This window comes from Actinomadura sp. 7K534, from assembly GCF_004348575.1.
In the GTDB taxonomy this organism is placed as follows: domain Bacteria; phylum Actinomycetota; class Actinomycetes; order Streptosporangiales; family Streptosporangiaceae; genus Spirillospora; species Spirillospora livida.
The window spans coordinates 1-57,105 of record NZ_SMKB01000015.1 but is presented as its reverse complement, the minus strand read 5'-3'; the positions used below and the strand labels follow the sequence as shown (position 1 = coordinate 57,105).

The 57,105-nt window shown below is 72.6% G+C and carries 52 protein-coding genes (1 of these 52 only partly in view); 32 read left to right on the top strand and 20 right to left on the bottom strand.

The genetic code is table 11. The annotated features are described in order from the left end of the window. Positions 1-1,822 carry part of the coding region annotated (locus E1266_RS05680) for a glycosyltransferase family 2 protein (protein WP_132044430.1) on the top strand (this coding region is incomplete at its 5' end). The annotated region extends 1,188 nt beyond the left edge of the window, so 1,822 of the 3,010 annotated nt are shown. Further along, entirely contained in the window at positions 1,819-3,372 is a 1,554-nt protein-coding gene (locus E1266_RS05675; protein WP_165965945.1) for a DUF5719 family protein, read from the top strand. The genes E1266_RS05680 and E1266_RS05675, both read left to right, overlap by 4 nt. Before the next feature lie 11 nt (positions 3,373-3,383). On the opposite strand, the gene E1266_RS05670 is transcribed toward E1266_RS05675, so the two are convergent. Beyond that, positions 3,384-3,824, bottom strand: a complete 441-nt coding sequence (locus tag E1266_RS05670; protein WP_132044450.1) for a metallopeptidase family protein — start codon at positions 3,822-3,824, stop codon at positions 3,384-3,386. A gap of 268 nt (positions 3,825-4,092) precedes the next feature. On the opposite strand from E1266_RS05670, the gene E1266_RS05665 reads away from it, so the two are divergent. From E1266_RS05665 to E1266_RS05635, 7 genes are all read left to right on the top strand, one after another. After that, positions 4,093-4,473 (top strand): DUF3499 domain-containing protein, encoded by a 381-nt coding sequence (locus E1266_RS05665; RefSeq protein WP_132044426.1) that lies wholly within the window; start codon positions 4,093-4,095, stop codon positions 4,471-4,473. Between the two features lie 207 nt (positions 4,474-4,680). After that, positions 4,681-6,036, top strand: coding sequence for a phosphomannomutase/phosphoglucomutase (locus tag E1266_RS05660; protein WP_132044424.1), 1,356 nt, complete (start codon positions 4,681-4,683; stop codon positions 6,034-6,036). 40 nt (positions 6,037-6,076) lie between these two features. Further along, entirely contained in the window at positions 6,077-6,259 is a 183-nt protein-coding gene (locus E1266_RS05655; protein ID WP_132044422.1) for a Trm112 family protein, read from the top strand. A gap of 31 nt (positions 6,260-6,290) precedes the next feature. Beyond that, complete coding sequence (locus tag E1266_RS05650; RefSeq protein ID WP_132044420.1) at positions 6,291-7,436, top strand: SIS domain-containing protein; 1,146 nt, start codon at positions 6,291-6,293, stop codon at positions 7,434-7,436. Continuing rightward, a complete protein-coding gene (locus E1266_RS05645; protein WP_132044418.1) occupies positions 7,433-8,413 on the top strand; it encodes a cation diffusion facilitator family transporter in 981 nt (326 codons plus the stop codon). Before E1266_RS05650 ends, E1266_RS05645 begins: the two co-directional genes overlap by 4 nt. A gap of 410 nt (positions 8,414-8,823) precedes the next feature. Then, entirely contained in the window at positions 8,824-10,455 is a 1,632-nt protein-coding gene (locus E1266_RS39245; RefSeq protein WP_132044416.1) for a histidine kinase, read from the top strand. Between the two features lie 27 nt (positions 10,456-10,482). Then, positions 10,483-11,154 carry a response regulator transcription factor gene (locus E1266_RS05635; RefSeq protein WP_132044414.1) on the top strand — a complete coding sequence of 224 codons (672 nt, stop codon included), beginning with the start codon at positions 10,483-10,485 and terminating at the stop codon, positions 11,152-11,154. 117 nt (positions 11,155-11,271) lie between these two features. On the opposite strand, the gene E1266_RS05630 is transcribed toward E1266_RS05635, so the two are convergent. After that, complete coding sequence (locus E1266_RS05630; RefSeq protein WP_132044412.1) at positions 11,272-11,691, bottom strand: MerR family DNA-binding transcriptional regulator; 420 nt, start codon at positions 11,689-11,691, stop codon at positions 11,272-11,274. Between the two features lie 134 nt (positions 11,692-11,825). Between E1266_RS05630 and ahcY (E1266_RS05625) the strand changes: the two genes are divergently transcribed. The 4 genes from ahcY (E1266_RS05625) to E1266_RS05610 all read left to right on the top strand — a co-directional run bounded on the left by ahcY (E1266_RS05625) (position 11,826) and on the right by E1266_RS05610 (position 16,419). After that, positions 11,826-13,256 carry an adenosylhomocysteinase gene (gene ahcY / locus E1266_RS05625; protein ID WP_132044410.1) on the top strand — a complete coding sequence of 477 codons (1,431 nt, stop codon included), beginning with the start codon at positions 11,826-11,828 and terminating at the stop codon, positions 13,254-13,256. A gap of 321 nt (positions 13,257-13,577) precedes the next feature. Next, complete coding sequence (ahcY, locus tag E1266_RS05620) at positions 13,578-14,834, top strand: adenosylhomocysteinase (RefSeq protein ID WP_132044408.1); 1,257 nt, start codon at positions 13,578-13,580, stop codon at positions 14,832-14,834. A 5-nt stretch (positions 14,835-14,839) separates the two neighbouring features. Then, the gene (locus E1266_RS05615) at positions 14,840-15,418 is read left to right on the top strand and encodes a hypothetical protein (protein WP_132044406.1); all 579 of its coding nucleotides are present in this window, start codon (positions 14,840-14,842) and stop codon (positions 15,416-15,418) included. Between the two features lie 113 nt (positions 15,419-15,531). Beyond that, positions 15,532-16,419: a hypothetical protein gene (locus E1266_RS05610; RefSeq protein WP_132044404.1), complete on the top strand. Its 888-nt coding sequence runs from the start codon at positions 15,532-15,534 to the stop codon at positions 16,417-16,419. Between the two features lie 26 nt (positions 16,420-16,445). On the opposite strand, the gene E1266_RS05605 is transcribed toward E1266_RS05610, so the two are convergent. Further along, positions 16,446-17,189: a class I SAM-dependent methyltransferase gene (locus tag E1266_RS05605; protein WP_132044402.1), complete on the bottom strand. Its 744-nt coding sequence runs from the start codon at positions 17,187-17,189 to the stop codon at positions 16,446-16,448. Positions 17,190-17,240: 51 nt separating this feature from the next. After that, entirely contained in the window at positions 17,241-17,696 is a 456-nt protein-coding gene (locus tag E1266_RS05600) for a GNAT family N-acetyltransferase (protein ID WP_132044400.1), read from the bottom strand. Between the two features lie 92 nt (positions 17,697-17,788). Between E1266_RS05600 and E1266_RS05595 the strand changes: the two genes are divergently transcribed. From E1266_RS05595 to E1266_RS05585, 3 genes are all read left to right on the top strand, one after another. After that, positions 17,789-18,400, top strand: coding sequence for a DUF1707 domain-containing protein (locus E1266_RS05595; RefSeq protein ID WP_132044398.1), 612 nt, complete (start codon positions 17,789-17,791; stop codon positions 18,398-18,400). Positions 18,401-18,592: 192 nt separating this feature from the next. Beyond that, positions 18,593-19,828 (top strand): epoxide hydrolase, encoded by a 1,236-nt coding sequence (locus E1266_RS05590; protein ID WP_132044396.1) that lies wholly within the window; start codon positions 18,593-18,595, stop codon positions 19,826-19,828. Between the two features lie 97 nt (positions 19,829-19,925). Beyond that, positions 19,926-20,663 carry a hypothetical protein gene (locus E1266_RS05585; RefSeq protein ID WP_132044394.1) on the top strand — a complete coding sequence of 246 codons (738 nt, stop codon included), beginning with the start codon at positions 19,926-19,928 and terminating at the stop codon, positions 20,661-20,663. Between the two features lie 251 nt (positions 20,664-20,914). Here the strand turns inward: E1266_RS05585 and E1266_RS05580 are convergent, their stop codons facing one another. Beyond that, complete coding sequence (locus E1266_RS05580) at positions 20,915-22,627, bottom strand: LLM class flavin-dependent oxidoreductase (RefSeq protein WP_132044392.1); 1,713 nt, start codon at positions 22,625-22,627, stop codon at positions 20,915-20,917. 159 nt (positions 22,628-22,786) lie between these two features. Between E1266_RS05580 and E1266_RS05575 the strand changes: the two genes are divergently transcribed. Further along, entirely contained in the window at positions 22,787-23,821 is a 1,035-nt protein-coding gene (locus E1266_RS05575) for a CoA transferase (protein ID WP_132044390.1), read from the top strand. A 42-nt stretch (positions 23,822-23,863) separates the two neighbouring features. Then, positions 23,864-26,782: a helix-turn-helix transcriptional regulator gene (locus E1266_RS39820; RefSeq protein ID WP_279436303.1), complete on the top strand. Its 2,919-nt coding sequence runs from the start codon at positions 23,864-23,866 to the stop codon at positions 26,780-26,782. A 298-nt stretch (positions 26,783-27,080) separates the two neighbouring features. Here the strand turns inward: E1266_RS39820 and E1266_RS05565 are convergent, their stop codons facing one another. After that, entirely contained in the window at positions 27,081-27,908 is an 828-nt protein-coding gene (locus tag E1266_RS05565) for a methyltransferase domain-containing protein (protein ID WP_132044388.1), read from the bottom strand. A 249-nt stretch (positions 27,909-28,157) separates the two neighbouring features. Beyond that, on the bottom strand, positions 28,158-30,137 hold the full coding sequence (locus E1266_RS05560) for an acyl-CoA dehydrogenase family protein (RefSeq protein ID WP_132044386.1): 1,980 nt from the start codon (positions 30,135-30,137) through the stop codon (positions 28,158-28,160). A gap of 209 nt (positions 30,138-30,346) precedes the next feature. Between E1266_RS05560 and E1266_RS05555 the strand changes: the two genes are divergently transcribed. Both E1266_RS05555 and E1266_RS05550 read left to right on the top strand, forming a co-directional pair. Continuing rightward, on the top strand, positions 30,347-31,105 hold the full coding sequence (locus tag E1266_RS05555) for an IclR family transcriptional regulator (protein WP_132044384.1): 759 nt from the start codon (positions 30,347-30,349) through the stop codon (positions 31,103-31,105). A 54-nt stretch (positions 31,106-31,159) separates the two neighbouring features. Beyond that, positions 31,160-32,230, top strand: a complete 1,071-nt coding sequence (locus tag E1266_RS05550; protein WP_132044382.1) for a hypothetical protein — start codon at positions 31,160-31,162, stop codon at positions 32,228-32,230. Here the strand turns inward: E1266_RS05550 and E1266_RS05545 are convergent. From E1266_RS05545 to E1266_RS05535, 3 genes are read right to left on the bottom strand one after another with little or no spacing between them, the layout of a single operon-like run. Then, complete coding sequence (locus E1266_RS05545; protein ID WP_132044380.1) at positions 32,227-33,261, bottom strand: ABC transporter permease subunit; 1,035 nt, start codon at positions 33,259-33,261, stop codon at positions 32,227-32,229. The two genes, E1266_RS05550 and E1266_RS05545, sit on opposite strands and share 4 nt — an antisense overlap. Beyond that, positions 33,258-34,136 carry an ABC transporter ATP-binding protein gene (locus E1266_RS05540; protein WP_132044378.1) on the bottom strand — a complete coding sequence of 293 codons (879 nt, stop codon included), beginning with the start codon at positions 34,134-34,136 and terminating at the stop codon, positions 33,258-33,260. Before E1266_RS05540 ends, E1266_RS05545 begins: the two co-directional genes overlap by 4 nt. Then, a complete protein-coding gene (locus E1266_RS05535; RefSeq protein ID WP_132044376.1) occupies positions 34,133-34,537 on the bottom strand; it encodes a GntR family transcriptional regulator in 405 nt (134 codons plus the stop codon). The genes E1266_RS05540 and E1266_RS05535 overlap by 4 nt, the downstream gene beginning before the upstream one ends. Before the next feature lie 107 nt (positions 34,538-34,644). Here E1266_RS05535 and deoC point away from each other — a divergent pair, with 107 nt between their 5' ends. The 6 genes from deoC (at position 34,645) to E1266_RS05505 (ending at position 40,007) form a co-directional block, all read left to right on the top strand. After that, complete coding sequence (gene deoC, locus E1266_RS05530; protein ID WP_132044374.1) at positions 34,645-35,574, top strand: deoxyribose-phosphate aldolase; 930 nt, start codon at positions 34,645-34,647, stop codon at positions 35,572-35,574. Between the two features lie 3 nt (positions 35,575-35,577). Continuing rightward, positions 35,578-37,020 (top strand): aldehyde dehydrogenase family protein, encoded by a 1,443-nt coding sequence (locus tag E1266_RS05525; protein WP_207945439.1) that lies wholly within the window; start codon positions 35,578-35,580, stop codon positions 37,018-37,020. Continuing rightward, on the top strand, positions 37,013-37,882 hold the full coding sequence (locus tag E1266_RS05520; RefSeq protein WP_132044372.1) for an aldehyde dehydrogenase family protein: 870 nt from the start codon (positions 37,013-37,015) through the stop codon (positions 37,880-37,882). The genes E1266_RS05525 and E1266_RS05520 overlap by 8 nt, the downstream gene beginning before the upstream one ends. 82 nt (positions 37,883-37,964) lie before the next feature. Continuing rightward, a complete protein-coding gene (locus tag E1266_RS37795) occupies positions 37,965-38,828 on the top strand; it encodes a hypothetical protein (protein WP_165965944.1) in 864 nt (287 codons plus the stop codon). Then, a complete protein-coding gene (locus tag E1266_RS05510) occupies positions 38,818-39,081 on the top strand; it encodes a DUF2630 family protein (RefSeq protein WP_132044370.1) in 264 nt (87 codons plus the stop codon). Before E1266_RS37795 ends, E1266_RS05510 begins: the two co-directional genes overlap by 11 nt. Then, positions 39,078-40,007 carry an LLM class flavin-dependent oxidoreductase gene (locus E1266_RS05505; protein ID WP_243718243.1) on the top strand — a complete coding sequence of 310 codons (930 nt, stop codon included), beginning with the start codon at positions 39,078-39,080 and terminating at the stop codon, positions 40,005-40,007. The genes E1266_RS05510 and E1266_RS05505 overlap by 4 nt, the downstream gene beginning before the upstream one ends. Positions 40,008-40,010: 3 nt before the next feature. On the opposite strand, the gene argS is transcribed toward E1266_RS05505, so the two are convergent. The 4 genes from argS to E1266_RS05485 all read right to left on the bottom strand — a co-directional run bounded on the left by argS (position 40,011) and on the right by E1266_RS05485 (position 44,529). Continuing rightward, positions 40,011-41,756: an arginine--tRNA ligase gene (gene argS / locus E1266_RS05500; protein ID WP_132044368.1), complete on the bottom strand. Its 1,746-nt coding sequence runs from the start codon at positions 41,754-41,756 to the stop codon at positions 40,011-40,013. 56 nt (positions 41,757-41,812) lie between these two features. Next, positions 41,813-43,015, bottom strand: a complete 1,203-nt coding sequence (gene plsX, locus E1266_RS05495; protein WP_132044366.1) for a phosphate acyltransferase PlsX — start codon at positions 43,013-43,015, stop codon at positions 41,813-41,815. A gap of 121 nt (positions 43,016-43,136) precedes the next feature. After that, positions 43,137-43,559: a hypothetical protein gene (locus E1266_RS05490; RefSeq protein WP_165965943.1), complete on the bottom strand. Its 423-nt coding sequence runs from the start codon at positions 43,557-43,559 to the stop codon at positions 43,137-43,139. A 94-nt stretch (positions 43,560-43,653) separates the two neighbouring features. Further along, positions 43,654-44,529, bottom strand: a complete 876-nt coding sequence (locus tag E1266_RS05485) for an alpha/beta fold hydrolase (protein ID WP_132044364.1) — start codon at positions 44,527-44,529, stop codon at positions 43,654-43,656. Positions 44,530-44,908: 379 nt separating this feature from the next. Here E1266_RS05485 and E1266_RS05480 point away from each other — a divergent pair, with 379 nt between their 5' ends. Beyond that, positions 44,909-46,225, top strand: a complete 1,317-nt coding sequence (locus E1266_RS05480) for a lysine 2,3-aminomutase (protein WP_207945438.1) — start codon at positions 44,909-44,911, stop codon at positions 46,223-46,225. Positions 46,226-46,340: 115 nt separating this feature from the next. On the opposite strand, the gene E1266_RS05475 is transcribed toward E1266_RS05480, so the two are convergent. Then, on the bottom strand, positions 46,341-47,195 hold the full coding sequence (locus tag E1266_RS05475) for an AraC family transcriptional regulator (RefSeq protein WP_207945437.1): 855 nt from the start codon (positions 47,193-47,195) through the stop codon (positions 46,341-46,343). Positions 47,196-47,316: 121 nt separating this feature from the next. Here E1266_RS05475 and E1266_RS05470 point away from each other — a divergent pair, with 121 nt between their 5' ends. From E1266_RS05470 to E1266_RS05450, 5 genes are read left to right on the top strand one after another with little or no spacing between them, the layout of a single operon-like run. After that, positions 47,317-48,312 (top strand): ABC transporter substrate-binding protein, encoded by a 996-nt coding sequence (locus tag E1266_RS05470; protein WP_132044362.1) that lies wholly within the window; start codon positions 47,317-47,319, stop codon positions 48,310-48,312. Positions 48,313-48,323: 11 nt separating this feature from the next. Further along, complete coding sequence (locus E1266_RS05465; RefSeq protein ID WP_132044360.1) at positions 48,324-49,157, top strand: siderophore-interacting protein; 834 nt, start codon at positions 48,324-48,326, stop codon at positions 49,155-49,157. Then, the gene (locus tag E1266_RS05460) at positions 49,144-50,208 is read left to right on the top strand and encodes an iron chelate uptake ABC transporter family permease subunit (RefSeq protein ID WP_243718242.1); all 1,065 of its coding nucleotides are present in this window, start codon (positions 49,144-49,146) and stop codon (positions 50,206-50,208) included. Before E1266_RS05465 ends, E1266_RS05460 begins: the two co-directional genes overlap by 14 nt. Beyond that, positions 50,205-51,224: an iron chelate uptake ABC transporter family permease subunit gene (locus E1266_RS05455; RefSeq protein ID WP_132044358.1), complete on the top strand. Its 1,020-nt coding sequence runs from the start codon at positions 50,205-50,207 to the stop codon at positions 51,222-51,224. The genes E1266_RS05460 and E1266_RS05455 overlap by 4 nt, the downstream gene beginning before the upstream one ends. After that, entirely contained in the window at positions 51,221-52,006 is a 786-nt protein-coding gene (locus E1266_RS05450; protein ID WP_132044356.1) for an ABC transporter ATP-binding protein, read from the top strand. The genes E1266_RS05455 and E1266_RS05450 overlap by 4 nt, the downstream gene beginning before the upstream one ends. A 101-nt stretch (positions 52,007-52,107) precedes the next feature. Here the strand turns inward: E1266_RS05450 and E1266_RS05445 are convergent, their stop codons facing one another. From E1266_RS05445 to E1266_RS05425, 5 genes are all read right to left on the bottom strand, one after another. Further along, positions 52,108-52,623: a YbhB/YbcL family Raf kinase inhibitor-like protein gene (locus E1266_RS05445; protein WP_132044354.1), complete on the bottom strand. Its 516-nt coding sequence runs from the start codon at positions 52,621-52,623 to the stop codon at positions 52,108-52,110. A 64-nt stretch (positions 52,624-52,687) separates the two neighbouring features. Further along, a complete protein-coding gene (locus E1266_RS05440; RefSeq protein ID WP_132044352.1) occupies positions 52,688-53,605 on the bottom strand; it encodes a carbohydrate ABC transporter permease in 918 nt (305 codons plus the stop codon). Continuing rightward, positions 53,602-54,546, bottom strand: a complete 945-nt coding sequence (locus tag E1266_RS05435; RefSeq protein WP_207945436.1) for a sugar ABC transporter permease — start codon at positions 54,544-54,546, stop codon at positions 53,602-53,604. The genes E1266_RS05440 and E1266_RS05435 overlap by 4 nt, the downstream gene beginning before the upstream one ends. Further along, positions 54,543-55,613, bottom strand: a complete 1,071-nt coding sequence (locus tag E1266_RS05430; protein ID WP_132044350.1) for an ABC transporter ATP-binding protein — start codon at positions 55,611-55,613, stop codon at positions 54,543-54,545. Before E1266_RS05430 ends, E1266_RS05435 begins: the two co-directional genes overlap by 4 nt. A 31-nt stretch (positions 55,614-55,644) precedes the next feature. Continuing rightward, positions 55,645-57,105 (bottom strand): extracellular solute-binding protein (locus E1266_RS05425; protein ID WP_207945435.1); only part of this gene is annotated, 1,461 nt, incomplete at its 5' end.

The following is a 57,105-nucleotide window of genomic DNA, read 5'->3' as shown; positions in this document are numbered from 1 at the left end:
GCTCGCGGGCCTCACCGCCTACTACGCGTCCCGGCTGCTGGTCGCGGCTCCGCTGCGTCCCGGGCGGCGGGCCCGCCCGACCGGCCCGCGCGTGCCCGTCGCCGCCGTCCGGGCGTGGTTCGCCGCCGTCTACGCGCTGCTGCCTTCCGCCACCGGGGCCATCGCCGGCGGACGCCTGGGGACGGCCGTCGTGCACGTCCTGCTCCCGTTGATCGCCGTGCACGCCGCCCGCGTGTACGGAGTCCCGCGCGCGTGCGCACCGAAGGACGGCGACCCCGCCCTGCACGCCCGGACGCTGCGCAAGCGCGCCGGGCGGTCCGCGTGGACGGTCGCGCTGCTGCTGGCCGTCGCGATGGCGTTCGTCCCGGTCACCTGGCTGATCGGCACGGCCGCCGCCGCGATGGTGTGGGCGCTGTTCGACCGGCCGGGGCCGCGCGGGCGGCGGCACCTCGCCATCGCGCTCGGCGTCCCGCCGCTGCTGATGCTGCCGTGGACGGCCGGCCTCCTGCTGCACCCGTCGCGGTTCCTCACCGAGGCGGGCCTGCACCGGCGGTTCGAGCCTGCCGCCGCGGCCGACCTGCTGCTCCTCGACCCGGGCGGGCCCGGCACCCCCGCGCGGTGGGCGCTCGCCGGGCTGTTCGCGGTCGCCGTGTGCGCGCTGCCGCTGCGGCCCCGCCGCAACGCCGTGCTCGCCGGCTGGCTGCTGGCCATCTTCGGGCTGCTCGTCGCGACGCTGACCAGCGCCGCCACCGTGACCAAGGGCGCCGACCCGGCGCCCGCCTGGCCGGGCGTCGCGCTGATCTTCGCGGGCGCCGGGGTGCTGTTCGCCGCGACCGCCGCGGTCCTGCGCGCCACCGAGGCCCTGGCGAGCGGTCACGCGCTGTACCGGACGGGCGGTGCGGCGGTGTGCCTCGCCGCGCTCAGCGCCCCCGTGCTGGCCGCCGGGTTCTGGATCGGCGGCGGCGCGGGCGGTCCGCTGACCGAGGTCGACCCGGACACGGTGCCCGCGTTCGTGCACGCGCCCGGCGGGGCGCGGACGCTCGTCCTGCACAAGGAGCCGACGGGACGTGTCTCCTACACGGTCCTCCGGGACGCGGGCCCGAGGATCGGCGAGTCGGAGGTCATGGCCGGCGGCCCGGCACGAGACCGCCTGGACGGCCTCGTCGCCGGTCTTGTCGCGGGCCAGGAGGGTGATGCCGGGCCCGCGCTGACCCGGATGGGCGTCCAGTACATCGTCGTGCCCTACCCCAGGACGGACCCCATCACCAAGGCCCTCGACGCGGCGCCCGAACTGCTGCGCCTCAGCCGCACGGGGACGTTCGCCGTGTGGCGGCTCCACGCGCCGTCCGCCCGGATGATGCTCGTCGAGGGCGACACGGTGGCGCCGCTGCGCGCCGGACGCATCGACGCCCGCACCGAGATCCCGCCCGGTGGCGGCCAGCGCACACTGCTCCTGGCCGAACCCGCCGACGGAGGGTGGCGGGCGACCCTGAACGGCCGGGAGGCCAAGGCGCGGACGGTGGACGGCTGGGCGCAGGGCTACGACATCCCCGCCGCCGGAGGAGAGTTCCGGCTGCACAGGTCCATGACCATGCGGCACGCGTGGATGATCGTCCAGGGCATCGCCGTCCTGCTGGTGGTCGCGCTCGCGATGCCCGGCGCGCAGGCCGACACCCTGCCCTTCAGCGGGTCGTTCGCCGGTGAGCGCGAGCGGCGCCGCGGCAGGCGGGGCCGCCGCCGCGGTCACCACCGCTCCCGCGTGCGGCACGAGGCCCCGGCCCCCGAACCGGTGGCGGAGCGCAGCCCGGAGGAGGTCTCGTGAAGCCGAACCTCAGGCCCCGGCTCAAGCTGAACTCGAAGCTGAAGCCGAAGCTGAAGCCGAACTGGAGGCCGAACCTGAAGGCCGACGTCAAGGACGTCGATCTGGACAGGATTCTCCGCCTGCTCACCCTCCGCTACGCCACCGCCGCCCTGGTGCTCGTCGCCCTGGCGTCGCTGTACGGCGCGGCGACGTTCTCCCGTCCGGGTGAGGCCTCCGAGAGCGGCCGGGAGGCGTTCGTCACGACCGCCGTGATGGTGTGCCCGGGCCATGAGGGCGGACGGCTGGCCATGCAGTCCCTCCCCGACCGGAAGGGCGGCGGGAGCGTCGCCATGACGCCGACCAAGGGCGGCCCCGCGCTCGGGGCCATGTCGGCGCCCGGCCAGGGCTGGGAGGAGAGCACCAAGACCGGCGAGGACTCCTACACCCTCCGCGCTACCGGGGCCATGGCGGCCGGGCTGGAGGCCGAGCAGACCACCCACTGGGACGGCGGCCCCGACCGCGGGCTCGCCGGCACCCGCTGCGCCGCACCCGGCACCGACCACTGGTTCATGGGGCCCGGACCGGACTCCGCCGACGAGCTCGACCTCTACCTCACCAACGTCGACGGACAGCCCGCGTTCGTCGACCTCACCGCCCTCTCCGGCGAAGGCCCCCTGGAGAGCGTCGACGGACGCGGCATACGCGTCGACCCCTACACCACCAGGGTCGTGAAGATCGGTGAGTCGGCCGAGGGCCTCGGCGACGTCGTGAAGTCCGCCGCCGACCTCGGCCTGCGCGTCCGGACGAGCACCGGCCGCGTCGCGGCGTCCGTGCGCGTCCGGGTCGGCGAGAAGAAGGGCATCGAGTGGCTGCCGCGCTCGCACGCCCCCGCGAAGTCGCTGATCGTCCCCGGGGTGCCGGACGGGTCCGGCGCGCGCCGCCTGCTCGTCGCCGTGCCCGGCGAGGCCGACGCGCAGATCAGGGTGCAGGTGATCACCACGGAGGGCACGTACAACCCGCAGGGCCGGGAGATCGTCGACGCGCCCGCGGGGAGCGTCACGTCCGTCGCCCTCGACCGCGCCCTCCTCGGGAAGGCGGCCGCCGTCCGGCTCCTCGCGGACCACCCGGTCATCGCGGGCTTCGCCGCCGAGCGCGGCGCCGACGTCGCCTACGGCACCGCCACCCCGCCGCTCACCGAGTCCGGGCCCGGCATCGTCGCCGACAACCGCTTCGACTCCGCCCTCCTCGTCAGCGCCCCGGCCGGTGCGGCGACCGTCCAGGTCAGGACCTTGAACGCGGGCGGCGCGAGCGCCCCCAAGGACATCAAGATCCCGGCCGGGAGCACCGTCCGGGCCGGACTGGAGGCGCCGGCGGGGAGCGGCGGAGAGGATGCGGCCTACGGCGTCGTGATCGTCCCGAAGCCCGGCTCGGGACCCGTCCACGCATCACGCGTCCTCGCCAAGGGCAAGGGCGGCGGGTACCTGTTCACCGTCCTGCCGATCATCCCCGCCCGCACGACCATCCACCTGCCGGACACGGCCGACTCGCAGACGGCGCTCATCCCCGGCTAGCGCGCCGGGGGTCAGTCGTCGGGGGAGTCGTAGCTCGGGTCGACGGACTCGGGGGACAGGCCGAGCAGGTCCGCGACCTCCTCGACGAGCAGGTCGCGGATCAGCAGGGACATCTCCGCCTCCCCGGTGGCGCGTGCCTCGACGGGACGGCGGAACACCACGATGCGCACCGGCCGCTCGGCCGCGGCGGGCTCGCCTGGGGGCGTGGGCTGCACGACGGTCTGCCCGAGCGGGACGGGGCCGTCGAACCACGGCTCGACGGCGGGGACGTCCTCGACCGTGAACGCGACCCTGGCCAGTTCCCGGCCCCAGCGCAGGTGCAGCCGCCGGACCTCGTCGTCCACGAGGTCGTCGAACCGCTCCGCGCGGGTGCGCGAGACCGGCGCCTGCGGGGGTGTCAGAGGACCGCGAACGCCGCGACCGCGCCGATCGCGACGCCGTACGCCTGCCACACGGGATCGCACGCCTCAAGAGTACCTCTGCCGCCGCGAGTGCCATCGGGTGTCACGGGTGAACGGCAACCAGGAGGTCGTCAGGAGGTCGTCGGGAGGTCGTCGGGAGGCATCGGTTGCCACGGCCGCCGCACCCTGTCCAGGGGCCGCACGGTGAGGGTCGGAGTCCATACGGAATGTAGTTGTTACCCCGGAATTCGCCCGGTAACGGCGACACGTGCGCCCGGGTGGTGGCGGAGCCGGGGGGAGGGGGGTACGGTCAGCCATCGTGAGCCCCGTCCGTACCTGCTCCCGCACCGCCTGCAAGGCGCCTGCAGTGTTCACGCTCACGTACGTCTACCGTGACTCCACCGCGGTCTTGGGGCCGCTAGCCACGTACGCAGAGCCGCACTGCTACGACCTGTGCGCGGAGCATTCCGAGCGGCTCACCGCCCCGATGGGCTGGGAACTGGTGCGGCTGCCGGTCGAGGAGGAGGCCGAGCCCAGCGCGGACGACCTGGAGGCCCTCGCCGACGCCGTCCGCGAGGCCGCCAAGCCCGCCCCCGGTCCCGGCCAGGAGCCGGTCGGCCAGGGCACCGAGGTCGGCCGCCGCGGCCACCTGCGGGTGCTCCGCTCGGAGCCCGCGGCGACGCAACCCGGCCAAGAGTGACGCAGCCCGGCCGAGAGTGAGGGCCGCCTGCGCGGGAAGGTCCGCCCGCGGGAATCCCGGCGCCGGTGCGGCGGCTTCCCGTCCGGCCGCGTCCGCCCGTCCCGGTAGGCTCGTGTCCCTGTCGCCGTTCCCGGGGCCGCCGCCGCCGGGCGGCGCTCACGCGGGCCGGGTTCCTACCAGGCCGGTTTCTTCGGACAGGGAGCAGGAGTGGGCGACCTCGCCAAGATCTTCAAGGCGTACGACATCCGCGGTGTCGTGCCGGACGAGCTCGACACCGCGACCGCCGAGGCGGCGGGCGCGGCCTTCGTCCGGGTGACCGGGGCGAACGCGATCGTCACCGCGCACGACATGCGGGAGTCGTCGGTCCCGCTCTCGGAGGCGTTCGCGCGCGGCGCGGTCTCGCAGGGCGCGGACGTGATCGAGGCCGGCCTCGGCTCCACCGACCTGCTCTACTACGCCAGCGGCAGCCTCGACCTGCCCGGCGCGATGTTCACCGCGAGCCACAACCCCGCCAAGTACAACGGGCTGAAGCTGTGCCGCTCCGGCGCCCGGCCCGTCGGCCAGGACACCGGCCTCACCGAGATCCGCGAGATGATCGAGGACGGCGTCCCCGCCTACGACGGCGAGCCGGGCACGGTCACGCGGCGCGACGTCCTCAAGGGCTACGCCGACCACCTGAAGACGCTCGTCGACCTGTCGTCGATCCGCCCGCTCAAGGTCGTCGTGGACGCGGGCAACGGCATGGGCGGGCACACCGTCCCGCCGGTGTTCGAGGGCCTCCCGATCGACCTGGTGCCGCTGTACTTCGAGCTGGACGGCACCTTCCCCAACCACGAGGCCAACCCGATCGAGCCGGAGAACCTGCGCGACCTGCAGGCCAAGGTGCGCGAGACCGGTGCCGACATCGGGCTGGCGTTCGACGGCGACGCCGACCGCTGCTTCGTCGTGGACGAGCGCGGCGAGATCGTCGCGCCGTCCGCGATCACGGCCCTCGTCGCGACGCGCGAGCTGGCCAAGCACCCCGGCTCCTCGATCGTGCACAACCTGATCACCTCGCGGGCCGTCCCGGAGATCGTCGCCGAGCACGGCGGGACGCCCGTCCGGACGCGCGTCGGGCACTCGTTCATCAAGCAGACGATGGCGGAGACGGGCGCGGTGTTCGGTGGCGAGCACTCGGCGCACTTCTACTTCCGCGACTTCTGGTTCGCCGACTCGGGCATGCTCGCCGCCCTGCACGTCCTCGCGGCCCTCGGGCGGCAGGACGGGCCGCTGTCGGAACTGCTCGGTGAGTACACCCGCTACGTGGCCTCCGGCGAGATCAACAGCGAGGTCGCCGACCAGGCGGCCGCGGCCGGCAAGGTCCGCGCCGCCTTCGAGGGGCGCCCCGGCGTCGCGATCGACGAGCTCGACGGGCTGACCGTGGGCGACGAGGCCGCCGGCTGGTGGTTCAACCTGCGGCCGTCCAACACCGAACCGCTGCTGCGCCTCAACGCGGAGGCGGGCGACGAGGCGACCATGGCGGCGATCCGTGACGAGGTCCTGGCCCTCGTCAGGGAGAAGTGACCGGTCAGGAGAAGTGACCACGAAGGGAAGAGACGCTGCCATGACGTTGAAGCTCGACTCCTGGCTCCTGGAGATCCTCGCCTGCCCCAACTGCGGCGGCGGGCTCCGCACCGACGACGACGCCGCCGAGCTGGTGTGCACCGGCTCGTGCGGCTACGCCTACCCCGTCCGCGACGACATCCCGGTCCTGCTCGTCGACGAGGCCAGGACCCCCGCTCCGTGACCGGACCGGGCCGCTCGGCCGGGGCGGTGCGATGAGCGCGGGGCTCGACCCCGCGCGGCTGGAGGACGCGGCGGCGGTCGAGGCGGCCGATCCCGCGGGGATGCTGCGGCAGGTCGCGTCGTCGGCCGCGCAGGTCCGCGAGGCGCAGCGGGCGGCGGCCGAGGCGGGGATCGCCGGGCTGGCCGAGGACGGCAGGCCGCGCGCGATCGTGGTCGCCGGGATGGGCGCCGCGGGACTGTCCGGGGACGTCCTCGCCGCCGTGTGCGGGCCCGGCTGCGCGGTCCCGGTGACGACCGTGCGCGGCTACCGGCTGCCCGGCTGGGTGGGCGCCGCCGATCTCGTCATCGCGGTGTCCGGCTCCGGCGAGACCGAGGAGACGCTCGAGATCGCCGCGGAGGCGGCCCGCCGGGGGTGCAGGCTCCTCTTCGTCGGCGGGGCGGATTCGCAGCTCGCGGCGCTGTCCGAACGGAGCCGCGGGGTCTTCGTCCCGGTGCGGCCGGTGGGGCCGCCCCGTGCGGCGCTGTGGGGCCTCACCGTTCCCGTTCTCCTCGCGGCGCGGACGCTCGGCCTGACGCAGGTGCCGGACGAGACCCTGGAGTCCACCGCGGTCCTGCTGGAGGACGTCGCCCACCGCTGCCGCCCGTCCAGCGAGCCGTTCCTGAACCCGGCCAAGCGGATGGCGCTCGACCTCGCCGGCGACGTCCCGATGGTCTGGGCCTCCTCGGAGCCCGCCGCGGCCGCCGCCTACCGGATGTGCAGCCAGCTGAACGAGAACGCCAAGTACCCGGGGATCTTCGGCGCGGTGCCCGAAGCGGACCACAACCAGGTGATGGCGTTCGACGGCTTCTTCGCCCGCGGCGGCTCCCCGTCCGACCCGGACGACTTCTTCCGCGACCGCACCAACGACCCGGAACACGCCCTGCACCTGGTCATGATGCGCGACGTGGACGAGCACCCCCGCCTGCGCAAGCGGTCCGAGGCGTCGACGGCGATGGCCCGCGACCGGGGCGTCGCGGTCACCGAGATCCGCGCCGAGGGCGAACATCCGCTGGAGAGAATCGCGACACTCATCGCGCTGGCGGACTACGTCACGGTTTACTTGGCTATCGCGCTGGGCGTGGATCCCACTCCGGTGCCTGCCATTCAAGAACTAAAGGCGAGGATCTCCCAGATATGAGTGCTGAGGGCGGAACGAAGGCGATCGTCGCCGCGCTGCTCGCCAACACCGGAATCGCGGCGTCGAAGTTCGTCGCGTTCCTGTTCACCGGTTCGTCGTCGATGATCGCCGAGTCGGTCCACTCGGTGGCGGACGCAGGGAACCAGGCGCTGCTGCTGGTGGGCGGCAAGCGCGCCAAGCGCGGCCGGACGCAGCAACACCAGTTCGGCTACGGGCGTGAGCGCTACTTCTACGCGTTCGTCGTCGCGGTCGTCCTGTTCACCATCGGGGCGATGTTCTCCCTCTACGAGGGCTACCACAAGATCTCCCACCCGGAGGAGCTCAAGTCCCCGGGCTGGGCGTTCGGGGTGCTGGGCGCCGCGATCATCATGGAGATCTTCTCGTTCCGCACCGCGATCGTGGAGTCGAACAAAATCCGCGGCGACCAGTCCTGGTGGTCGTTCATCCGCCGCGCCAAGGCGCCCGAGCTTCCGGTCGTGCTCCTGGAGGACCTGGGCGCCCTCGTGGGCCTGTTCTTCGCGCTGTTCGGCGTCACGATGGCCGTGGTCACCGGCGACGGCGTGTGGGACGGCATCGGCACCATCGGAATCGGTGTCCTGCTCGCCGTGATCGCGGTGATCCTGGCGTTCGAGACCAAGAGCCTGCTGATCGGCGAGGGCGCCGACCCCGAGGTCGAGCGCGCGATCGTCGAGGCGCTGGAGTCGGTGGAGCAGGTCGACCGGCTCGTCCACATCCGCACCCAGTACATGGGCCCGGAGGAACTGCTGATCGCCGCCAAGATCGCCGTCAGCCACGACGACACGGCGGTGGACGTGGCCCGGGGCATCGACGCCGCCGAGGCCAAGATCCGGTCGCAGTTCCCCGAGGCGAAGCTGATCTACCTGGAGCCGGCGCTGTGGGAGCCCGGCGCGGAGGGCGCGGAGACCCCGGTCGTCCCGAAGCCGGCGGAGGACTCGGAGACCCCCGCGTCGTCCTGACCGACGGCGTCCTGACCGTTCGTCCGTCCCGGCCGCCCCGCGCGGGCGGCTGGGACGGGCACGGAACCCCTCGCCGGGCGGCCGCCGCCGTGCCGGCCGACCCCAGCCCAGGCGAGACCGGCGAGCCCCTGACGAGGCGTGTACCGCGGCCGTCCGGCGAGGTGCTTCCCATGCGTCCCCGCCCGGACCCCTGAAACCGGGCGGTTCTGGTGTGACCGCGGTGGCCCCGCCGAACCCCCTACGCCGGCGTCGGCCACCGTCGCGGTCACGGTTAAGACACTACGTTCGCGCTGGTCCCCGGCACGTCCCCCTCAGGGAGGGAAAGCGGGTGGTACCTCAGGCGGACCCGGCTCGCCCGCATACATCCGCACGGTGAGGCATCCGCGCGTCCCAAAGGCCAGTATTGAAGGGTGACCTCCGATGACAAGGCCCGGCCCGGACCCGGTCCCGCGGGGTTCGGCCCGGCCGTCGCGCACCACGCGTGGCGGCTGTCCGGCCGGATCGTGGCGGGCGTCGGCCAGCTGCTGCTGTGGATCCTGACCGGCATCGGCACCCTGCTCCGCCCGCTCGCCGTGCGCCTGGCCGCACGGCTGAACGGCGTGGGCCGCCGGCCGGCGCCGCACCCGCCGGGCGCCCCCGGCGGCCCGGCGGACGCGACGGCGCCGCTGCCCCGGTGGATCGGCGCGTGGCGGGAGTTCGCCGCCTCCTGGTACTTCGCGCCGCTGACGGGGCTCGCGCTGACCGTCGCGGCCCTCGCCGAGCTGGCGCCGCGCGCCGAGTCGCCGATCAGCCTGGCGGGCGGGTTCGCGGTCGCGGCGACGCTGCCGCTCGTCTGGCGCCGGGAGAACCTGCGCCCGGTCGCGGCCGTGGTGCTCGGCACCGTCGCGGCGAACCTGCTCACCGGCGAGAGCCTGCTCATCACCACCGGGTTCGCGGCCCTCTACACGCTGTACGCGCTGGGACGGCAGCTGCCCCGCCAGTCCACCGGCGTCCTCGCGGCGGGCAGCGTCGCGACGCTCGCGGTCGTGTACCTGGCGGCGGGCTCGCTGGACGAGATCCCGTGGCCGGCGGCGTTCCTCGCCGTCCTCGCCGCGATCGGCCTCGGCGACGCGCGCCGTGTCGTGGAGTCGGCCGGACGCACCGAGGCGGCGGCCGCCGAACGCACCAACGAGACCCTCACCCGGCTCACCGCCGTCCAGCGGGAGCAGGCCGTGATGCGCGAGCGCGCCCGCATCGCCCGCGAGCTGCACGACGTCGTCGCGCACTCCGTCTCGATGATCGCGGTGCAGGCCGAGACCGCCCCGTACACGATGGAGAACCTGTCGCCCGAGGCCCGCGCCGGCTACACCGAGATCGCCAAGACCGCGCGGGATGCGCTGGTGGAGATGCGGCGGCTGCTCAGCGTGCTGCGCGCCGACGCCACCCCGGAGCCGGAGGCGGCGAACTCCCCGCAGCCGCGGCTGGACCGGCTGCCCGACCTGATCGAGCAGCACCGCGGCGCCGGCGGCAACGTCGACCTCGCCGTGCACGGCGACCCGCGGGCGCTGTCGACGACGGTCGAGCTGTCCGCGTACCGGATCGTCCAGGAGGCGCTGACGAACGCCCGGCGGCACGCGCCGGGCGCGGGGGTGCGCGTCGACCTGATGTTCCTGCCGGACCGGCTGGCGGTCCGCGTCCGCGACGACGGCCGGCACCCGCCGGGGCCGCCCGGCCCCGTCCCGCCGGGGCAGGACCCGGCCGCGCCGACCCTGGTGCTGAACCGCGACGACCCCGCCTCCCGTACCGCGATACTGGACGACCGGGCGGGCATGGCGTCCGGGACCGCGGCGGGGGACGCCGGACGCACCCGCGTGCAGTCCCCGGAGTCCGGTGGCGGACACGGGCTCGTCGGGATGCGGGAACGTGCGACGATGCTGGGCGGACGGTTCTCCGCCGGCCCGGCCGCCGAGGGCGGTTTCCTGGTGGAGGCCGAGCTTCCGCTGGCGAGCGAGGGGAGTTCCACCCGTGGACACGGTCCGGAGGCGCCGCCCGGCGGCCGCTGACCCCGCGCGGCCCGGGAGGCGGCCGCGGTGATCAGCGTGCTGATCGTCGACGACCAGACGATCGTGCGGGCCGGGTTCGCCGCCCTGCTCGACGCGCAGGAGGACATCACCGTCGTCGGCGAGGCGGGCGACGGGCGCGAGGCGGTGCGGATCGCCGAGCGCAGCCGTCCCGACGTCGTCGTCATGGACATCCGGATGCCCGGCATGGACGGCATCGAGGCGACCCGCCGCATCCTCGCGCTGCCCGGTTCCGAGGGCGTCCGCGTCCTGGTGCTGACGACGTTCGACGTGGACGAGTACGTCTACGAGGCGCTCGCGGTCGGCGCGAGCGGCTTCCTGCTGAAGGACGCCACGGCCGACGAGCTGGTCTCCGCCGTCCGGGTGGTGGCGCGCGGCGACTCCCTGCTCGCCCCGCAGGTCACCGGGCGGCTCATCCGCGAGTTCACCAAGCAGCGGCGCAGCAGGCCGCAGGCGCCGTCGGAGCTGGCGACGCTGACCGCCCGCGAGTCGGAGGTCCTCGTCCTCATCGCGGGCGGGCTGTCCAACGGCGAGATCGCCGAACGCCTCGTGGTCAGCGAGCACACCGTCAAGACCCACGTGGCGCGGGTCTTCACCAAGCTCGGCCTCCGCGACCGCGCCCAGGCCGTCATGCTCGCCTACGAATCCGGCGTGGTGGTCCCAGGCGAGAACGCGAGCTGACCGCGGTCCCGGCCCCTGCGCTCGCTACGGGTCGTGCGGTCGGAGCGAGTGCAGCGAGCGGAGGCCGCAGGACCCGCCGAGCCGGGCGACCGCGGCGACACCGCGCGTCCTGCACGGTCACGCCGGACCGTAACGGTGGCGTGAGGATCGACCGGGTCGGACCGGGGGTTCCAGGGGGTCGCCCCTCTGGGCTAGCAGCCTCATGGCCTTCTCCTTCTCGAAGTCGAGGGCGCGCGTCGGGGGCGCGGAGAGGCGTCCGATGCGTTCGCCCAGCTCGCGGACGTGGGCCTGTACCTGCGGTTCGGCGAGGACGCGGAGGCCGAACGCCAGCTCGGCGGGGCCGATGTCGTAGCGCTTCTCCAGGGCGAGGGCGAGCGCGACCGCCCGCAGCTCGGTGTCGCCGAACTGGCGGTGGCCGCCGGCGCGGCCCCGGCCGGAGACCGCCTCCCGGGTGGACGGCAGCAGCCCGAGGGCCTCGCGGTAGCGGAGCATGCGGGGCGAGGTGCCGAGCCGCTGGGCGGCCTCCGTGATGCGCATGGCGGCCATTCTTACAAATTTGTGTCAGGAAGTCGCCTCCGGGCGTGCCAGCGGCGGTGCGCCGACCGTAGACTCGCGGCGTTGACGCACCGCGCACCGACCCGCATCCCCGCGGACCAAGGAGCAACGAAAGCATGGACTACAAGGTCGCCGACCTGTCGCTGGCCGACTTCGGGCGCCGGGAGATCCGGCTCGCCGAACACGAGATGCCGGGCCTGATGGCGGTGCGCGAGGAGTACGCCGCCGCCCAGCCGCTGCGCGGCGCCAAGATCATGGGCTCGCTGCACATGACCATCCAGACGGCCGTGCTGATCGAGACCCTGGTGGACCTCGGCGCCGACGTCCGCTGGGTCTCCTGCAACATCTTCTCCACCCAGGACCACGCCGCCGCCGCGGTCGTCGCGGGCCGGAACGGCTCCGCCGACGACCCGCAGGGCGTCCCGGTGTTCGCCTGGAAGGGCGAGACGCTCGAAGAGTACTGGTGGTGCACCGACCAGGCCCTGCAGTGGCCGGACGGCAGTGGCCCCAACATGATCCTGGACGACGGCGGCGACGCGACGCTGCTCGTCCACAAGGGCGCCGAGTACGAGAAGGCCGGCGCCGTCCCGGCCGCCACCGAGGACGACCCCGAGGAGTGGGGCATCATCCTCGACACCCTCCGCCGCACCATCGCCGAGAAGCCCGGCCGCTGGACCGAGACGGCCGCCGCGATCAAGGGCGTCACCGAGGAGACCACGACCGGCGTCCACCGCCTCTACGAGATGGCGAAGGCCGGCACGCTCGCGTTCCCGGCGATCAACGTCAACGACTCGGTCACCAAGTCGAAGTTCGACAACAAGTACGGCTGCCGCCACTCCGTCATCGACGGCCTGAACCGCGCCACCGACGTCCTGATCGGCGGCAAGGTCGCGGTCGTGTGCGGCTACGGCGACGTCGGCAAGGGCTGCGCCGACGCGCTGCGCGGCCAGGGCGCCCGCGTGATCGTCACGGAGATCGACCCCATCTGCGCGCTGCAGGCCGCGATGGACGGCTTCCAGGTCACCACCCTGGAGGACGTCGTCGACACCGCCGACATCTTCGTCACCACCACCGGCAACTTCAACATCATCACGGCCGAGCACATGGGCCGGATGAAGCACCAGGCGATCGTGTCCAACATCGGGCACTTCGACAACGAGATCGACATGGCCGGCCTCGCCAAGACCCCCGGCATCGAGAAGATCGAGATCAAGCCGCAGGTGCACGAGTGGCGCTTCGCCGACGGCCACTCGATCATCGTCCTCGCCGAGGGCCGCCTCATGAACCTGGGCTGCGCCACCGGCCACCCGTCGTTCGTGATGTCGAACTCGTTCACCAACCAGGTCATCGCGCAGATCGAGCTGTTCACCAAGACCGACGAGTACCCGATCGGCGTGTACGTCCTGCCCAAGCACCTGGACGAGAAGGTCGCCCGCCTCCACCTGGACGCGCTCGGCGTCAAGCTCACCGAGCTGACCAAGGAGCAGGCCGCCTACATCGGCGTCCACGTCGAAGGCCCCTACAAGCCGGACCACTACCGTTACTGAGCTTATGGCGGTATGGGGGTTCAGGCGCTGGGGCGCCTGAACCCCCATACCGCGTGCGATCGCTGCATCGCTCCGGCTCGCCTAGCGGCTCGCTGCGCGATCAGGTTTCTCGCGAGCTCGAAACCTGCCTTCGGACGCGATCGCGGCCGTTTGGGTCGTTGCGGGGTCGCGGTGGTGGCTGGGGTCGTTGCGTACGTGGGTGCCCGATGCGTTCGGGTTCTTCGTTCGCTTGATTCGTGGCCGTTACCGTGGGGGCAGGCGGTTCTGGCCTGTGCCGCCTGCGGGGGGTTCCCGTCCGGTGGCCGCTTCTTGAGGGTGTTGATGAGCGATATCGCGGATGCTTCGCTGGCGTATGAGGGCGTCAAGCGGATCGAGTGGGCCGACCGGAGCATGCCCGTGCTGCGGCAGATCCGGGAGCGGTTCGCCGCCGAGCGTCCCCTGGACGGGCTGAAGGTCGCGGCGTGCATGCACATCACGACCGAGACCGCCGGGCTCATCCGCACGCTCCAGGCCGGGGGCGCCAGCGTCGCGCTCGCCGCGTCCAACCCGCTCTCCACGCAGGACGACACCGCCGCCGCGCTCGTCCAGGAGTACGGCGCCGAGGTCTTCGCGCGGGCCGGTACCGACCGCGAGGGGTACTACGCCCACATCCACCAGGCGCTGGAGACCGGGCCCGACCTCGTCCTGGACGACGGCTGCGACCTGGTCAACACCCTGCACACCGACCGGACCGACCTGCTCGGCACGGTCAAGGCGGGCTGCGAGCAGACGACGACGGGCGTCATCCGGCTGCACCAGATGGCCTTCGAGGGCGCGCTCCGCTTCCCGATGGTCGCGGTCAACGACACCGACACGAAGCACATGTTCGACAACCGGTACGGGACCGGGCAGTCGACCCTGGACGGCATCGTCCGCGCGACGAACACGCTGCTCGCGGGGAAGACGATCGTCATCGCCGGGTTCGGCTACTGCGGCCGGGGGCTGGCGGAGCGGGCCCGCGGCCTCGGCGCCCGGGTCGTCGTCACGGAGATCGACCCGGTGAAGGCGCTGGACGCGGCGCTGCAGGGCTTCGCCGTCCAGCCCATGGCGCGGGCGGCCGCCGACGGCGACGTCTTCATCACGGTCACCGGCAACCGGGACGTGGTGAACGGGGAGCACCTCGCCCTCATGAAGGACGGCGCGATCCTCGCCAACTCCGGCCACTTCGACGTCGAGATCGATGTCCGCGCCCTGGCCGAGATGGCGGTCGAGGTCCACCGGGGCGTCCGCCCGCAGGCCGACGAGTACGTCCTGGCCGACGGGCGCCGCCTCGTCCTGCTCGCGGAGGGGCGGCTGGTCAACCTCGCCGCCGCCGAAGGGCACCCGGCCGCCGTGATGGACATGTCGTTCGCCGACCAGGCCCTCACGTGCGCGTGGCTCGCGACCGCCCACTCGACCCTGTCGCCGGCCGTGCACGACGTCCCGAAGGAGATCGACACGGAGGTGGCCCGCCTCAAGCTGGCGTCGATGTCGATCGACATCGACCACCTCTCGAAAGAGCAAGAGGACTACCTGCGCTCCTGGCGCATCGGGTCCTGACCCCGATGCCCGCAGGCGCCTACCTCCACCTGGACGGAGAGACCGAGGAGCGCTTCCAGTGCGCGCCGGGGCCGGGCGGGTGGCGGTACACGTCCCGGCGCTCCGACGGCGTCCGCGTCGACCTGGTGACGGACGCGCGCTGGCGGCAGATCCGCGTCGAGCTCGTCACGCCGACCTGGTGGCTGCGCGGCGGTCTCACCGGCCCGGAGCTCGCCTGGGTGCGCGCCGCCGGTGAGACGGGGACGGAGCACACGGAGCGCGCGGCCGGCTTCCTGTCCGACTCGCCCGGTTTCCTCGTGGCGATAGCGCACTCGCTGGCGCTGGACGAGAACGCGGAGACCGACGTGCGCCTCGTCCAGTTGAACGGCCCGTCCCTCGCGCCGCTGACGACGACCTGGCGGTGGCACCGGTCCGGGACGGCGGTCTACGAGACCGACACCGAACCGCTACCGGTCGCGCAGTACGAGATCACCGACCTGGCCACGGGCGAGATCGAGGCGGTGCACCTGGCGGGCGACGTCGTCGTCGCCGCGCCCGGCGTCGAGCTCACCGATCTCGAGTCCCCGCCCAATCTCCGCCTCTAGCGACGGGCCCCGGACGTTTCCCGATAAGGTCCCTTACCTCCCACGATGATCAGGAGGTCACGGACTTGTACGGCCAGCCACCGGGGCAGGGACAGCCGCCCCCCGTTCCGCCGATGGGCGCTCCCGCCCCGCCGCCGGCCAGGAAGCGGTCACCGCTCGTATTCGTGCTGGCCGGGCTCGCGGTCGTCGTCGTCCTCGCGGTGGTGGCCGTGGTAGTGGTGGCCGTCCAGAGTGCCGGGAACCGGCTGAGCGGCCCGCTCAAGGCCGAGCAGTGCATCGACACAGGCTTCGGGAACGGCACGGGCAACAAGATCCCGGCCAGTACCCGGGTGAAGTGCGACGACCCCGCGGCCAAGGCCAAGGTGCTCAAGATCACCGCCGAGCGGCAGGCCACGGCGTACCAGTTCGGCACCCGGTCGGAGCCCGACTGCCCGGCCGGCACGGACGGCGTCAGCAACGTCACCCTCAAGCAGGGCGACAAGCGCTACTACGAGGCGTGCGTCCGCAACCTCGACGGCCCCCACCCGGGCGACCCGGGCGCGGGCGGCGCGCTGCTGTCGGCCGGGGACTGCGTCAGCGGCGGCTCCTTCGGCATCGGCGGCAAGGAGGTCGCCTGCACCTCCGCCGACTGGTACGGCAAGGTGATCGCCCGTGTCGACGCCGAGGCGTCCTGCCCGGCGAAGACGCTGGAGACCATGAAGCTGCGGTCCTTCGGCGGCGGCCAGCTCACCCGCCCGGTGCTGTGCCTCGGCGCGGGCGGCGGCGTCCTGGCGACCGGTGACTGCATCGCCGACCCCTCGTACGCCGTCGGCGGCCCGAAGAAGGCCGACTGCGCCCGCCCGACGGCCGTCGCGAAGATCGAGGGCCGGGTGAAGGCGAAGCGGGACTGCCCCGCCACGTCCACCCACCTCATGACGGCCGACGGCGCCTACCTCCCGGTCATGTGCCTGAAGAAGATGCGCCCCACCCTCAACGACAAGATTCGTTCCCTGGGCGGGTGAAGCCGGGCCTCATCCCCGGCCCGGCTTCACCCGGTGAGGGGTTTCTCCCAGACGGACACGTGCTGGGCGCTCTCGCTCGTGAAGGGCTCGCGCGTCCAGCCGTCCCAGCGGTCGCGCAGGCGCAGCCCGGCGAGCCGGGCCATCAGGTCGAGCTCCGCCGGCCACACGTACCGGAACGAGAACGAGCGGTACTCCCCGCGGCCGTCGACCACCTCGATGTGGTGCGAGCTCATCGCCTGGGCGGCCACGTCGTACACGTCGAAGCCCCATCGCGTCTCGCCCGCCCGGAACGGCACGACGTCCTGGCCCGGTGGAAGCCGCCGCAGCTCGGGCACGCCGACCTCGATCACGAACGCGCCGCCGGGGTCGAGGTGGGCGGCCGCGTTGCGGAAGCAGTCCACCTGAGCGTCCTGCGTCGTCAGGTTCATGATCGTGTTGAACACCAGGTAGACGACGGAGAACGTCCCCGGCACACGCGTCGCGGCGAAGTCGCCGATCGTCACGCCGATCGCGTCGCCGCCCGGCTTGGCGTGCATCCGCGCGACCATCGTCCGCGACATGTCGATGCCGTGTACCTCGACCCCGCGCTCCGCCAGCGGCAGCGCTATGCGGCCGGTCCCCACTCCCAGTTCGAGTGCGCGGCCGTCTCCGGCGAGTTCCGCGAGGAGCTCGACGGCGGGTTCGACCGCGTCCGCCGCGAACATCTCCGCGGACGCCTCGTCGTACCCCGCCGCGACGTGTTCATCGAAGTGGCCGTCCGGGTCGTCCATCGTCGGACCGTACAATCGGCGGCCTCGGAGGCGCCAGGCGATTTCCGTGCGTCAGAGCGACCGCGTCATGAAGACGCTGTTCGGGTCGGGCTTGTAGTCCGCGAAGGGCTCGCAGTACGTGAACCCGAATCTCTCGTACAACTTCCTCGCGGTGACGAAGTAGTCGGCGGACCCGGTTTCCAGGCTCATCCTGGAGGACCCCGCCCGCTTGGCCTCCGCGAGAATGTGCTCCAGCAGCAGGGAGGCGATCCCGCTTCCCCTGCGCTCGGGCGCGGTGCGCATCGACTTCAGCTCGGCGTGCTCGGCGTCCAGCCTCTTGACGGCCCCGCAGCCCACCACCGTCTCGCCGTCCAGCACCGACCAGAACGTGATCTCGGACCGGCGCAGGGCGTCGAGGTCCAGGGCGTGCTTGCTCTCCAGCGGTGAGACGGCCCGCATCTCCTTGATGTGCTCGCCGAGGAACTCGGCGATCTGCGCGCCGGACAGATCGTCCACGACGATGTTCATCTTCCTCCTGGGGCGCCGCCAACCGGCCGAACGCCAGTATCCCTTCCGGCCCGGGAGCTCCGCACCGTTCGCCGCTGCCTATTCTTGTGGTCATGACTGCGCAGCCCCCGGAGCCCGTCCAGAACCCAGCGCCGTCCGGGGAGCTCCGCGCCTCCCACGACGACAGGGAGGCGACGGTGGAGCGGCTGCGCGACGCGGCGGCAGAGGGACGGCTCGACCTCGACGAGCTGGACGCCCGCCTGGAGGGGGCGCTGAAGGCCAAGACCTACGCCGACCTGGCCGCGCTGACCGCCGACCTGCCGGCCCCGGCCGCGGCGAAGAGCGAGCCGCCCCTCGTGCTCAAGAGCGGCATGTCCGGCGCCTCCCGGGGACCGGGCCGCTGGGAGGTGCCCCACCACATCATCGCCCACGGGGGCGTGGCGGGCGTGAAGATCGACTTCTCTCGCGCCGAGTGCCGCCACGCGGAGGTCCTCGTGGTGGCCTACGGGGAGGCGGCGGGCTTCACGATCGTGATCCCCGACGGCTGGGCCGCCGACGTCACCGGCGTGGACCCCGGCATCGGCGGCTTCACGGACAAGACCACCCCCGACCGCCTCCCGGGGACCCCGCTGATCCGCCTTACCGGCTCCGGCGGCATGGCGGGCGTCGTGATCCGCCACCCCAACCGCTGGGAACGCCGCAAACTCCAACGCAACCCGAGCTAGCGCCGGCCCCGACCGCATCTCCTGGACGTGCTCATGGAGGAAGCCGGCGGTCCGCGGGCCGGACAGGTCGTCGACGACGATGTTCATCCCGCTCCTCCGGAGCCGTGCGAACCTTGAACCAGCATCACTTGCTGAGCGAAGACGATCACCGGCAGGCCCGACGGCACAGTCTCCCTCACCCACTGAGGAACCATGATCACCCCGCATGCCTTCCCTCTGGAACCCGCGCCGATCCATGTGCCCGACGAAGTCCTCGATGACCTGCGTGCCCGGCTCGCATCAACCCGGCCGCCGCTGGACGAGGGGGTGCCGGACTGGTCCTACGGCGTCCCGGAGGGCTATCTCCGCGAGCTGGTCGCCTACTGGCGGGACGGCTACGACTGGCGTGAGGCCGAGGCCGCCATCAACGCCCACGAGCACTACCAGGTGAGCGTCGCCGGCGTCCCGGTGCACTTCATGCGCAAGCCCGGCCGCGGGCCCTGCCCGATCCCGCTGATACTCACCCACGGCTGGCCGTGGACGTTCTGGCACTGGTCGAAGGTGATCGGCCCGCTCGCCGACCCGGCGGCGTCCGGCGGTGACCCCGCCGACGCGTTCGACGTCATCGTGCCGTCCCTGCCCGGCTTCGGTTTCCCCGGCCCGCTCACCGGCTTCCCGGACGTCAACTTCTGGAAGGTCGCCGATCTCTGGCACACCCTGATGACCGAGACCCTGGGATACGGGAAGTACGCCGCCGGGGGCTGCGACATCGGCGGGCTCGTCTCCAGCCAGCTCGGCCACAAGTACGCCGACGCGCTGTACGGCATCCACATCGGTTCCGGGCTGCCGCTCGACTTCTTCAGCGGCCCCCGGGCCTGGGACTTCGCCCGGAACCGGCCCCTCACCGACGACCAGCCCGCCGACGTCCGCGCTCGTATCGTCGAGCTGGACCACCGCTGGGCGTCCCACCTCGCCGTGCACATGCTCGACGGCGCCACCCTGGCCCACGGGCTGAGCGACTCGCCCGCCGGACTGCTCGCCTGGCTGCTGAAGCGCTGGCACGCCTGGAGCGACAACGGCGGCGACGTCGAGTCCGTCTTCACCAGGGACGACCTGCTCACCCACGCCACGATCTACTGGGTGAACAACTCCATCGCCACGTCGGTGCGCTACTACGCCAACGCCAACCGCCACCCCTGGACCCCCGCCCACGACCGCACCCCGGTGGTGCAGGCCCCGGTCGGCCTCACCTTCGTCACGTACGAGAACCCGCCCGGCATCCACACGGCTGACGAGCGCGTCCGGGCCTTCGAGACCGGCCCGCTGGCCGGCTGGTTCAACCACGTCAACGTCAACGCCCATGACCGAGGGGGCCACTTCATTCCCTGGGAGAACCCCGGCGCCTGGGTGGGCGACCTGCGCCGCACCTTCCGCGGCCGCAGGCCCTGAACGAGCTCCGTGCGGCCGGCGGCCGGGCGGAGCGGCGGTGGAGAACCGTTGGCGGCCTGCTTACCCCGCCTTGCCCGCCGGGGGGAATGCCTTCCTCGTGGGGGAGTGGTTCACACGGGAGATCGCGGACGCCGGGCGGCTCCGGCTGTTCTGCTTCCTGGTCGCGTTCATCGCCGGGTTCCTGTTCATCCGGTTCAGCGTGCGGATGATCCGGCGGCAGGTGCGGTGGTGGCCGGGGAACGTCACGCCGGGCGGGCAGCACATCCATCACGCGGTGTTCGGCCTCGTGTTCATGTGCGTGGGCGGCGTCGGCGGGCTGACCGTCGACGACGGCTCGTCCGGGCTGGCGGCGGCCGCCGCGGCGCTGTTCGGGCTCGGCGCCGCCCTCGTGCTGGACGAGTTCGCGCTCGTGTTCTACCTGCGGGACGTGTACTGGAGTGAGAAGGGCCGACTGTCGGTCGAGGTCGTGTTCATCACCGTCGCCCTGTGCGGGCTGCTGCTGCTCGGGCTGCACCCGGTCGGCCTGGACGACGCGGCTGGAGACGGCCTGTGGGGCATCGCCCTCGCCCTCCTGTTCAACGTGGCCGTCGCCGTGATCGCCCTGCTCAAGGGCAAGATCTGGACCGGCGTCCTCGGGCTCTTCATCGGGGTGGTCGCGCTGGTCGGCGCGGTGCGGCTCGCGCGCCCGGACTCGCCCTGGGCGCGGCGCCGGTACGCGCCGGGCTCCCGGAAGGAGCGGTGGGCGCGCAACCGCGAGCGCCGGTACCGGCGGCCCGTGCAGCGGCTCGGCGACCGGCTGAGCGACCTCGTCGCCGGCCGCCCGTCCGCAAAGTAGGTTCGTCGCCGTACTGACTTCGCGCGAACCGGACGCCGAGCGCGGGCGTCTCACCGTTGGGTGGCCGTGGACGTCGGGGGACCACGGCCACCCGCCATCAGTAGGGGGCCATCAGTACGGGGCCATCAGTACGGGGCCATCAGTACGGGGCCATCAGTACGGGGCCATCAGTACGGGGCCATCAGTACGGGGCCATCAGTACGGGGCCATCAGTACGGGGCCATCAGTACGGGGCCATCAGTACGGGGCCATCAGTAGGGGGACGGCCCGCCGAACATCTCGCTGAGCCGCGGCGCGAGGTCGAAATCCCCGCGCAGCTCCAGGCGGCCGTCCATGAGAAGCGACGCCGGATTCGCGTCTCCGGCCAGCATCCGCAGGAAGTCCGCCGCAGCCACAATGAGCGTGAGCGACGGATCCTTCGCAGGCCCCTGCCGAGCGCGGGCGCGGGTCTTCCCCATGGCCAGCGTCCAGACGGCCTCCCTACCCGCACTGCTCAGGCGGAACTCCAGCTCACCGGTGAACCCGCCGGACGCGGACGGGTCGTAGGCGCGGGCCATCCCGGCGAAGAACACGCGTTGCGCCGCCGGGCCGAACCGCCGTTCGATCTGCGCGTCGGAACGGCCGTGCACGAGCTTGTAGAAGCCCTGCCGGAACCTTCTGCGGCCCGCCGCGCGGACGTCGTCGACCGGCCGCCGGCCACGGGACGCGCGATGCGCGCGGGCGACCTCCGCGTCCTCGTCGATGCGGTAGCCGGGCGGGCTCGTCCGGGCCGGTTTCCGGCGCGCGAGAGCGGCCTCGATGGCCGGGGCCAGCCGCTCCGCCTTGGCTGCCTCCCGCTCCTCCCGTCCCTCGGTGAAATGCGGGAGCACGGCCTTCCCGAACAACTCCAGGCTCTCGCAGATGTGCTCGTGCTCGTTCGGGCCCGACTGCAGCACGAAGGAGACCTGGTCGACGCCGACCGACTCGTAACGCCGGACGAGGTCGACGACCTGCTCGGGCGTCCCCACCGCGCCGCGCAGCGAGCCGACGTTGACATTGAGGGTCCCGGCGTTGGCGATGATCTGCTCCCGGGACAGACCGCGCGAGGCGCGCCGCTCCAGGAACTCCTGCCACACGTCCGTGCGCCCCGGATCGTGCGGCGTGGTCCCGTAGTAATGCGCGAGGGCGAACGCGAAGAAATGCGCCCCGTCGATGCCGCGCTCGATCGCGGTGGCCTCGTCCTCGTGCAGCATCATCGGCAGGACGACGGTCACGTTCGGGTTCACCGCGAACCCCGCCGGGACGCATTCGTCCGACTCGATGATGCGGTAGTACTCGTCCACCCACTTACCCGCGTCCTCGGGCTCCACGAAGGAGAACGAAAGGGCGCCGATCCCGTTCCGCGCGGCGAACTGGATCGTCTCCCGGCGCGAGCACGCCACCCAGAGCGGCGGGTGGGGTTTCTGGACGGTCTTCGGCAGCACGTTCCGCGGCGGCATCCGGATGTCGGGCGAGTTCCACCCGGCGAACGGCTCCTCCACGAACATCCTGGTGATGGCGTCGATCGCGTCCTGCCACTGCGCCCGCTTGTCGGTGCGCCGCACCCCGAACCCGCCGAGCTCCGCGCTGGAACTGGCCTCCCCCGTCCCGAAGTCGACGCGCCCGTTGGACACGAGGTCGAGCGTCGCGATCCGCTCGGCGATCCGCGCGGGATGGTTCACGGCGGGCGGCAACTGCACGATGCCGTGCCCGAGCCGAATCCGCTTGGTCCGCTGCGAAGCGGCCCCGAGGAACACCTCCGGCGCCGAAGAATGCGAGTACTCCTCCAGGAAGTGGTGCTCGACCTCCCACACATAGTCGAACCCCACCCGATCGGCGATCTCCACCTGGTCGAGCGCGTCCTGATAGAGCTTGAGCTCCTGCCCATCACTCCAGGGCCGCGGCAACTGGTGCTCGTAGAAGAGCCCGAACCTGATCTCGACCACCTCCTGGATCGGGGGCGGGCGGCGCCGTCTAGCGTCGCCCGGTCGCCCTGCGAGTCAGCCTCGCCCCGATTGGACGTCCCGTCAACAACGAGCAAGCGTTCGCTTGACGGGGTCCCGCGGGGGCGGCACCGTGGTGCGGGTGGGACGGCGGAGGTGGGCATGGGGCTGCTGGACGGGCTGCGGGTTCTCGATCTGACGATGTGGCGGCCCGGGCCGTACGCGACGCAGCTGCTCGCCCAGCTCGGGGCGGACGTGATCAAGGTCGAGCCGCCCCGCGGGGAGCCGATGCGGATGTTCCGGAGCCATTTCGACGTCCTCAACCGGCACAAGCGCAGCATGGTGCTCGACCTCAAGTCCGAGGACGGGCTTGCGCGGTGCCTGGAGCTCGCCGAGGGAGCAGAGGTGTTCGTTGAGGGGTTCCGGCCGGGCGTCGCCGACCGGCTCGGCGTGGGGTACGGGGCGCTGCGCGAACTCAACCCCGCGCTCGTCTACTGCTCGATCTCCGGCTACGGCGCCGATGGGCCGTTGTCGGACGTTCCCGGGCACGACATCAACTACCGCGCGTACGCGAGTGCGCTGCCGCCGGACGCCGTGTCGCCGGAGGCCGACGAGCTTCCGGTGGCGGACATGGCCGCCGCGACGATGGCCGCCTTCGCGATCACCGCGGCCTGCCTGAAGGCGCGGGCCACCGGGGCCGGCGACCGGATCGACCTCGGGATGGCGGACGTCCTCGCGCACTGGGTCGGCACCGTCCCGGAGGCGACGCAGCGGTCGGGGGCGGGGCCCGTCCCCGGCTACGGCGTCTACCCGACGAAGGACGGCCAGAAGATCACGCTCGGGGTCGTCTCCGAAGACCGGCTCTGGAAGGCGGCGTGCCACGCCCTCGGGATCGGCGAGCACGCGGACGTCCCCTTCATCGAGCGGCTGAGCAGGATCGGGGAGCTGGACGGGGCCGTGACCGCGGCGGTGGCGAAGCTCACCCGGGCGGAGGCCGTCGAGCTGCTGACCGCGGCCGGTGCGCCGGTCGCGCCCGTGCTGTCGCACGCCGAGATGCTGGGACTCGACCACTTCCGGCGGCGTGCGGTGCAGGAGGAGGGGCCGGTGCGGACGACCGTCCACCCGCCGCTGGCCGAAGGCCCCGTCGCCGAGCCGGACGAGCATCGCGGGCAGACCTGGCGGAGCCGCACGGCCTGAAATTCAGGTGGATATGTCCGACCCGTTTGGCATGCTGGGGACGTGAGCCCACGTGCGATGAGTCCCGTCCTGGTCGGCAGATCCGCCGAGCTGGCGGAACTGGAGGACGCGCTCGCCGCCGCACCCGGGGCCGTGCTCATCGGCGGTGACGCCGGTGTCGGCAAGACCCGGCTGATCCGCGAGTACGCCCGGTCCGTGGACGGCCGCGCGCGGGTGCTCGCCGGCGGCTGCCTGGAACTCGGCTCCGACGGCCTGCCGTTCGCGCCGTTCACGACCGTCCTGCGCGACCTCGTCCGCGACATCGGCACCGACGGGGTCGCCGGGCTCGTGCCGCGCGGCGACACCGGCGGCCTCGCCCGGCTGCTGCCCGAGTTCGGGGAGCCGGAGAGCGACGCCGCGTCCGGGGAGGAGCGCGCGCGGCTGTTCGAGGTCATGCTCACGCTGCTGGAGCGGCTGGCCGAGCGCGGCCCGGTCGTGCTGGTCGTCGAGGACGCGCACTGGGCCGACCGCTCCACCCGCGACCTGCTGGCCTTCCTGATCCGCAACCTCGGCACCGCGCCGATCCTGATCGTGGTGACGTACCGGTCGGACGAGCTGCACCGCAGCCATCCGCTGCGCCCGCTGCTCGCCGGGCTGGAGCGGGTCGACCGGGTCCGGCGCGCGGAGATCGCGCCGCTGACCCGCGCGGACATCGCCGCGCTCGTGACCGAGCTGCTCGGCGGGACGCCGCCGCACGGCCTGGTCGACCGGATCGCCGTGCGCAGCGAGGGCAACCCGCTGTTCATCGAGGCGCTGCTCGACGACGACGGCACGCTGGCGAGCGAGCTGCCCGAGTCGCTGCGCGACCTGCTGCTCGCCGGGGTGCAGCGGCTCCCGGACGAGACGCAGGACGTGCTGCGCGACGCGAGCGGCGGCGGCACGCGCATCGAGCACGCGCTGCTGTCGGCGGTCACCGGCCTCGGCGACGGCGGGCTGACCCGCGCGCTGCGTCCCGCCGTCGCCGCGAACGTCCTCGTCGTGGACGGTGACGGCTACGCGTTCCGGCACGCGCTGATCCGCGAGGTCATCCACGACGACCTGCTGCCGGGCGAGCACACGCGGCTCCACCGCCGCTACGCCGAGGCGCTGGAGAGCGACCCGGGGCTCGTTCCGTCCGGGCGGCTATGGGTCGAGCTGAGCCACCACTGGAAGTCCGCCCACGACAGCACGTGGGCGCTTGCCGCGTCGTGGCGGGCCGCCGCCGACGCGCGCAAAGCCCTCGCCTACGCCGAATGCCTGGCGATGCTGTCGCGGGTCCTCGAACTGTGGGACCGGGTCCCGGACGCGGCCGAACGCATCGGCGCCGACCACGTCACCGTCCTGGAGCAGGCCGCGGCCGCCGCGGACGAGGCGGGCGAGTACGACCGCGGCATCAAGCTCGTCACCGCCGCGCTGCGCGAGGTCGAGGCCGTTCAGGAGCGGGGCGGCGGCCACGATCCCGCCCGCGTGGCGATGCTGCTCGAACTGCGCGGGCGCATGCGGTACCAGATGGCGCGCCCGGGCTTCGTCGAGGACCTGCGGTCCGCCGTGGCGATGCTGCCGGCCGACCCGCCGACGGCGCTGCGCGCGCGGGCGCTGTCCACGCTGGGGAACTACGTCCGCCTCACCCCCGAGATCGACGAGGCGCGCAACGCGGCGGCCGAGGCGCTCGCGGTCGCCCGCGCGCTCGGCGACCCGGTCACCGAGGCCGAGGCGCTGATCACTCAGTTCTGCGCCGACGTCGACTACCTCGGCGAAGAGTACCTCGCCGAGATCGACCGGACGGCGATGAGCACCGGCGACCAGCGGGTCCTGCTGCGCTTCCACGTGATCAAGTCGCATTTCCTGGAGGGCGCGGGACGGCACGAGGAGGCCGCCGCGGTCGCCGGGCGCGGCATCGAGCTCGCCCGCGAGTACGGCGTGGCCCGCACGCAGGGGACGTCCCTGTCCATCAACACGGCCGAGCCGCTGGTCTCGCTCGGCCGGTGGGACGAGGCGACCGCCGTGCTGAACCAGGCGATGGAGCAGGAGCCGGCCGTGACGACGAGGACGTCGCTGCTCGTCCTGTCCGGCTGGCTCGCGCTGGCGCGCGGCGACCTGCCCACCGCGCGGAAGCGGCTGGCGGGCTCCCGCGAGATCATGAACCTCAAGATGAAGTGGCTGAAGACCCAGGACTACTTCACCACCCTCTGGCTGGAGGCCAACGTCGCGCTTGCGGAAGGACGCCCCGAGGCGGGGCTGGACGCGGTCCGTCCCGTCCTCGACCACGCCGGCCTTCCCGACGACGCCCGCTACGCGTGGCCCGCGCTGGTCACCGGCGCGTCGATCTGCGCGGAGCTCGGCGACGCCGCCGCCGACGACCTGCGGCGCATCGAGGAACGTGCCGCCGGGCTCAAGGTCCTCGGCCCGCTGCAGAAGGTGCACCGGCTGACGTTCGCCGCCGAGGCCGCCCGCGCCCGCGGCGTCCTCGACTTCGCCGCGTGGGAGGAGGCCGCGGCGGCGTGGGAGGCGCTCGGCAACCCGTACCGCCGGGCGTGCGCGCTGCTCAACGCCGCGCGGGCCGCGCTGGCGGACGGCGACCACGACGCGGCGGCGGCCCGGCTGCGCACCGCGGCGGAGCTGGCGGACGGCCTCGGCGCCGTCCCGCTCGGCGAACGCGTCGCCGACCTGCTGCGCCGCACCCGCTCGGCCCGCGGCGGCGAGTCCGCGGCGCCGCTGGGGCTGACGCCGCGCGAGTACGAGGTGCTGCGCCTGGTCGCGGAGGGCCGCAGCAACCGCGACATCGCCGAGGCGCTGTTCATCTCGGTGAAGACCGCCAGCGTGCACGTGTCCAACATCCTCGGGAAGCTGGACGTGGCCAACCGCGGCGAGGCCGCGGCTACCGCGCACCGCCTGTCGCTGTTCGCGGTCCCGGCCGAGCGGAACGGCACCCCGGTCGGCTGATCGGCCGGCTGATTCGGTGGCGGGGATCTCCCCTCCGCAGGACCCCCGCCCCCGAACCGTCGGACCACACGGGAACTTCGTGGCCGGCCTTCGCGGTGACGTCCCGCGGAAGCAGGCGGTGCTCCGCCGCCCGGAGAGGCGGCCCGTCATCGTTCCGGCCACTGCACAGTTTCGCGGTCGGGGGGCCGTGCGGCGTGGGACGACATACCGTTCGCGGCGCTGGAAAAAAGCGACGGGGACGGGTCACGTTCCGTGACCCGTCCCCGTTCCCGCCGTCGCGGCCGTGCCCGCGGGCGCGTCAGCGCGGCACGCGGGCGACGCAGAACACCGTCTGCCCGAACGGCGGCTTGACCACGCGCTCGATGGTGCGGGTGAGCGGCACGACCGTCCGGTCGTAGATCTTGACGAGCTTCGGGTCGGGGTAGCCGGCGCCGCCGCGGCGGACCGCGAACCACCAGGCGATCCCGCCGAGGAAGTTGATCGGCTTGAGCACCTCGGGGACGAGGCCCGCCGCGCGGACCGACGCCTCCAGCGTCTTCGGCGTGTAGCGGGTGACGTGCCCGACCTTGCGGTCGAAGTCCCCGTAGAGCTGCATGTAGCCGGGCACCCAGATGACGATCCGGCCGCCGGGCTCGGTGACGGCGGCGAGGTCGCGCAGCGCCTGGACGTCGTCCTTGATGTGCTCCAGGACGTTCATCATCACGACGGTGTCGACCTTCCGCCGGATCGCGATGTCCGCGGGCAGCGCCAGGTCGATGACCTCGACGTCCTCGCTGCCGTCGTAGCGCTTGCGCAGCTCGCCGACGCAGTACGGGTCGTTGTCGCTGACGACGAGGTAGTCGAGGCGCCCGGCGAACTGCTCGGAGAAGTGCCCGAGACCCGAGCCGACCTCCAGCATGGACCGCCCGACGTGCGGCGCGACGGTCTCGTACTCGTACTTGCGGTAGTTGCGGGCCTCGTCCCCGCCGAGGTGGTTCTCCAGCGCGCCCTCCCCGGCGGCGGGCTGGACGACGTCCCCGTCCGCGCCTCCCCCCGGCGGCGGCGCGGCGCCGGCGCTCTTCGGCCTGCTGCCGACGAGGTTGAGGAGGGTTCCTGCGATGGACTTCTTCTGACCAGGTGAATGCATTACTTCCCGCTCGCTGGGTGCGTGGGCGCTCGGATTCTCGCTCGCCGGATCGAATGACCTGATCCGCTCGGACGGTCCGATCTCTGGCGCGAAGCCGGGCCAGTCTACCCAGGCGCGGGCGGCCGACGCCCCGCGGTGACCGCGCGCCGCGCGCCGCACGGCGCGCGCGGGCCCGTCCGCCCTGGTCAACCGCCCTGGTCAACCGCCCTGGTCAACCGCCCTGGTCGGCCGCCCGGCCCGGCAGCCCGGTCAGCCGATGGTGCGGTGGACGTCCTCCTTCTCGCTCGCGCCCGGCTCGGACGGCGCGATCCACGGCCCGGGGATGGACGGGTCGAGCACGCCCTCCTCCACCCAGGCGAAGTCGCCCTTGAGGACGGCGCGGGCCAGTTTCGCGTCCATCGCGTCGGTGTTGCGCCACAGCCCGTCGAACAGCTCCTCGACCCGGACGCGCGACTGCCGGCAGAACGCGTCCGCGAGCAGCACGGCCGACTTGCCGGGCGCCGTGGCGGGACCCTCGCCGCCCGCCCCGGCGCTCGCGAGCGGGCCGTCCGCGGACGAGTCGGCCTGCGCGCGGACGCACACCGCGCTCATCGCGTACAGCTCGGCGCCGATGTCGACCATCCGGGCGAGGAAGCCCTGCTTGCGCTCCAGCCCGCCCTGCCAGCGTCCCGACGCGTAGAAGATCGACCGGGCCAGCTTGCGGGACGACCGCTCGACGAACCGCAGGTGCCGCGCCAGCGCCCCGAACTCGGCGTACGACTTCGGGCGCTGCCCGGCCCCGGTGACCAGCGTCGGCAGCCAGCGCGCGTAGAACCCGCCCGCCTTCGCCGCCGCCCGCGCCTTCTTCCCCGCGGACGCCTCCGGGTCGATGATGTCGCCGGCGACCGACAGGTGCGCGTCCACCGCCTCCCGGGCGATCAGCAGGTGCATGATCTCGGTGGAGCCCTCGAAGATCCGGTTGATCCGCAGGTCGCGGTACAACTGTTCGGCGGGCACCCCGCGCTCGCCGCGCGCCGCGAGCGACTCGGCCGTCTCGTAGCCGCGGCCGCCGCGCAGCTGGATCAGCTCGTCGGCGGCGCGGCACGCCATCTCCGACGACCACAGCTTCGCCAGCGCCGCCTCGATCCGGATGTCGTTGCGCTCGTCGTCGGCGAGCTGGCTGGACAGGTCGAGCATCGCCTCCATCGCGTACGCGGTCGCCGCGATGAACGCGATCTTGCGGGAGACGGCCTCGTGCTCGCCGACCGGCCGGCCCCACTGCACCCGCTCCCGGGACCACTCCCGCGCGATCTTGGCGGCCCACTTGCCGCTCGCCGCGCAGATCGCGGGCAGCGAGAGCCGCCCGGTGTTGAGCGTGGTCAGCGCGACCTTGAGGCCCGCGCCCTCCTCGCCGACCAGGTTCGCCTTGGGGACGCGGACGTCGTGGAACCGGGTGACGCCGTTCTCGATGCCGCGCAGCCCCATGAACGCGTTGCGGTTCTCTACGGTGATGCCGGGCGTGGCCATGTCCACGACGAACGCGGAGATGCCGCCGCGGTGCCCGTCCTGCTTCGGGACGCGCGCCATGACGACGACGAGGTCGGCGACGACGCCGTTGGTCGTCCACAGCTTGACGCCGTTGAGGACGTAGTCGTCGCCGTCGGGGACGGCGGTGGCGCGCAGCCGGGCCGGGTCGGAGCCGACGTCGGGCTCGGTGAGCAGGAACGCGCTGATCTGCCGGGCGCAGCGCGGCAGCCACTCGTCCTTCTGCTCCGGCGTCCCGAACATCTTGATCGGCTGCGGGACGCCGATGGACTGGTGCGCCGACAGCAGCGCGGCGAGCGCCGGGCTGACCGACCCGGCGATCATCAGCGCCCGCCCGTAGTAGAGCTGGCTGAGGCCGAGACCGCCGTACTTCTCGGGGATCTTCATGCCGAGCGCGCCGAGTTCGCGCAGGCCCGCGATGACGTCGTCCGGGATCCGCGCCTCCCGCTCGATCAGCGCCGGGTCGATCTTCGTGGCGCAGAACTCGGTGAGCCGCGCGAGGAACTCCTCGCCCTTGCCGCGGGCCTCGTCGTCCGGCCGCGGATGCGGGTGGACGAGGTCGAGGCGGAAGTCCCCGAGGAAGAGCTGCTTGCCGAAGCTCGGCAGCCGCCACTCGGTCTCCCGCGCCTCCTCGGCGACCTTCCGGGCGGTCCGCTCGTCCACGTGCGCGGGCCGGTCGGCGCGCGAGGGTCTGGTCTGGCTCATGCGTCCTCCTCGGGCGGGTCCTCGGATGCGCCATGGCTCCGCCCCGAAGGTACGCCCCGGTCGTACTTCTGAGTAGTCCCGTACATGTGAGCGCCCATTCCCCAGGCGGTATCGGGAAACCCTCCGCACGCGCACGTCAGGAGTGATCCAATGGGACGACCGTCGCCGAGGCCTTGACCGAACCAGGCCAGAGGGGTTCGCTGTGGGTAATGGATGAGACACGCAAACCCACACTCATCGCATCGGTGCAGCGCGCCCTGCGGCTCATGGAAGTGGTCGCGTCACATCCGAGCGGCGCGCCCGCCAAGCAGCTCGCGCGGGAGGCGAGGCTGCCCCTCGCCACCACCTACCACCTGCTGCGCACCCTCGCGCACGAGGGCTACGCGACGCGCCTGCCGGACGGCGTCTGGGTGCTGGGCGAGCGGGTCGAGGCGCTGCACGGGCAGAGCAGGGCGCAGCAGCTGCTGGCCCGCATCCGCCCCACCCTGATGGACCTGCGGGACGACCTGGGCGTCGCGGCGTACTTCAGCATGCACATGGACGACGAGATCCGCCTGATCGACATCGCCGACGGCCCGCGCGCCCCGCGCGTCGACGTCTGGGTCGGCTTCGAGGACGCCGCGCACGCCACCGCGATCGGCAAGTGCGTGCTCAGCCAGTTCGACGAGGAGCGCCGCCGCGACTACCTGGCGCGGCACCCGCTCGTCGACCTGACCCCGCACACCATCACCGACCCGGGCCGGCTGTTCCGGTCCCTCGGATCGCCGGGCGGCCTGCAGTACGACTGCGAGGAGTACGCCCTCGGCACCGCCTGCGCAGCCGTCCCGGTCACCGACGCCACCGGCACCATCGTCGGCGCCCTCGCGATCTCCTGCCGCCCCGCCAAGCTCGCCAGGGTCGAGCGCTCCGCCCACCGGATGCGCGCGACCGCCGACGAGATCCAGCGCACGCTCACGCTGACCCCCTGAAAATTGTGCCAGTGGACACTGGCATCATCGTGGCCGCTGCCGCATAGTGCTCGCATGAGGCTTCGATCTGCTCTGGCGGCGATCGCGGGCGCCGCCCTGCTGGCCCTTCCCGTGACCGCGCACGCGGCCGGGAAAGACGTGCACACCGTGCCCCTCCCGTTCCTTTGGCCGCGGACCGAACTGAAGGACGTCGCCTCGGACGGCGCCGGCGGCGCGTGGATCGCCGGCAGGCAGGGCGTCGTCTGCGTGGTGTGGGTCGACCGCTGCGCCCTGTTCAGCGCGGGCAACCCGGTCGTCCGGCGCTGGACGGGCTCCTCCTGGCGGGAGTACCCGATCAACGGCTGGAAGGGCAACGGCCCCATCGAACAGGTGACGTCCGGCGCGGGACGGACGTGGATAGCGGGTGAGGCCGCGGACAACGGCTATATCCCCTTCTTGGCCGAGTTCGACGGCTCGTCCTTCCAGCGGGTCGAGACTCCCTCTTCCGCGTCCGTGGAGATGCTCAGCACGGGCCCGGCCGGTACGTGGATCGCCCAGGCGGACGATCCCAACCAGGGTGCGCCGCGTCTGTACCGGCGGGACGGGGCCGCCTGGCAGGCCTTCGACCTCCCCGGCGGGGACGCTTATATCAGCGACGTCCAGGGCATCGCCCCGGACGACGCGTGGGCGGTCGGGGCGAGGCAGGCCGAGGACCCGTTCACCTACCACCCCGCCGTGGCGCGCTTCGACGGCACGTCCTGGACGTGGACGACCCCGCCGGACATCGGAGCGCAATACCCGGGCATCACCAAGGTCGTTCCGCTGGGGCCGGACGACGTGTGGGCCTCCGGAAGGGGCCGGTTCGCGCATTGGGACGGCACCTCCTGGACGGTGATCGACGGGCCGCTGAGCGGGAACCCGGACAGGCAGCTCCTCGGCTTCGCCGTAGACGGCGCGGGAACCGTGTGGGCGGCGATGCATCCGAGCACCGCGGCGGGGAACCTCTACCGCCGCACCGGCGGCACCTGGGAGTCCGTCGCCGTCCCGGCCGGAGTGACGCTGGGCGGCGTCGCCGTGACCGGTGCGTCCACGATGTGGGGCGTGGGACGCGCGAACGACGCACCGGTGGCGGTCAGCGACTTCTAGGAGATGCGGCGGCGCGTCCAGTAGAAGCAGAACCCCGTCAGCCCCAGGGTGAGGACGGCGAACAGCCCCGTCTCGGCCCACTGGAGCGGCCAGAAGCGATCGGCCGGGTGGTAGACCACGTACTGCTTGTAGCCCTGCTGCGCGAACGCGTCGAAGCATTCCTGCGCCGGTCCGGGGGGCGCGTCCGAGCCCGGCTCGGGTCCCGGCGGTGCGCACGGGCCCGCGCCGATGGAGGCGGGCAGCTTGTCGACCCTGCGGCCCGACGCGTCGACGGTGTGGTTCTCCAGCGTCCAGGTCCCGGCCCCCGCCTGGGTCCGCACGGTCAGGCTGTCGTTGTGCAGCATCAGCGAGTCCAGGTTGCCGGACGTGATCGCGACGGTGCCGCGCTCCGGCGGGATGAGGTGCGGGCGGACCCACAGCGGCACCGCGACCTGGACGGCGGCGAACACCGCGAGCGTGATCGCCATGGCCGGCAGGGTGCGGCGGACGAGCACCCCGACGGTGACGCCGAGCGCGAAAGCGAACGCCGCGTAGCCGACCGGGGCGATGCCGTGCGCGTCGAACAGCAGCGGCATGATCCGCGAGGAGCGGGGCGCCGCGGCCGCGGCGAGCGGGTCGGACCACCGGTCCACGGCGAAGACGGCGATCCCCGCGGCCGCCATGGAGGCCAGCCCGACGAGGCCGAGCTTGACGGCCAGCCAGCGGGTGCGCGTCACGCTCTGGTTCCAGGCGAGGCGGTGCGTTCCCGCCTCGATCTCCCGGGCGATCAGGGGCGCGCCCCAGAAGACGCCGACGAGGCCCGGAAGGCCGACCACGATGGCGAGCAGCGCGCCGTAGAGGGCCTGGTGCTCGATGACGAACTGCCGGGCGAACTCCTCGCACGCGTTCTCGGTGGCGCAGGACGCGGTCCCGGCGGCGTACTCGTCCGCGAGGCCCGGCCCGGTGATCAACAGGGCGGCGCCGAGCACGGCGAGGCCGGCGAACACGACCGCGCCCTGGAGGCGGAACTGCCGGAGCGTCAGCCAGATCATCGGATCGCCTCCAGGCTCGGACGGGACGGGGAGGGTGCCATGTAGGCCAGGACGAGGTCTTCCAGCCCGATCTGGCCGACCGTCCAGGCGGGGTCGTGGATCGGCCCGTCCGTCCGGACGATGAGGGTGCTCTGCCGGTCGGTGTGGCTCTCGGACACGACCTCCTGGCCGGCGGGCAGGGTCGCCGGGTCGCGGCGCGGCCCGGTCAGCCGGTGGTGGGCGGCGAGCAGGTCGTCGACGTCCCCGGCCACCCGGACGCGGGACTCGACGAGCACGACCAGGTAGTCGCACGTCCGCTCCAGGTCCATGACCAGGTGGGAGGAGAGCACGACGCTGAGCGAGTGCTCGACCGCGGCCTCCATCAGGCCCTGCAGGAACTCGCGGCGGGCCAGCGGGTCGAGCGCGGCGACCGGTTCGTCCAGCACCAGTAACCGGGGGCGTTTCGCGATGCCGAGCGTGAGGGCCAGCTGGGCGCGCTGCCCGCCGGACAGCTTCCCGGCCTTGCGCGCGGGGTCCAGGCCGAGCCGCTCGATGCGGTCCCGGGCGAGGGCGTCGTCCCAGCCCGGGTTGAGCCGTGCGCCGAGCTTCAGGTGCTCGGCGACGGTCAGCCCGGCGTAGGTGGGCGTGTCCTGGGCGACGTACCCGACCTTGGCGAGCTGCTCCGGCCCGCTCGCGGGGCGTCCGCCCAGGACCCGGATGCTGCCCGCGGTCGGCGTGAGCTGGCCGACCGCCAGGTTCAGCAGCGTCGTCTTCCCGGCGCCGTTCGGCCCGACCAGGCCGACGACCCGTCCCGCCGGGAGGTCGAGGGTGCAGTCGGAGAGCGCCCAGCGCTTCCCGTATCTCTTGCCCAGGCCCTCGGCCTGCAGCGCGGTCATGCTATGTCCTCCTGTGCGGCGGACCGAAAGGTCGTCATGAACAGCGCCTCGATGCTCTCGTCGTCCAGCCCGGCGAGCCGTGCCTTGGCCAGCCAGCGCTGCAGGTCCTTGCGGAGCGGGCCGTGCGCGGCGAGCGAGTCGCCGGCCAGCGTCCGCGTCACGAACGTCCCGACGCCCGGACGCGGCGCGACGAGGCCCTCGTGCTCCAGCTCCCGGTACGCCTTGAGCACGGTGTTCGGGTTGATCGCGAGCTGCGCCACCACGTCCTTGACGGTGGGGAGCTGGTCGCCCACCCGCAGCAGGCCGAGCCGCAGCGCGTGCTTCACCTGCCGGACGAGCTGCATGTAGGGCGACACCCCGGACCCGGAGTCCAGATGGAACTCGATCACCGGCACCTCCATTTAACTAGGATGCTAGTACTTTAGGCATCTGGTACTCCCCGATGTCAACCTGGAAACGGATTGGTGGGCGTTTTGTGCCTGGGGCGTAGTTCGGCGATGCTGGGGGCGTGTCAACGGAGACTCTTAGCGGCGCCGCCGAGTTGCGCGCCCAACTGCACGGGCTGCCGGGCGTGGACCGGGTCGGCGCCGAGGAACGGGCCGCGCGGCTGGCCACCCGGTCGATCAAGACGACGGCCAAGGCCGCGGCGATCGACCTGGCGATCTCGATGGTGGATCTGACCACCCTGGAGGGCGCCGACACCGCCGGGAAGGTGCGGGCGCTGTGCGCCAAGGCCGCGCATCCGGACCCGGCCGACGCGTCGGTGCCGCGGGTCGCGGCGGTGTGCGTCTACTCCGACCTGGTCGGCGTCGCCGTCCGGGCGCTGGAGGGGACGGGCATCGGCGTCGCGAGCGTGGCGACGTCCTTCCCCTCGGGCCGGGCGCCGCTGGAGGCGAAGCTGGCCGACACCCGCGCGGCGGTCGCCGCGGGCGCGGCGGAGATCGACATGGTGATCGACCGGGGCGCGTTCCTGTCCGGCGACTACGCCAAGGTCTTCGAGGAGATCGTCGCGGTCAAGGAGACCTGCGGCGACGCGCACCTGAAGGTGATCCTGGAGACCGGGGAACTCGCCACGCTCGACAACGTGCGGCGCGCCTCGTGGCTCGCGATGCGGGCCGGCGCGGACTTCATCAAGACCTCCACCGGGAAGGTGTCGCCCGCGGCGACCCTCCCGGTGACGCTGGTGATGCTGGAGGCGGTCCGCGACTTCCGGGCGGCCACGGGACGGCAGGTCGGCGTCAAGCCGGCGGGCGGGATCCGCACCACCAAGGACGCGATCAAGTACCTGGTGCTGGTGAACGAGACCGCCGGGCCGGACTGGCTGACGCCCGACTGGTTCCGGCTCGGGGCGTCCAGCGTGCTGAACGACCTGCTGATGCAGCGCCGCAAGCTGGCCACCGGGGTGTACTCCGGTCCCGACTACTTCACCCTGGACTGAGCGATGGCTTCCGAGAACATCTTCGAGTACGCGCCCGCGCCCGAGTCCCGCTCCGTCGTCGACATCCGCGGCTCCTACGGGCTGTTCGTCGACGGCGAGTTCACCGACGGGCACGGCGAGCCGTTCAAGACGATCAACCCCGCCGACGAGACCGTCCTCGCCGACGTCGCCTGCGCGGACGAGGCGGACGTCGACCGCGCCGTCAAGGCCGCCCGCCGCGCGTTCGACAAGGTGTGGGGGCCGATGCCGGGGCGCGAGCGCGCCAAGTACCTGTACCGGATCGCCCGGATCGTCCAGGAGCGCTCGCGGGAGCTGGCGGTGCTGGAGTCGATCGACAACGGCAAGCCGATCCGCGAGTCGCGGGACGTGGACGTGCCGCTGGTCGCCGCGCACTTCTTCTACTACGCCGGGTGGGCCGACAAGCTGCGGCACGCCGGGTTCGGGGACGACCCGAGGCCGCTGGGCGTGGCGGGCCAGGTGATCCCCTGGAACTTCCCGCTGCTGATGCTGGCCTGGAAGATCGCCCCCGCGCTGGCGTGCGGCAACACCGTCGTGCTCAAGCCCGCCGAGACGACCCCGCTGACGGCGCTGCTGTTCGCCGACATCTGCCGCCAGGCCGAGCTGCCGCCGGGCGTCGTCAACATCGTCACCGGCGCGGGGGAGACCGGCCGCGCGCTCGTCGCGCACGACGGGATCGACAAGGTCGCCTTCACCGGCTCGACCGAGGTCGGCCGGCAGATCGCCCGCGTCGTCGCCGGGACGCGGAAGAAGCTCACCCTGGAGCTCGGCGGCAAGGCCGCCAACATCGTGTTCGACGACGCCGCGCTCGACCAGGCCGTCGAGGGCATCGTGAACGGCATCTTCTTCAACCAGGGCCACGTGTGCTGCGCGGGATCGCGGCTGCTGGTCCAGGAGTCGGTCGCCGGGGAGCTGCTGGAGCGGCTGAAGGCCCGGATGGCGACGCTGCGGGTCGGGGACCCGCTCGACAAGAACACCGACGTCGGCGCGATCAACTCCGCCGCGCAGCTCGCCAAGATCCGGGAGCTGTCCGACGCGGGCGAGCGGGAGGGCGCCGCGCGCTGGTCGCCGCCCTGCGAACTGCCCGCCCAGGGGTTCTGGTTCGCGCCCACGATCTTCACCGACGTCGCGCAGTCGCACCGGATCGCGCGGGAGGAGATCTTCGGGCCCGTCCTCTCGGTGCTGACGTTCCGGACGCCGGAGGAGGCCGTGACCAAGGCCAACAACACGCCCTACGGCCTCTCCGCCGGGATCTGGACGGAGAAGGGCTCGCAGATCCTCTGGACGGCGCAGCGGCTCCGCGCCGGCGTGGTCTGGGCCAACACCTTCAACAAGTTCGATCCGGCCTCCCCGTTCGGCGGCTACAAGGAATCGGGGTTCGGCCGCGAGGGCGGACGCCACGGACTGGAGGGCTACCTCAGTGCCTGACAAGACAGGATCCGAGCGCCTCGCCGTGCGCAAGACCTACAAGCTGTTCATCGGCGGCGCGTTCCCCCGTTCCGAATCCGGCAGGTCGTACGTGGTCACCGATGCCAAGGACCGTTTCGTCGCCAACGCGTCCCGCGCGTCCCGCAAGGACGCCCGCGACGCGGTCTCCGCGGCCCGCAAGGCGTTCCCCGGCTGGTCCGGCCGGACCGCCTACAACCGCGGCCAGATCCTCTACCGCGTCGCCGAGATGCTCGAAGGGCGGCGCGACCAGTTCGCAGCCGAACTCCGGCAGACGGGCCTGAGCAAGTCGCAGGCCGCCGCCGAGGCGGACGCCGCCGTCGACCGGTGGGTCTGGTACGCGGGCTGGGCCGACAAGATCACCGCGGTCGCCGGCTCGGCGAACCCGGTGTCCGGCCCGTTCTTCAACTTCTCCACGCCCGAGCCGACCGGCGTCGTCGCCGTCGTAGCGCCCGACTCGCCGCTGCTCGGCCTCGTGTCGGTGGTGGCCCCGGTGATCGTTTCCGGGAACACCGCCGTCGTGGTCGCGTCCGAACCGGCGCCCCTCCCGGCGATCACGCTGGCCGAGGTGCTGGCCACGTCCGACCTGCCCGGCGGCGTGGTCAACATCCTGACCGGGCACCGCGCCGAACTCGCGCCGTGGCTCGCCGACCACATGGACGTCAACGCCGTCGACCTCACCGGGGCGGCGCCCGGGGACGTCCCGGACCTGGAGGAGCGCGCCGCGGGGAACCTCAAGCGCGTCCTGCGCCCGGACGGCGCCGCCTGGACCGCGGAGCCGGGAACCGCCCGGCTGACCGCGTTCCTGGAGACCAAGACCGTCTGGCATCCCGTGGGCGTCTGATCTCGGATGACGCTGCGTGTGTAGAGGGTCGCTTTCGGTGGAATAGACCTCCCCTCGGCTGATCATCACTGGGGGGAGATCAGTGCCTACCAAGACCGCGAAGACCGCGTCTGCGAAAAAGTCCACCACGGCGAGGAAACCGGCGGCGAAGAGCACGTCGGCGGCCAGGTCGAACTCGAAGACTACGGCGAGCTCGAAGACCTCGGCGAGCCGTTCGACGGCCGCGAAGAACGGCACGGCGAAGAAGCCGGCCGCGTCCGGCCGGTCATCGGCTTCGGCGTCGGCGGCCGCGACCCGGGTCACGAAGGCGGCGAGCGAGGCCAAGACGGCCGCGACGCAGATGAAGTCGCTGGCGACCAAGGCGTCCTCGTCCGCCAAGGCCATGACGGCGATGACGAAGGCGATGACCAGCGCGACCAAGGCGATGGCCGACGCCGCGAAGGCGATGGACGCGGCCGCGAAGGCCATCACCACGACGGCCAGGCCGGCGAACTCGAAGAGCACGGCCACGAGGAGCACGAGCACGAGGAGCACGGCCACCAAGAGCACGGGCACGAGGAGCACGGGCACGAGGAGCACGGCCGCGAAGAGCACCGGTACGAAGAGCACGGCGACGAAGAGCACGGGCACCAAGGGCACCGGCACCAAGACCGCCGCGAAGAAGAGCACCGCGAAGACCACGGCGTCGAAATCGGGCACGACCCGCCGGACGTCCGCCGCGAGCGGCGGGTCCAGGTCGGCGGCCTCGGCCCGGACCGGCGCGTCGAAGTCGTCCGCGGCGACCGGGTCGAAGTCGTCCGGCACCGCTCGGAAGCCCGCCGCGTCCGGGGCGAAGCCGGCGGCGTCCTCGCTCGTGGAGCCGAAGACCGGCCCGCTCCAGCACTCGACGCGGACCACCGGCGGGTTCCTCAGCGGGCTCACCGGAACCGGCGACCGTGGCCGCTGACGGGCCGCCGGACGAGCGGGACGTCCTGGCGCGCATCGACGAGTACGTCGGCGAGGAGCAGCGGCTCCGCGAGCGCTACCGGCGCGACGAGCTGGGACGCGAGGAGGAGCACCGGCGGCTGGAGGCGCTCGAGGTCGCGCTGGACCAGTGCTGGGACCTGCTGCGCCGCCGCCGGGCCCGGCTGGAGGCCGGCGGCGACCCCGGCGGCGAGCGGGTCCGGCCGCCGGACGAGGTCGAAGGCTACCTGCAGTGACCCCGGCGAGGCGGCGGCGCGGGCCGCTGCGGTTCGGCGTGTCCCTCGCCCCGGACATGGCCGCGCCGCTGATCCGCACCGCGCAGGACGCCGACCGGTTCGGCCTCGACCTCCTCGGCGTCCGCGACCAGCCGTACCGCCGCGACACCGCGGACGCGCCGGCGCTGATGGCGGCGGTGCTGGCCGGCACGTCCCGCATCCGGGTGCTGCCCGCGGTGGCGTGCCTGCCGCTGCGCCCGCCCGCCATGCTGGCCAAGGCCATCGCGACGATGGACCGGCTCAGCGGCGGCCGCGTCGAACTCGGCCTCGGCGCGGGCACGGCCTGGGAGGGCGTCGAGGCGTACGGGGGCGGGCGGCTCGGCGCCGCCGCGGCCCGTCGCGCGCTCGAAGAGGCTGTGCAGGTCATCCGGCTGCACTGGAGCGACCAGAACGGGCTGCGCCTCCACGGCGACCACTACCGCTTCACGGCCGTGCAGGGCGGCCCAGCGCCGGCGCACCAGATCGGCATCTGGCTCGGCGTCACGGGCCCGCGCGGCATCGACCTCGCGGGGCGCGTCGCCGACGGCTGGCTCGCGCCGTCGTCGCTCGTCCCGCCGAAACGGCTCGCCGACGGGCAGCTGCGCCTCGACGCCGCCGCGGCCGCCGCGGGCCGCGACCCCGCCGACGTCCGCCGCGGCTACGTCCTGGAAGGCGCGATCGACGGACAGGGCAGCCGCGGCTTCCTGCACGGCCCGTCCCGCCAGTGGATCTACGAACTCACCGAACTGGCCGTCGGCCACGGCGTCGACACGTTCCTGTACGCCGGGGCTCCAGAGCAGCTCGCGGAGTTCGCCCTGGAGATCGTCCCGGCCGTCCGGGAACAGGTCGCCAAAGAGCGCTCCGGAGCTGTGTCCGCCCAAGGGGCCGCCCCTGGAACCCCCGGCTGAGCGTCACATGCGTTCGGGGGTGGGGACGCCCAGGAGGGACAGGCCGGTCACCAGCGTGCGGAGGGTCGCGGCGCACAGGGCCAGGCGGGAGGCCCTGGTCTCGTCGTCCGGGGCCTTCAGGACGGGGCAGTTCTCGTAGAAGGTCGTGTAGGCGTCCGCGACCGCGTAGATGTAGCCGGCCAGGCGGTGCGGCTCGGCGGTGTCGCCCGCCTGCTTGAGGACGGCGCCGAAGCCGAGCAGTTCCAGCGCCAGCGCCCGCTCGGCGGGGTGGCCGACGACGATCGGGCCCGTGGCGTCCTCCGGCGCGAGCCCGCCCTTGCGGAAGATCGACCGGATCCGCGCCGCCGCGTACTGCAGGTACGGGCCGGTCTTGCCGTTGAACGAGATCATCCGGTCGAAGTCGAAGATGTACTCGCTGTCGCGGGCGACCGACAGGTCGGCGTACTTCACCGCGCCCATGGCGACGTCCCGGACGATCGCCTCCCGGGTGGCGTCGTCGAACGGCTCGTCGTGCTGGATCCCGTCGAACACGGCGCCGGCCCGCTCGACCGCCTCGTCCAGCAGTTCGGAGAGCTTGACGGTGCCGCCCGCGCGGGTCCGCAGGATCTTGCCGTCGGTGCCGAGGACGTTGCCGATCTGGGCGTGCTCCGCCTTGACCTCGTCGTCCAGCCAGCCGGCCATCCGCGACACGGCGAACACCATCTGGAAGTGCAGCGACTGCGGCGCGCCCACCACGTAGATCATGCGGTCCACGTGCTCGGTGTCGACCCGGTACCGGATCGTCGCGAGGTCGGTGGTGGAGTAGTTGTAGCCGCCGTCGCTCTTGCGGATGATCACGGGCAGCGGCTCGCCCTCGCGGCCGGTGAAGCCGGGCGGGAACGCGCACAGCGCCCCGTCGCTGATCACCGCGATGCCCTTCTCCTCCAGCTCCCGGGCGGTTGGGGCGAGCAGGTCGTTGTAGAAGCTCTCGCCCTTGATGTCGTCGTCGGTGAGCGTGACGCCGAGCCGCCCGTAGACGTCGTTGAAGTACCGCTTGGACACGTCCACGAGGACCTGCCACAGCCGCAGCGTCTCCGGGTCGCCCGCCTGGAGCTTGACGACCCGCGTGCGGGACCGGTCGGCGAACCCGGGGTCGCCGTCGAACTTCTCCCGCGCGGCCTGGTAGAACGCGGTCAGGTCGCTGACGGACGAGTCGCCCCGCGCGGCGGCCTCCTCGCCGAGGTCGAGCAGGTGCTCGATCAGCATGCCGAACGGGGTGCCCCAGTCGCCGACGTGGTTGTCGCGGACGACGTCGTGGCCGAGGAAGTCCAGGATCCGCGCGATGGCGTCCCCGACGATCGTGGTCCGCAGGTGCCCGACGTGCATCTCCTTCGCCACGTTCGGGGAGGAGTACTCGACGACGACCTTCTGCGGCTTCTCCGCGGCGGGGACGGCGAGCCGCTCGTCCTCCAGCGTCCGCTGCGCCTCGCCGGCGATCCACGCGTCGCTCAGCGTCAGGTTGATGAAGCCCGGCCCGCTGACCTGGACGTCCGCCACGACACCGGCGGTGTCGAGGTTCGCGACGATCTCCTGGGCCACGTCTCGCGGCTTGCGGCCCAGCTTCTTGGCCAGCGGCAGCGCCACGTTGGCCTGAAGGTCGGCGAACTGCGACGGCCGGATGACCGGGTCGGTGTCCGCGTACGACGGTCCGAAGGCGGCGCTGAGCGCGGCCTGGACCCGGGCGGCGAGTACGAGTTGCGGATCGGACATGTGCCAAGGTTATCGGCGCCCGGCCGCCGCCCGGACCCGGTTTTCCGCCCCGCGGGCTACGGCGCGGCGGGCGGCTCCTTGCGGTCGGGCACGGTGTCGGCGGCGGGGCGCGCCTCCGGCAGGCGCGGGACGTCCTCGGGGGTCCGGTCCGGCGGCCGGTCGGCGCCGTCCCGGTCGCCGTGCGTCCAGCGCCCGAACCGCGACGTGCGGGTCAGCGCGACCTGCTCGCGGATCCGCTCCACGATCCGCCCGGCGGCGAGCCGGTGCGCGAGGTCGCACGCCGACGTGATGGCCCGGGCCCGGGACGCGCCGTGCGCGATGACGACCGTCCCGTTCAAGCCGAGCAGGACGCCGCCGCCGTAGGTGTCGGGGTCGAGGCGGTCGCGGAGGTCCTGGAAGCGGCGGCGCTGCAGGAGGGCGCCCATCCGCGCGGCCGGGGTGGACGTCATCGCGTCGCGGACCTCCGCGAACGCCGTCCGGATCGTGCCCTCCATGGTCTTGAGCGCGACGTTGCCGGTGAACCCGTCGGTGACGACGACGTCGACCTTGCCCGTCAGGAGGTCGTGGCCCTCGACGTTGCCCGTGAACTCCATGCCGTGGCTGCCGGTGGTGAGCAGCTCGTGCGCGCGCCTGGTCGTCTTGTTGCCCTTGGCCGGTTCGGTGCCGATCGTCAGGAGCCCGACGGTCGGGCGTTCGAGCCCCAGCAGGATCTGCGCGTAGGCGGTGCCGAGCGCGGCGAACTGGACGAGGCCCTCCGGCTTGACGTCCGTGGTGGCGCCCGCGTCCAGCATGATCGTGGGACGCGGCCGCGTCGGCAGCGTCACCGCGATCGCCGGGCGCAGCACGCCCTGCTGCCCCTTCAGCCGCAGCCGCGACGTCGCCACGACTCCGGCGGTGCTGCCCGCCGACACCAGCGCCGACGCCCGGCCCTGCTTGATCAGATGGCAGGCGATCGCGATGGACGAGCGGGGCTTGCGCCAGCTCGCCAGCGCGCCCTCGCCCATGTCGAGGGCCTCGTCGGCGTGCACGATCGGGATCTTGCCGACCATGCCGTACAGGTCCAGCTCGCGCCGGATCCGCCACGCCTGCCCGACGAGCACGAGGCGGACGTCGTGGTCGCGGACCGCGGCCACCGCACCGGCGACGATCTCCTCCGGGGCGTGGTCGCCGCCCATGGTGTCCACCGCGATGGGCAGCGGGCGGGGCGCCGTCCCGCGGCGAGGCGTCGCGGGGCGCGGCGGCTCGCCATCGCCGGTCATGGCCGCTCCAGAAGGGTGGAAGAACGCGGTGCGCCGCAAGAACGCAGCTCATCGCATCGTAGGACGTTCTTTCACCCGTCTTGACGGCACCCGGCCGGAGTGGTGATCGTCACCCTCCGGGCTAGCCCTCCTCACCGTGGCAGTCGGCGCCCAGGCACGGCGCGTTCTCCACCACGGGCTTCCCGGCGACGAGGATCGTGTAGTGGCTCTCGGCCGTCTCCCGGTCGCCGCTGCCGAAGACCGCGACCGGCTTCTTGTCCGAGGTCGTCCCGGCGCAGGACACCCGCAGCTTGTCCTGCGTGGCACCGGGCAGGTCCGCGCACTTCAGCGGCTCGGCGAGCTTGACGCCGTGCTCGTGCAGCTCGGCGGCGGCCGTCACCGGCAGCGCCTTCCGCATCGCCGCCTGGGTCTGGTAGGTCAGCTCCTCGCCGCGGAACACCAGGTACGCGACGGCGCCGCCCACCAGTGCCAGCACCAGGAGCGCGGCGGCGGCCGCCAGGATCAGGATCTTCTTACGGCCGAGTTGCTGGACCGTTTGAGTCATCTCCACACAGGTGTAGTCACCGACAGTAGGAGAGCGTATGCACCAGGTGATTGATCTTTTCGTTTCGTATGCGGATTCGTTGCCGGTCCGCGAGTCACACGCCCTCGTGCTCCGCGACCTCGGCGCCGCACACGCCGGCGACCGCGTCGGCGAGCACGCCGGGGCGGTCGAGCGGCACCATGTGGAGGGCGTCCGGGAGCACGACCTGCCGCCCGAGCGGGCTCATCTCGGCGAGCCGCGCGTGCCCGCGCGCCCACTCCCGCTTCCTGCCGGGCCCGGCCACGTCGCCCAGCGCCGTCACGACCACGAGCGGGACGGGCGGGAACGGCCGCCGCTCGCGCAGCCGCGCCAGGTCGGCGGCCGCCTCCCGGTACGCCAGTTCCTCCGCGAGCACGGTCCCGATGACCGTCCCGCGCCCGTAGACAGAGCGGATGACGTCCCCGGGGACGGCGTCCTCGCGGCGGCTCGTCCCGCGGAGGGCCAGCCGCCGCCCGGACGGCCCGGCGGCCCGCGCGAGCCGGGTCGCGCCGAGCAGCACACCGGCCGCCGTGGCCAGCGGGGTCAGCACCGCCGCCGGGCGGACGGCCGCACGCGCCTCGGGCTCGTGGCTCGGGTCGACGAGCACCGTCCCCCGCACGAGCTCGGGCCGCAGCCTGGCCAGTGCCTCGGCGTGGAACGCGGCCATCGAGTGCGCGAGGACGACCACCGGCCGCCCGGCGCGCTCGGCCAGCGCCGCCAGGATCGCGGCGTCGCGGCGCAGCGTGGGCCGGGCGACCCCGGCGGGGCTGAGGCCGAGCCCGGGGCGGTCGAACACCGTCACCCGGTACCGCTCCCGGAGGAGGGCGGCGGTCGGGTCCCAGTCGAACCAGGCGCCGCCGAGGCCGGAGGCCAGCAGCAGCGGGATCCCGTCCACCGGCCCGGACTCGACGGCGTGCACCTGCTCGCGCCCCACGTTCACGATCTCGCCCATCGCGCCCCCTCGGCCGCCCGGTCCCGTCCCGCCGCGCCCAGTATTTCCGAACGCCGCGGCCGCGGCAGACCCGGCGGCGCGCCCGCGAAACCCCTGGCAGCGTCCGCGCCGGTGACCGCTGCGGAACCTTGCCCTTCGCCGAACGAAGATGTTGACGTGCCGTAGTCGTTGTACAAGCGGCGAAAAGTCAACGATGATGTCCAGGCGATTTGTCTGGATCGTCCTTGACCAGCTTTTTTCCGACCGGCTAGGGGGTATCAATTCGGCAGGAACCCGTCCTAAACGGTTGAATGGGGGTGTCCCACGAACTTCTGATCACCGTCCGTGACGACGCACCCGGGGGGTGCGCTTCCCCGCTGACAGCAAGGAGTACCAACACGTGACACTGGTGAACGACGCGGCGCCGGCAGTGCGGTCCACTGGTCGCAAGTTCCGCGCCTTCACGGCGAAGCACCTCGACGAGCTGACCGCTCGTGCGGGGCTGTCGTCCGCGCAGCGCCTCGCGACCCGGGCGGTGGCCACGGTCCTGCCGTTCCGGACGAACGCGTACGTCATTGAGGAGCTCATCGACTGGTCGGCAGCGCCCGACGACCCGATCTACCGGCTGGTGTTCCCGCAGGAGGACATGCTCCCGCCCGAGGACGTCGCGCACCTGTCCGACCTCCTGCGCCGCGAGGCGCCCAAGGCCGAGGTCGAGGCCGCCGCCCACCGCGTGCGGATGAAGCTGAACCCGCACCCCGCCGGGCAGATGGAGCTCAACATCCCGAGCTTCGGCGACGGCAAGATCCCCGGGATGCAGCACAAGTACGACGAGACCGTCCTGTACTTCCCGAAGCAGGGGCAGACCTGCCACGCGTACTGCACGTACTGCTTCCGCTGGGCCCAGTTCGTCGGCGAGGCCGACCTCAAGATGGCGGGCGACGACGTCACCGCCCTGCGCGACTACATCGTCTCGCACCCCGAGGTGACCAGCGTGCTGTTCACCGGCGGGGACGCCATGATCATGGGCGAGACCGTGCTGCGCCGCTACGTCGAGCCGCTGCTCGAACTCGACCAGCTCGAGTCGATCCGCATCGGCACCAAGTCCCTCGCCTACTGGCCGCAGAAGTTCGTCACCGACCCGGACGCCGACGACATGCTCCGCCTGTTCGAGCAGGTCGTGGCGTCGGGCAAGAACCTCGCGTTCATGGCGCACTTCTCCCACCCGCGCGAGCTGGAACCGCTCATGGTCGCCGAGGCGTGCCGCCGCATCCGCGACACCGGCGCGATCATCCGCACCCAGGCGCCGCTGATCCGCACGATCAACGACAACGCGGCCGACTGGGAGAGCATGTGGCGCACCCAGACCCGGATGGGCCTGGTCCCGTACTACATGTTCGTCGAGCGCGACACGGGCCCGCAGGACTACTTCGCCGTCCCGCTCGCCGAGGCGTACGACATCTTCCGGGACGCCTACAAGAACGTCTCCGGCCTCGCCCGCACCGTCCGCGGACCCTCCATGTCCGCCACCCCGGGCAAGGTCTGCGTGGACGGCGTCGTGGACCTGGCCGGTGAGAAGGCGTTCGCGCTGCACCTCATCCAGTGCCGCGACGCCGACCTGGTGGGCAAGCCCTTCTACGCGCAGTACGACCCCAACGCGGTCTGGCTGGACGACCTGAAGCCGGCCTTCACCGACCGCTTCCCCTGGCAGAAGTAGGACGGCCCGCCGCACGGCGGGCCGTTTCACGAGACGCGGAGCGGATCGGGAAACGGCTCGTCGTGCGGAGCGGGGGTTCCAGGGGGTCGCCCCTTGGGCGACAAAGCGGGCCGTTTCACGAGACGCGGAGCGGATCGGGAAACGGTTCGTCGTGCGGGGCGGGGGTTCCAGGGGCTCGCCCCCCTGGGGCGATACTCCCGGGGGTCTGGCCGTATTCCTTGGTGAAGGCCGTGATGAAGGCCGAGGCGCTGGCGTAGCCGACCTGGTGGGCGACCTTGGTGACCGGGTGGGAGTCCAGGAGGACGCGGGCGGCGCGCAGGCGGAGGCGGGTCCGCCACTGGGTGTAGGGCATGCCGAACTCGCGGACGAAGTCGCGCTGCAGCGTCTTGGTGCTCACCCGCAGCCGCTCGGCCCACTCGTCGAGGCGGGTCGGGTCGGCGGGGTCGTGGGAGAGGGCGCGGGCGACGGACAGCGCCAGGCCCGTCCCGTGGACGTGCGCCGGGGGCGCGGGAGCGGACGATGCCCCGAGGCCGCTCAGGATGCGGCGGCGGGCGGCGAGCGCGGTCGCCTCGTCGCAGCCGCGGCGGGCGATCGTCTCGATCAGCCGCGCGGCTTCGGCGTCGATCGTCGCGGGGCCTGCGCGGAGGCCGTTCAGGGCGGCCGGCGCCTCGCGCAGGCAGATGCGGTAGACGGTCTGCCGGTCGCCCGCGCGCACATCGTGGCTGACGGCGCGCCTCACCCAGAACGCCTCGCCCGGTCCGAGGAACGTGGTGGCCGACCCGTACAGCGTCGCGAGGATGCCGTCCGGTGACCAGTAGAGCTGGTGCAGGAAGTCCTCGCGGTTCTCGCCGAACGCCAGGCCGCCCGACGAGCGGTACTTGAGCACGAGGATCCCGTCGGGTGCGCCGAGGCCGTAGCCGTACTCCTCGCACGACTCGGGATCGTCCCAGAGGTGTCGTGTGACCAGCACAGGATGTCCTCTCAGCGATATGGGCGCGATTTAAGTAAGGCTAACCTAACCAGGCGTCGGCCCATGTCAGCGGGGTGCCGGCCCCCGAGCGTCCCTGCAACACCCTGAAGGAAACACGACCATGCACTCTCGCAAGCCCTGGAGACTCGCCGGCGCGGTGGCCGCCGCGCTCGTCCTCGCCACCGCCTGCGGATCCGGCTCGGACTCCGCGTCCGGCGGCTCCGCCGAGACGCGGGTCTTCGAGGCCGACAACGGCAAGGTCACGATCCCCGTCGAGCCGCAGCGGGTCGTCGCCACCGGATACGCCGTGCCGGTCCTCATCGAGGCCAAGGCGAAGCTGGTCGGGATCTCGTCCTGGAAGCGCGGCCTGCCGCTGATGAGCGAGGACGACCGCAAGACGTACGACGGCCTCACCAAGGTCGCGGGGGAGCGGGCCGCCGACACCAACTACGAGGCCGTCGCCAAGGCCGACCCGGACCTCATCGTCATCGGCGTCCCGAAGCCCGCCCTCGCCGACCTTGACCTGAAGCGCCTCGAATCGATCGCCCCGGTCGCGGTCATCGGGCCGACGCTGCCGTCGGCGTGGCGCGAGCTCTCGCAGCGGCAGGCCGACGCCGCCGGCCAGAGCGGCGAGCTCGCGACGGCGAAGGCCGCGTACGAGAAGAAGGCCGCGGACCTCAAGGCCAAGTACCAGGACGCTCTGGCGGGCGTGAAGTTCGGGCACGTCGGCGCCTACGGCGACATCTCCGCCGGGACGTTCATGCGCGAGTTCGCGGGCTCGTGGGGGACCAACATCGCCCAGGACATGGGCGTCACCTACTACGGCGAGGTCAAGGAGAAGGGCGGCGGCGCCGAGGACGTCAGCGAGTACCCCTCCATCGAGGAACTGCCCAAGAGCCTCGGGGACGCCGACGCCATCACCTACACGGTCGAGGCCGACGGCAAGCCCGCCGCGGAGGTGAAGTACGTGCTCGACTCCAAGCTGTGGAAGAACCTGCCGGCCGTCAAGGACGGCAAGGCCATCCCCCTCCGCTACACCGAGGCGGCGACCTACGAGTCGGCGATGCGGACGCTGGACGAGGTCGACAAGGCGCTCGCGCCGCTGCTCGGGCAGTGAGCGGGGCACCGGTGAGCATCGACCGGCGGGATCCGCGCGGCCGGGTCCTGGAGCACCACCGGACGGGCGCGGGCGTCCGCCGCATCGGGTACCCGATCGGCATCCGCACCGTCCGGGTGGTGCGCCGCGAGCAGCTCACGCGCAACATCCTGCGGCTGACGGCCGGCGGGCCGGAGCTGGACGGCTTCCACACCTACCAGGCCGACGACCACGTGAAGATCGTCTTCCCGGACGCGGACGGCGCCCGCCGCCTCCCGGTCGTCAACGCCGACCTCGAACTCGACTGGCCGAGGCCGCTGCCGCCCGCCCGCAAGTACACGATCCGCCGCTTCGACGCCGAGGCCCGCGAACTCGACCTCGACTTCGTCCTGCACCCGGGCGGGCTCGCCTCGGACTGGGCGGCGGCCGCCCGGCCGGGGGACGAGGTCGCGGTCGCCGGGCCGCCGGGCGCCAAGGCGTTCCCGCACAACTACGACCACTACCTGTTCGCGGTCGACGCCACCGCGCTGCCCGCCGCGGCGCGGTGGCTGGAGGAGTCCCCGCAGGACGTGTCCGCCCGGCTGGTCATCGAGACCGGGGACGCCGCCGACCACGCCTACCCGCTCGCGGCCCGCGACGGGGTGGAGGTCACCTGGCTCGTCCGGGACGGCGAGCGGTCCCCGCTGGCGGACGCCGTCCGGGCGCTCGATCCGCCCGCGGGCCGCACGTTCCTGTTCGCCGCCGGGGAGGCGGGGGCGATCAAGCCGCTGCGCGCCTGGGCCCGCGAGCTCAAGGGCGAGGGGCGGCTGGACGCGCTGTTCACCGGCTACTGGAAGCGCGGAGTGGCGGGGCTTGAGGACGACTGATCCGGCGCCCGGAGCGGCGGGGCCCGGCCTGGTGGAGGCGGGCTCCGCTCCTTCCGCGTCCCCCCGGCCCGGCCTGGACCGGCGGGTCGTGCTCCTGGCGGGCGCCGTCCTGCTCCTGGCGGTCTGCGCGGGCGCGAGCCTGGCCGTCGGGGCGGGCCGCACGCCGCCGCAGGAGGTGTGGCGGGCGCTGACCGGCTACGCGGCGACGAACGAGCACGTGATCGTCCGCGACATCCGGGTGCCGCGGACGATCCTCGCCATCTGCGTGGGCGCGGCCCTCGGCACCGCGGGCACGCTCATCCAGACGCTGACCCGCAACCCCCTGGCCGAGCCCGGCATCCTCGGCGTGACCTCCGGCGCCGGGTTCGCGATCACCGTCGGCACGGTACTCGGGATCGCCGGGTCGCAGACCGCCCAGCTCGGGCTCGCGCTGGTCGGCGCGGTGATCGCCTCGCTGGTGGTCTACGGCGTCGGCCGGACCGTTCCGCTGCGGCTCGTCCTCGCCGGCGTCGCCTTCACGTTCGTGCTGTCGGGGATGTCGCTCGCGCTGCGGCTGCTGTACCCGGACGTCCTGGACCGGTTCCGGTTCTGGTCGGTCGGGTCGCTCGCCGGGCGGGAGCAGACGCCGTTCGAGGTGCCGCTGCTCGCGATCGTCCTCGCCCTCGCCGGCGCGCTGCTGGCGACCCGCCCCCTGTCGGGGATCGCGCTCGGCGAGGACGTCGCGCACGCGCTCGGCGCCCGCGTCGCCCGCACGAGGGTGGCGGTGCTGGCGCTCGTCACCGTCCTGGCCGGCGCCGCGACCGCCGTCGCGGGGCCGATCGCGTTCGTCGGGCTGATCGTCCCGCACCTGGCGCGGCACGCCGCCCGCGGGTCGATCCCGTGGCTGATGGGCTACACGATGCTGCTCGGCCCCATCCTGATGCTCGTCTCCGACATCGGGGCGCGGGTGCTGCTGCCGACCGGCGAGGTGCCCGTGGCCGTCGTCACCGCGTTTCTCGGCGGCCCCGCGCTGATCTGGGTCGTCCGGCGGTACGGGGCGGTGGAGCTGTGAGCACCCTGGTACTGCGCGCGGGACGGCTGTCCGCGCTGGTCGAGCGGCGGACGGCCGTTGCGTCGCTCGCGCTGGTCGCCGCCGCGCTGCTGCTCGGCTTCGCCGCGCTCTGCCGCGGCGACTCGTGGGACCCGCCCGGCGAGGTCCTGGCGGCGCTCGCCGGGCAGGGGGACGCGGCGCTGATCGTCCAGGAGTGGCGGCTGCCCCGGGTGACCGCGGCGCTGGTCTTCGGCGCGGCCCTCGGCGCCGCCGGCGCGGTCTTCCAGAACGTGACCCGCAACGCGCTCGGCAGCCCCGACGTGATCGGCCTGGACGCCGGCGCCTACACCGGAGTGCTGATCGCGATCACCGTGTTCGGCGGGATGGCGGCCGGGCTCGCCGCGGGTTCGCTCACCGGCGGGCTCGCCGCGGCCGCCGTCGTCTACGCGCTGTCGCTGCGGTCCGGGCTCAGCGGCCTGCGCCTCATCGTGATCGGGATCGCGGTGAACGCGATGATGACCGCGGTCAACAACTGGATCGTGCTGCGCGCCCAGCTGGACGTGGCGATCGCCGCCACCGGATGGAGCGCGGGCTCCCTGAACGGCCTGGACTGGGCCGAGGTCCGCGTGCCGTTCCTCATCATCGCCGCGCTGGGGCTGCTGCTCGCCGCGCTGTCCCGCACCATGGGCCAGGCCGCGCTCGGCGACGAGGTGGCCGCGACGTCCGGGGTGGCGCTGAACCGGTACCGGCTGCTGGTCATCATCACGGGCGTCGGCCTCACCGCCACCGTCACGTCCGCGACCGGGCCGATCGTGTTCGTCGCGCTCGCCGCGCCGCAGATCGGCCGGCGTCTCGCCGGTGCCGCCGGGACGCCGGCGCTGCCCGCCGCGCTGACCGGGGCGCTGCTCCTGCTGGCCGCCGACCTCGCCGCCCAGACGGTGCTCGCCCCCGTCCAGCTGCCCGTCGGGGTGGTCACGACGGTGATCGGCGGCGCCTACCTCACCTGGCTGCTGATCATGGAGATGAGGAAGCCGTGAACGGACGCCTCACCGCCGACGACGTCACCCTCGCCTACGGCGACCGGGTGGTGTCGGCGGACCTGACCGTCGACGTCCCCGACCGGGCGTTCACCGCCGTCGTCGGCGCCAACGCCTGCGGCAAGTCGACGCTGCTGCGCTCCTTCGCCCGGCTGCTGGCGCCCGCGGCCGGGCGGGTGCGCTTCGACGGCCGCGACGTCCGCGACTACCGGCCGAAGGCCATCGCCCGCGAGATCGGGTTCCTGCCGCAGGGGCTCGTCGCGCCGGAGAACATCGCGGTGCGGCAGCTCGTCGCCCGCGGCCGCTACCCGCACCAGACGCTGCTGTCCACCTGGTCGCGGGAGGACGAGCGCGCGGTGGCGGCGGCGATGAAGGCGGCCGGCGTCACCGAGCTGGCCGAGCGGACGGTGGAGAGCCTGTCCGGCGGGCAGCGGCAGCGCGTCTGGGTCGCGATGGTCCTCGCGCAGGAGACGTCCTACCTGCTGCTGGACGAGCCCACCACCTTCCTCGACATCACCCACCAGTACCAGCTGCTCACCCTGCTGGCCCGGCTCCGCGACGAAGGCCGGACGATCATCGCCGTCCTGCACGACATCAACCAGGCGTGCCGCTTCGCCGACCACCTCATCGCGATGCGCGACGGCCGCGTCGTCGCCGCCGGCGCCCCCGCCGACATCGTCGACACCGCCCTCATCAAGGAGGTGTTCGACCTGTCGTGCGTAATAGTCCCCGACCCGGTGACCGGCACCCCGATGATCGTCCCGAATGCCGGCACAGACTGACCCGCCGCACGGGGCGCCGTTTCACGAGACGCGCCAGCGGATCGGGAAACGGTGCCCCGTGCGGACCGGGGGTTCCAGGGGGTCGCCCCCCTGGGCCGGCACTAGTAAACCGGGATGATCGTGGCGCGGGCCAGGGTGTGGCCGGTGATGTTGAAGCCGACGACGGCGGGCATCGTGTCGGAGTCGAGGCCGAGTGACTCGACGTCCAGGGCGTGGACGGTGAACACGTAGCGGTGCGGGTCGCCGGGCGGCGGCGCGGCGCCGCCGTACGCCTTGATCCCGAAGTCGCTGCGGGCGTGGATGCCGACCTTGGAGTCCTCGGAGCCGGCGCCGGTGGGCAGCTCGGTCACGTTCGCGGGGATGTCGAACAGGATCCAGTGCCAGAAGCCGCTGCCGGTCGGCGCGTCCGGGTCGAAGCACGTCACCGCGAAGCTCTTGGTCTCGGGCGGGAACCCCGACCAGCGCAGGTGCGGGGAGTCGTTGTCGCCGCTGAACCCCCAGTCGTCGAAGACCTGGCCGTTCGGGAGACGCTCGCCTTCGGTGACGTCGTCGCTGGTGACCGTGAACGACGGGACCTCGGGCAGGTACTCGTGCGGAAGCGGCGGCTTGCCGGCCATGGTGACCTCCTAGTCGGGACGTTTCTGCAGGGATCTTCCTACCCTCCATCCCTATCAGGAGGCGTCAGGTCTTGACGGCGCCCATCGTGAAGCCGGTGACGAAGCGGTCGAGGAACAGGTTGAACAGGAACGCGATCGGTACCGCCGTGATCACCGCGGACGCCTGCAGGGACTGCCAGAAGAACACGTCCCCGCGGATCAGCTGTGTCGGCACGCCGGTGCTGATCACCATCTCGGGGCTGGACGACACGAACGCCAGCGCGTACACGAACTCGCTGGACGTGAGCGTGAAGCTGAACACCACGACCGCGACGATCCCCGGGAACACCAGCGGCATCACCGCCCGCAGGAACGCGCCCAGGCGGCTGTAGCCGTCCACCATGGCCTGTTCCTCGACGTCCTTCGGGACGGCCTTGAGGAAGCCGATCAGCAGCCACACCGACACCGGGACCGTGATCGTCGGATACACGACGATCATCGACCAGAGCGTGTTCTCCAGGTGCAGCGCGACCACGACGCGCGTCAGCGACAGGAACAGCAGCGACGGCGGCACCAGGTACACCATGAAGATCGCGATGCCCATCGGCGTGCCCCACGGCCGGTCGAGGCGCGCGAGGGAGTACGCGGCGGGCAGCGCCAGCGCCAGCGTGACCGCCACCACGGCGGCCCCGACGATCAGCGTGTTGACCACGAACGTCAGGAACGGCGTGTCGGTGAACAGGAACGTCACGTGGTCGGGCGTCGCGGGCATGTTGAAGAAGAACGGGTTGCTCACCGGGTTGTACAGGTCCTGGTTCTGCTTGAACGCGCTGATCACGCTCCACAGGAACGGCAGCGCGCACAGCAGCGCCGCGGTGACCGCCGCCCCGTACACCCCGCACCGGGCCGCGACGTGCCGGCGCCCGTACCGCCGCCGCAGCCGCTCCATCTCGTCCGCGGGCACCTTCCCGACGGGCTTCTCGGCGGGCGCGGTCGTGGTCATCGGGCCTCCAGCCGTCGGACGGCGCGCAGGATCGCGACCGCGGCCGCGAGCAGCAGCGGGAACAGGAACAGCGCGATCGCCGCGCCCTGGCCGACGTCGCCGCCCTCGATGCCGCGGAAGTACGCCCACGACGCCAGCACGTCCGTCGAGTGCGTCGGGCCGCCCCGCGTCAGCACGTACGGGACGGTCATGTCGGTGAACGTCAGGATCGCGCCGAACAGCGCCGCCACCGCGATCACCGGCATGGTCAGCGGGATCGTCACCTCGAACATCCGCCGCCAGAACCCGGCCCCGTCGATCCGCGCGGCCTCGTCGAGGTCTTTGGGGATGGCGATCAGCCCGGCCATCACGATCACCGCGGCCAGCGGCGTCAGCCGCCACACGTGCACCGCGATCACCGACGCCATCGCCGTGCCCGGCTCGCCGAGCCACACGACGTTCGCGTCGATCAGCCCGACGTTGCGCAGCACCCAGTCGACCGGCGAGAAGATCGAGTCGAGGAACCACAGCCAGGAGACCGTCGACAGCGCCACCGGCGTCGTCCACGGCAGCAGCACCAGGAACCGGACGAACCACTTGCCGCGGAAGTCGGCGACGAGGATGTTCGCCAGGATCTTCCCGAACACCACGATCAGCAGCATGCTCACGACGGTGAAGACCAGCGTGTTCCGCAGCGAGCGCCAGAACACCCGGTCGTCGAACACGTCGCCGAAGTTGGCGAACCCGACGAAGTCGAACGACGGGTCGCCGGTCGTCACGTCCGAGAACGCGAACGCGATCGCCAGCAGGAACGGGATGCCGACCAGCGCGATGATGTAGACGACCGACGGCAGCAGCATCACCCACGCGAGGAACCCGTCGCGGTCGGCGAGCCCGACCTTCGGCCGCTCCCGGCGCCCGCCCGCCTCGACCGGCTCCGCCTCGGTCTTCACGTCCGTCACGAGGCGCCCCCGATCGGCACCGCGGCCGTCCGGACGCCCTCCGCGGCGTCGAAGAACCGGAACCGGTCGGCCGGCACCGCGAACTCGTGCGTCTCCCCGGCCGTCAGCGGCGTCGCCACCGTGGCGGGCAGCCGCGCGATGACCCGGGTCTCCTCGCCGATGCCCGTGACCGTCCCGTACACGTGCCGGTCTCCGGACAGGTACTCCATCCGCTCGACGCGCAGCGGCATCGTGACCCGCTCGGACGCGACGTTCTCGGCGGGCAGCAGATGCTCGGGACGGAACCCCACCAGGCGGTCCTCGCGCTTCACCAGGTTCATCGGCGGCGACCCGATGAACGTCGCGACGAACGTGTCCGCCGGGTCGTCGTACACCTCCTGCGGCGTCCCGACCTGCCGGACGCGGCCGTGCTCCAGCACCGCGATGCGGTCGCCGAGCCCCATCGCCTCCGCCTGGTCGTGCGTCACGTAGATCGTGGTGGTGCCGACCCGCTCCTGGAAGCGCTTCAGCTCGTCGCGCGCCGTCGCGCGCATCTTCGCGTCCAGGTTGGACAGCGGCTCGTCCAGCAGGAACACCGCCGGGTCGCGCACCAGCGCCCGCGCCAGCGCGACCCGCTGCCGCTCCCCGCCGGACAGCTGCCGCGGCTTGCGGCGCAGCAGCGGCGTGATCTCCAGCAGCTCCGCCGCCCACGCCGCCTTCTTCTCCCGCTCCGCCCGCTCCATCCCCTCCGCGCGCAGCGGGAAGACGATGTTGTCCAGCACCGTCTTGTGCGGATACAGCGCGTACGACTGGAACACCATCGCGATCTGCCGGACCCGCGGCGGGAGCCCGTTCACCACGTGCCCGCCGATCAGCACCTCGCCCTCCGTCGGCTGCTCCAGGCCCGCGATCGTCCGCAGCAGGGTCGTCTTCCCGCACCCGGACGGCCCGAGCAGCACCAGGTACTCCCCGGGCTCCGCCGCCAGGTCCACGCCGTCCAGCGCCAGCACCTGCTCCGACCGGCCCCGCCGCGCCCGCAGATGCCCGTCGAACGCCTTGACGAGTCCCTTCACTTCGACAGTTTCCATGGCTGTGCCTCCCGGGAGCTTGGGGTCGGGCTCAGCCGCCTACGAGGCCGCGGGAGCGCCAGTTGTCGAAGATCTTCTTGATCGATTCCTCGGCTTCGGCGACGGCGTCCTCCGGGGACGCCTGGCCGCGGGCGGCGCGGCCGAACATCGTCGGCAGGACGTGGGTGTTGAAGGTCTCGCCGACCGCCGGGTTGGACGGGCCCGGGTAGCCGATGTTGGCGCTCCACGAGACGGAGTCCTTCAGGAAGCTCAGCTTGTTCGCGGGCTTGGCGCCCCACGGGTCGTTGTCCAGCCAGCCGTTCAGCTGCGGGACGAGCGACGGCCACGCCGGCAGGTCGTACATCTCGGAGTGGTACGTCACGGCCGGGAAGTTCGCCGTGTAGTGCAGCAGGAACTCCTTGGCCGCGTCCGCGTTGCCGGCGTACGTCGGGACGATCCACTGCTGGATCACGTGCTGCGCCGCCAGGGCCGCCTTCGGGCCGCGCAGGGCGGGGACGAAGAAGATGTCGTCGCCGATCTCGCGGTTCGTGCTCATCGCGGTGCGCCACGCCGAGATCGAGTTCAGGATGTAGGACGACTTGCCGGCGATGAGCGCCTGGTTGTTGGACGCGGGGTTCCACGAGAAGACCTCGCTGGTCTCCGCCTCCTTGAACAGCCGGGTCATGTACTCCACGGCCGCGATGGTCGCGTCGGAGTTGATCGCGACCTGCTCGTTCTCGTCCTGGACGGAGCCGCCGAACGACCACAGCAGCGCCCGCGCCGCCATGTTCGAGTCGGTCTCGGGGGAGAGCCCGATCCCGCACGGCACCCCGGTCTGCTTCTTGATCTCGGAGGCGCCGCGCAGCAGGTCGTCCCAGCTCGCCGGGCCGTTCGGCATGCCGACCTTCTGCCACATCGACCGGCGGAAGTCGCCCGGGTCGGGCGTCCAGCCGGGGCAGTAGGCGTAGAACTTCTCGGTGTTGGGGTTGTAGCTCGACTTGCGGCACAGCTCCTGCTGCTGCCCCCACCGCTTGTTCGCCTCCTGGACCACGTCGGCCATGTCCAGGACGGACGGCTCGTACTGCGAGAGCGGCGCGATGTGCTGGATGAGGTCGTGCCCGCGCTTCGCCTGGATCTCCGAGGCGGCGCGCCGGGGGACGTCCACCGTGTTGACGTGGTCGACGCGGACGTCGACGCCGACCTTCTTGCCCCAGTCGGCGACGAACTTGTCGAACCAGGTGTCGTGCCGGGGCACGAAGTGGCTCCACATCAGGATGCTGAGGGAGCCGCTCAGTTTCGTCGCGGGGGAGGTGAACACCTCCTTCGGGGCCTCGCCGGAGCCCTTCGCCTGCGGTCCGCTGGACTCGCTGGCACAGCCCGCCAGCAGCCCGTAGGCACCCGCCGCCAGTGCGCTGGAAGCCAGGAATCCGCGTCTGTCGAGCCCGGCGGAGCCGACCGGGGGGGAGTGGGGGGTCGTCCCCCCTCGAAGGGCGTCGAGCCCCGGGGTGACGGG

What these genes read in the sequence shown, in the direction of transcription:
- E1266_RS05430 (WP_132044350.1), bottom strand. Translation starts at nt 55,613, where the DNA reads ATGGAAACTGTCGAAGTGAAGGGACTCGTCAAGGCGTTCGACGGGCAT.
- E1266_RS05560 (WP_132044386.1), bottom strand. Translation starts at nt 30,137, where the DNA reads ATGAGCCAGACCAGACCCTCGCGCGCCGACCGGCCCGCGCACGTGGAC.
- E1266_RS05470 (WP_132044362.1), top strand. Translation starts at nt 47,317, where the DNA reads ATGCACTCTCGCAAGCCCTGGAGACTCGCCGGCGCGGTGGCCGCCGCG.
- E1266_RS05555 (WP_132044384.1), top strand. Translation starts at nt 30,347, where the DNA reads ATGGATGAGACACGCAAACCCACACTCATCGCATCGGTGCAGCGCGCC.
- E1266_RS05485 (WP_132044364.1), bottom strand. Translation starts at nt 44,529, where the DNA reads ATGGGCGAGATCGTGAACGTGGGGCGCGAGCAGGTGCACGCCGTCGAG.
- E1266_RS05540 (WP_132044378.1), bottom strand. Translation starts at nt 34,136, where the DNA reads ATGACCGCGCTGCAGGCCGAGGGCCTGGGCAAGAGATACGGGAAGCGC.
- E1266_RS05575 (WP_132044390.1), top strand. Translation starts at nt 22,787, where the DNA reads ATGGGGCTGCTGGACGGGCTGCGGGTTCTCGATCTGACGATGTGGCGG.
- E1266_RS05550 (WP_132044382.1), top strand. Translation starts at nt 31,160, where the DNA reads ATGAGGCTTCGATCTGCTCTGGCGGCGATCGCGGGCGCCGCCCTGCTG.
- argS (WP_132044368.1), bottom strand. Translation starts at nt 41,756, where the DNA reads ATGTCCGATCCGCAACTCGTACTCGCCGCCCGGGTCCAGGCCGCGCTC.
- E1266_RS05645 (WP_132044418.1), top strand. Translation starts at nt 7,433, where the DNA reads ATGAGTGCTGAGGGCGGAACGAAGGCGATCGTCGCCGCGCTGCTCGCC.
- E1266_RS05590 (WP_132044396.1), top strand. Translation starts at nt 18,593, where the DNA reads ATGATCACCCCGCATGCCTTCCCTCTGGAACCCGCGCCGATCCATGTG.
- E1266_RS05655 (WP_132044422.1), top strand. Translation starts at nt 6,077, where the DNA reads ATGACGTTGAAGCTCGACTCCTGGCTCCTGGAGATCCTCGCCTGCCCC.
- E1266_RS05615 (WP_132044406.1), top strand. Translation starts at nt 14,840, where the DNA reads ATGCCCGCAGGCGCCTACCTCCACCTGGACGGAGAGACCGAGGAGCGC.
- E1266_RS05565 (WP_132044388.1), bottom strand. Translation starts at nt 27,908, where the DNA reads ATGCATTCACCTGGTCAGAAGAAGTCCATCGCAGGAACCCTCCTCAAC.
- E1266_RS05595 (WP_132044398.1), top strand. Translation starts at nt 17,789, where the DNA reads ATGACTGCGCAGCCCCCGGAGCCCGTCCAGAACCCAGCGCCGTCCGGG.
- ahcY (WP_132044410.1), top strand. Translation starts at nt 11,826, where the DNA reads ATGGACTACAAGGTCGCCGACCTGTCGCTGGCCGACTTCGGGCGCCGG.
- E1266_RS05610 (WP_132044404.1), top strand. Translation starts at nt 15,532, where the DNA reads ATGGGCGCTCCCGCCCCGCCGCCGGCCAGGAAGCGGTCACCGCTCGTA.
- E1266_RS05600 (WP_132044400.1), bottom strand. Translation starts at nt 17,696, where the DNA reads ATGAACATCGTCGTGGACGATCTGTCCGGCGCGCAGATCGCCGAGTTC.
- E1266_RS05440 (WP_132044352.1), bottom strand. Translation starts at nt 53,605, where the DNA reads ATGACCACGACCGCGCCCGCCGAGAAGCCCGTCGGGAAGGTGCCCGCG.
- E1266_RS05490 (WP_165965943.1), bottom strand. Translation starts at nt 43,559, where the DNA reads ATGACTCAAACGGTCCAGCAACTCGGCCGTAAGAAGATCCTGATCCTG.
- plsX (WP_132044366.1), bottom strand. Translation starts at nt 43,015, where the DNA reads ATGACCGGCGATGGCGAGCCGCCGCGCCCCGCGACGCCTCGCCGCGGG.
- E1266_RS05545 (WP_132044380.1), bottom strand. Translation starts at nt 33,261, where the DNA reads ATGATCTGGCTGACGCTCCGGCAGTTCCGCCTCCAGGGCGCGGTCGTG.
- E1266_RS05535 (WP_132044376.1), bottom strand. Translation starts at nt 34,537, where the DNA reads ATGGAGGTGCCGGTGATCGAGTTCCATCTGGACTCCGGGTCCGGGGTG.
- E1266_RS05605 (WP_132044402.1), bottom strand. Translation starts at nt 17,189, where the DNA reads ATGGACGACCCGGACGGCCACTTCGATGAACACGTCGCGGCGGGGTAC.
- E1266_RS05445 (WP_132044354.1), bottom strand. Translation starts at nt 52,623, where the DNA reads ATGGCCGGCAAGCCGCCGCTTCCGCACGAGTACCTGCCCGAGGTCCCG.
- E1266_RS05630 (WP_132044412.1), bottom strand. Translation starts at nt 11,691, where the DNA reads ATGCGCATCACGGAGGCCGCCCAGCGGCTCGGCACCTCGCCCCGCATG.
- E1266_RS05525 (WP_207945439.1), top strand. Translation starts at nt 35,578, where the DNA reads ATGGCTTCCGAGAACATCTTCGAGTACGCGCCCGCGCCCGAGTCCCGC.
- ahcY (WP_132044408.1), top strand. Translation starts at nt 13,578, where the DNA reads ATGAGCGATATCGCGGATGCTTCGCTGGCGTATGAGGGCGTCAAGCGG.
- E1266_RS05650 (WP_132044420.1), top strand. Translation starts at nt 6,291, where the DNA reads ATGAGCGCGGGGCTCGACCCCGCGCGGCTGGAGGACGCGGCGGCGGTC.